52 protein-coding genes, 1 pseudogene and 1 riboswitch (1 of these 54 only partly in view) are annotated in these 55271 nt (G+C 67.6%); of the genes and pseudogenes, 26 read left to right on the top strand and 27 right to left on the bottom strand.

Going from position 1 to position 55271, the window contains the following annotated elements:
- The 8 genes and pseudogenes from Q0O97_RS03330 to Q0O97_RS03295 form a co-directional block, all read right to left on the bottom strand.
- Window positions 1-794, bottom strand: a pseudogene (locus Q0O97_RS03330) (glycine dehydrogenase (aminomethyl-transferring)); the annotation flags it as partial.
- Window positions 795-930: 136 nt separating this feature from the next.
- Window positions 931-1287, bottom strand: a complete 357-nt coding sequence (gene gcvH / locus Q0O97_RS03325) for a glycine cleavage system protein GcvH (RefSeq protein ID WP_294924842.1) — start codon at window positions 1285-1287, stop codon at window positions 931-933.
- A gap of 12 nt (window positions 1288-1299) precedes the next feature.
- The gene (gene gcvT / locus Q0O97_RS03320) at window positions 1300-2409 is read right to left on the bottom strand and encodes a glycine cleavage system aminomethyltransferase GcvT (protein WP_294924836.1); all 1110 of its coding nucleotides are present in this window, start codon (window positions 2407-2409) and stop codon (window positions 1300-1302) included.
- Between the two features lie 149 nt (window positions 2410-2558).
- A riboswitch (glycine riboswitch) is annotated at window positions 2559-2646 on the bottom strand.
- A 129-nt stretch (window positions 2647-2775) separates the two neighbouring features.
- On the bottom strand, window positions 2776-3555 hold the full coding sequence (locus Q0O97_RS03315) for an SDR family oxidoreductase (RefSeq protein WP_294924833.1): 780 nt from the start codon (window positions 3553-3555) through the stop codon (window positions 2776-2778).
- 40 nt (window positions 3556-3595) lie between these two features.
- A complete protein-coding gene (locus Q0O97_RS03310; protein ID WP_294924830.1) occupies window positions 3596-4975 on the bottom strand; it encodes a hybrid sensor histidine kinase/response regulator in 1380 nt (459 codons plus the stop codon).
- Window positions 4972-6168, bottom strand: a complete 1197-nt coding sequence (locus Q0O97_RS03305) for an FIST N-terminal domain-containing protein (protein ID WP_294924827.1) — start codon at window positions 6166-6168, stop codon at window positions 4972-4974. The genes Q0O97_RS03310 and Q0O97_RS03305 overlap by 4 nt, the downstream gene beginning before the upstream one ends.
- Window positions 6165-6863, bottom strand: a complete 699-nt coding sequence (locus tag Q0O97_RS03300) for a response regulator transcription factor (RefSeq protein ID WP_294924824.1) — start codon at window positions 6861-6863, stop codon at window positions 6165-6167. The genes Q0O97_RS03305 and Q0O97_RS03300 overlap by 4 nt, the downstream gene beginning before the upstream one ends.
- Before the next feature lie 115 nt (window positions 6864-6978).
- Window positions 6979-7977 (bottom strand): glycosyltransferase, encoded by a 999-nt coding sequence (locus tag Q0O97_RS03295; protein WP_294924821.1) that lies wholly within the window; start codon window positions 7975-7977, stop codon window positions 6979-6981.
- A gap of 206 nt (window positions 7978-8183) precedes the next feature.
- Between Q0O97_RS03295 and Q0O97_RS03290 the strand changes: the two genes are divergently transcribed.
- The 5 genes from Q0O97_RS03290 to argC all read left to right on the top strand — a co-directional run bounded on the left by Q0O97_RS03290 (window position 8184) and on the right by argC (window position 17420).
- Entirely contained in the window at window positions 8184-13736 is a 5553-nt protein-coding gene (locus tag Q0O97_RS03290) for an alpha-2-macroglobulin family protein (protein ID WP_294924819.1), read from the top strand.
- Window positions 13737-13776: 40 nt separating this feature from the next.
- On the top strand, window positions 13777-14265 hold the full coding sequence (locus Q0O97_RS03285; RefSeq protein WP_294924816.1) for a hypothetical protein: 489 nt from the start codon (window positions 13777-13779) through the stop codon (window positions 14263-14265).
- Between the two features lie 283 nt (window positions 14266-14548).
- Window positions 14549-16075, top strand: a complete 1527-nt coding sequence (adh, locus tag Q0O97_RS03280) for an aldehyde dehydrogenase (protein ID WP_294924813.1) — start codon at window positions 14549-14551, stop codon at window positions 16073-16075.
- 54 nt (window positions 16076-16129) lie between these two features.
- Window positions 16130-16465, top strand: a complete 336-nt coding sequence (locus tag Q0O97_RS03275) for a DUF779 domain-containing protein (RefSeq protein WP_294924841.1) — start codon at window positions 16130-16132, stop codon at window positions 16463-16465.
- A gap of 49 nt (window positions 16466-16514) precedes the next feature.
- Window positions 16515-17420 (top strand): N-acetyl-gamma-glutamyl-phosphate reductase, encoded by a 906-nt coding sequence (gene argC, locus Q0O97_RS03270; RefSeq protein WP_294924811.1) that lies wholly within the window; start codon window positions 16515-16517, stop codon window positions 17418-17420.
- Between the two features lie 6 nt (window positions 17421-17426).
- Here the strand turns inward: argC and Q0O97_RS03265 are convergent, their stop codons facing one another.
- The 5 genes from Q0O97_RS03265 to Q0O97_RS03245 form a co-directional block, all read right to left on the bottom strand.
- Window positions 17427-17621, bottom strand: a complete 195-nt coding sequence (locus Q0O97_RS03265) for a Trm112 family protein (RefSeq protein WP_294924807.1) — start codon at window positions 17619-17621, stop codon at window positions 17427-17429.
- Complete coding sequence (locus tag Q0O97_RS03260; protein ID WP_294924804.1) at window positions 17618-18256, bottom strand: LON peptidase substrate-binding domain-containing protein; 639 nt, start codon at window positions 18254-18256, stop codon at window positions 17618-17620. Before Q0O97_RS03260 ends, Q0O97_RS03265 begins: the two co-directional genes overlap by 4 nt.
- Window positions 18256-19167: a co-chaperone YbbN gene (locus tag Q0O97_RS03255; protein WP_294924801.1), complete on the bottom strand. Its 912-nt coding sequence runs from the start codon at window positions 19165-19167 to the stop codon at window positions 18256-18258. The genes Q0O97_RS03260 and Q0O97_RS03255 overlap by 1 nt, the downstream gene beginning before the upstream one ends.
- Window positions 19168-19241: 74 nt before the next feature.
- Window positions 19242-20033, bottom strand: coding sequence for an exodeoxyribonuclease III (locus Q0O97_RS03250; RefSeq protein ID WP_294924798.1), 792 nt, complete (start codon window positions 20031-20033; stop codon window positions 19242-19244).
- A gap of 223 nt (window positions 20034-20256) precedes the next feature.
- Complete coding sequence (locus tag Q0O97_RS03245; RefSeq protein ID WP_294924795.1) at window positions 20257-20943, bottom strand: response regulator transcription factor; 687 nt, start codon at window positions 20941-20943, stop codon at window positions 20257-20259.
- Window positions 20944-21086: 143 nt separating this feature from the next.
- Between Q0O97_RS03245 and ribA the strand changes: the two genes are divergently transcribed.
- Both ribA and Q0O97_RS03235 read left to right on the top strand, forming a co-directional pair.
- A complete protein-coding gene (gene ribA, locus Q0O97_RS03240; RefSeq protein WP_294924792.1) occupies window positions 21087-22148 on the top strand; it encodes a GTP cyclohydrolase II in 1062 nt (353 codons plus the stop codon).
- 8 nt (window positions 22149-22156) lie between these two features.
- Window positions 22157-22687 carry a L,D-transpeptidase family protein gene (locus Q0O97_RS03235; protein ID WP_294924789.1) on the top strand — a complete coding sequence of 177 codons (531 nt, stop codon included), beginning with the start codon at window positions 22157-22159 and terminating at the stop codon, window positions 22685-22687.
- Here the strand turns inward: Q0O97_RS03235 and Q0O97_RS03230 are convergent.
- On the bottom strand, window positions 22678-23331 hold the full coding sequence (locus Q0O97_RS03230) for a YggS family pyridoxal phosphate-dependent enzyme (RefSeq protein WP_294924786.1): 654 nt from the start codon (window positions 23329-23331) through the stop codon (window positions 22678-22680). The two genes, Q0O97_RS03235 and Q0O97_RS03230, sit on opposite strands and share 10 nt — an antisense overlap.
- A gap of 67 nt (window positions 23332-23398) precedes the next feature.
- Window positions 23399-24388, bottom strand: coding sequence for a porin (locus tag Q0O97_RS03225; RefSeq protein ID WP_294924783.1), 990 nt, complete (start codon window positions 24386-24388; stop codon window positions 23399-23401).
- Window positions 24389-24688: 300 nt separating this feature from the next.
- Between Q0O97_RS03225 and Q0O97_RS03220 the strand changes: the two genes are divergently transcribed.
- The 5 genes from Q0O97_RS03220 to Q0O97_RS03200 all read left to right on the top strand — a co-directional run bounded on the left by Q0O97_RS03220 (window position 24689) and on the right by Q0O97_RS03200 (window position 30428).
- Window positions 24689-25144, top strand: coding sequence for a DUF3576 domain-containing protein (locus Q0O97_RS03220; RefSeq protein ID WP_294924780.1), 456 nt, complete (start codon window positions 24689-24691; stop codon window positions 25142-25144).
- Between the two features lie 65 nt (window positions 25145-25209).
- The gene (gene leuS / locus Q0O97_RS03215) at window positions 25210-27744 is read left to right on the top strand and encodes a leucine--tRNA ligase (RefSeq protein ID WP_294924778.1); all 2535 of its coding nucleotides are present in this window, start codon (window positions 25210-25212) and stop codon (window positions 27742-27744) included.
- A complete protein-coding gene (gene lptE / locus Q0O97_RS03210; RefSeq protein WP_294924775.1) occupies window positions 27731-28222 on the top strand; it encodes an LPS assembly lipoprotein LptE in 492 nt (163 codons plus the stop codon). The genes leuS and lptE overlap by 14 nt, the downstream gene beginning before the upstream one ends.
- A complete protein-coding gene (gene holA / locus Q0O97_RS03205; RefSeq protein ID WP_294924772.1) occupies window positions 28219-29247 on the top strand; it encodes a DNA polymerase III subunit delta in 1029 nt (342 codons plus the stop codon). The genes lptE and holA overlap by 4 nt, the downstream gene beginning before the upstream one ends.
- A complete protein-coding gene (locus Q0O97_RS03200) occupies window positions 29244-30428 on the top strand; it encodes a TIGR03862 family flavoprotein (protein ID WP_294924770.1) in 1185 nt (394 codons plus the stop codon). Before holA ends, Q0O97_RS03200 begins: the two co-directional genes overlap by 4 nt.
- Here the strand turns inward: Q0O97_RS03200 and Q0O97_RS03195 are convergent.
- Window positions 30425-31012, bottom strand: coding sequence for a glutathione S-transferase family protein (locus Q0O97_RS03195; RefSeq protein ID WP_294924839.1), 588 nt, complete (start codon window positions 31010-31012; stop codon window positions 30425-30427). The genes Q0O97_RS03200 and Q0O97_RS03195 overlap by 4 nt on opposite strands.
- A gap of 146 nt (window positions 31013-31158) precedes the next feature.
- Here Q0O97_RS03195 and Q0O97_RS03190 point away from each other — a divergent pair, with 146 nt between their 5' ends.
- From Q0O97_RS03190 to Q0O97_RS03160, 7 genes are all read left to right on the top strand, one after another.
- Window positions 31159-32415 carry an MFS transporter gene (locus Q0O97_RS03190; RefSeq protein WP_294924767.1) on the top strand — a complete coding sequence of 419 codons (1257 nt, stop codon included), beginning with the start codon at window positions 31159-31161 and terminating at the stop codon, window positions 32413-32415.
- Window positions 32416-32444: 29 nt separating this feature from the next.
- Window positions 32445-33380, top strand: a complete 936-nt coding sequence (locus Q0O97_RS03185; RefSeq protein WP_294924764.1) for a glycosyltransferase family 2 protein — start codon at window positions 32445-32447, stop codon at window positions 33378-33380.
- Window positions 33381-33527: 147 nt separating this feature from the next.
- A complete protein-coding gene (locus tag Q0O97_RS03180) occupies window positions 33528-34265 on the top strand; it encodes a glycosyl transferase (protein ID WP_294924761.1) in 738 nt (245 codons plus the stop codon).
- Between the two features lie 5 nt (window positions 34266-34270).
- Window positions 34271-35002: a 3-deoxy-D-manno-octulosonic acid kinase gene (locus Q0O97_RS03175; RefSeq protein WP_294924758.1), complete on the top strand. Its 732-nt coding sequence runs from the start codon at window positions 34271-34273 to the stop codon at window positions 35000-35002.
- Between the two features lie 61 nt (window positions 35003-35063).
- The gene (locus tag Q0O97_RS03170) at window positions 35064-36086 is read left to right on the top strand and encodes an aspartate-semialdehyde dehydrogenase (protein WP_294924755.1); all 1023 of its coding nucleotides are present in this window, start codon (window positions 35064-35066) and stop codon (window positions 36084-36086) included.
- Window positions 36087-36195: 109 nt separating this feature from the next.
- Window positions 36196-37818: a DUF4139 domain-containing protein gene (locus Q0O97_RS03165; RefSeq protein WP_294924752.1), complete on the top strand. Its 1623-nt coding sequence runs from the start codon at window positions 36196-36198 to the stop codon at window positions 37816-37818.
- An 87-nt stretch (window positions 37819-37905) separates the two neighbouring features.
- Complete coding sequence (locus Q0O97_RS03160) at window positions 37906-38655, top strand: SDR family NAD(P)-dependent oxidoreductase (protein WP_294924749.1); 750 nt, start codon at window positions 37906-37908, stop codon at window positions 38653-38655.
- Here the strand turns inward: Q0O97_RS03160 and Q0O97_RS03155 are convergent, their stop codons facing one another.
- The 6 genes from Q0O97_RS03155 to Q0O97_RS03130 form a co-directional block, all read right to left on the bottom strand.
- Window positions 38656-39828, bottom strand: coding sequence for a DegT/DnrJ/EryC1/StrS family aminotransferase (locus Q0O97_RS03155; RefSeq protein ID WP_294924746.1), 1173 nt, complete (start codon window positions 39826-39828; stop codon window positions 38656-38658).
- The gene (locus Q0O97_RS03150) at window positions 39825-40769 is read right to left on the bottom strand and encodes a GDP-L-fucose synthase (protein ID WP_294924743.1); all 945 of its coding nucleotides are present in this window, start codon (window positions 40767-40769) and stop codon (window positions 39825-39827) included. Before Q0O97_RS03150 ends, Q0O97_RS03155 begins: the two co-directional genes overlap by 4 nt.
- A gap of 9 nt (window positions 40770-40778) precedes the next feature.
- On the bottom strand, window positions 40779-41897 hold the full coding sequence (gene gmd, locus Q0O97_RS03145; RefSeq protein WP_294924740.1) for a GDP-mannose 4,6-dehydratase: 1119 nt from the start codon (window positions 41895-41897) through the stop codon (window positions 40779-40781).
- Between the two features lie 196 nt (window positions 41898-42093).
- Window positions 42094-43548, bottom strand: coding sequence for a mannose-1-phosphate guanylyltransferase/mannose-6-phosphate isomerase (locus tag Q0O97_RS03140; RefSeq protein WP_294924737.1), 1455 nt, complete (start codon window positions 43546-43548; stop codon window positions 42094-42096).
- A gap of 168 nt (window positions 43549-43716) precedes the next feature.
- On the bottom strand, window positions 43717-45318 hold the full coding sequence (locus Q0O97_RS03135) for a PAS-domain containing protein (protein ID WP_294924735.1): 1602 nt from the start codon (window positions 45316-45318) through the stop codon (window positions 43717-43719).
- Between the two features lie 70 nt (window positions 45319-45388).
- Window positions 45389-46729: an ActS/PrrB/RegB family redox-sensitive histidine kinase gene (locus tag Q0O97_RS03130; RefSeq protein WP_294924732.1), complete on the bottom strand. Its 1341-nt coding sequence runs from the start codon at window positions 46727-46729 to the stop codon at window positions 45389-45391.
- 89 nt (window positions 46730-46818) lie between these two features.
- Here Q0O97_RS03130 and Q0O97_RS03125 point away from each other — a divergent pair, with 89 nt between their 5' ends.
- The 3 genes from Q0O97_RS03125 to Q0O97_RS03115 all read left to right on the top strand — a co-directional run bounded on the left by Q0O97_RS03125 (window position 46819) and on the right by Q0O97_RS03115 (window position 48468).
- Window positions 46819-47451, top strand: a complete 633-nt coding sequence (locus Q0O97_RS03125; RefSeq protein WP_294924729.1) for an SCO family protein — start codon at window positions 46819-46821, stop codon at window positions 47449-47451.
- Between the two features lie 89 nt (window positions 47452-47540).
- The gene (locus Q0O97_RS03120) at window positions 47541-48086 is read left to right on the top strand and encodes an ActR/PrrA/RegA family redox response regulator transcription factor (protein WP_294924725.1); all 546 of its coding nucleotides are present in this window, start codon (window positions 47541-47543) and stop codon (window positions 48084-48086) included.
- 73 nt (window positions 48087-48159) lie between these two features.
- Window positions 48160-48468: an H-NS histone family protein gene (locus Q0O97_RS03115; protein WP_294924723.1), complete on the top strand. Its 309-nt coding sequence runs from the start codon at window positions 48160-48162 to the stop codon at window positions 48466-48468.
- Window positions 48469-48526: 58 nt separating this feature from the next.
- Here Q0O97_RS03115 and Q0O97_RS03110 read toward each other — a convergent pair whose 3' ends face one another.
- The 3 genes from Q0O97_RS03110 to Q0O97_RS03100 all read right to left on the bottom strand — a co-directional run bounded on the left by Q0O97_RS03110 (window position 48527) and on the right by Q0O97_RS03100 (window position 50304).
- Window positions 48527-49138 carry an HD family hydrolase gene (locus tag Q0O97_RS03110; RefSeq protein WP_294924720.1) on the bottom strand — a complete coding sequence of 204 codons (612 nt, stop codon included), beginning with the start codon at window positions 49136-49138 and terminating at the stop codon, window positions 48527-48529.
- Window positions 49139-49224: 86 nt separating this feature from the next.
- Window positions 49225-49749 (bottom strand): protein-export chaperone SecB, encoded by a 525-nt coding sequence (gene secB / locus Q0O97_RS03105; protein ID WP_294924717.1) that lies wholly within the window; start codon window positions 49747-49749, stop codon window positions 49225-49227.
- 51 nt (window positions 49750-49800) lie between these two features.
- A complete protein-coding gene (locus Q0O97_RS03100; protein WP_294924714.1) occupies window positions 49801-50304 on the bottom strand; it encodes an FxsA family protein in 504 nt (167 codons plus the stop codon).
- Between the two features lie 109 nt (window positions 50305-50413).
- Between Q0O97_RS03100 and Q0O97_RS03095 the strand changes: the two genes are divergently transcribed.
- Window positions 50414-51070 carry a Tim44/TimA family putative adaptor protein gene (locus Q0O97_RS03095; RefSeq protein ID WP_294924712.1) on the top strand — a complete coding sequence of 219 codons (657 nt, stop codon included), beginning with the start codon at window positions 50414-50416 and terminating at the stop codon, window positions 51068-51070.
- A gap of 3 nt (window positions 51071-51073) precedes the next feature.
- On the top strand, window positions 51074-51670 hold the full coding sequence (locus Q0O97_RS03090) for a Smr/MutS family protein (protein WP_294924710.1): 597 nt from the start codon (window positions 51074-51076) through the stop codon (window positions 51668-51670).
- On the opposite strand, the gene hslU is transcribed toward Q0O97_RS03090, so the two are convergent.
- A complete protein-coding gene (hslU, locus tag Q0O97_RS03085) occupies window positions 51671-52978 on the bottom strand; it encodes an ATP-dependent protease ATPase subunit HslU (protein ID WP_294924707.1) in 1308 nt (435 codons plus the stop codon). It abuts the gene before it with no gap.
- 130 nt (window positions 52979-53108) lie between these two features.
- On the opposite strand from hslU, the gene Q0O97_RS03080 reads away from it, so the two are divergent.
- Window positions 53109-53714: a WYL domain-containing protein gene (locus tag Q0O97_RS03080; protein WP_294924704.1), complete on the top strand. Its 606-nt coding sequence runs from the start codon at window positions 53109-53111 to the stop codon at window positions 53712-53714.
- A gap of 9 nt (window positions 53715-53723) precedes the next feature.
- On the opposite strand, the gene hslV is transcribed toward Q0O97_RS03080, so the two are convergent.
- Window positions 53724-54278 (bottom strand): ATP-dependent protease subunit HslV, encoded by a 555-nt coding sequence (gene hslV / locus Q0O97_RS03075; RefSeq protein WP_294924701.1) that lies wholly within the window; start codon window positions 54276-54278, stop codon window positions 53724-53726.
- Window positions 54279-54360: 82 nt separating this feature from the next.
- On the opposite strand from hslV, the gene Q0O97_RS03070 reads away from it, so the two are divergent.
- A protein-coding gene (locus Q0O97_RS03070; protein WP_294924698.1) for a hypothetical protein crosses the window boundary here: on the top strand, window positions 54361-55271 show its 5' portion. 7 nt of this gene lie beyond the right edge of the window; 911 of the gene's 918 nt are visible here — the first part of the coding sequence; it begins with the start codon at window positions 54361-54363; the stop codon falls past the right edge of the window.

Here is a 55271-nt window from a genome sequence, read left to right as displayed (position 1 = left end):
ACGGCGATATCGGCCCCCATCGCGCCCGGCTCCTTCAGCAGGCACAGCGCCAGCAGATCGGTCGCGACGACGGCGATCCCGCCCGCCTGATGCAAGGCCTCGCATTCGGCGGTGAAATCGCGCAGATCGCCGTAGGTGCCGGGATACTGGAAGATCGCGCCGAAGACATCCTCGGGCCGCAGATCATCGACCGGCCCGACGATGACCTCGATCCCCAAGGGCGCGGCCCGCGTCTCGATGACCGAGACGGTTTGCCGGTGCAGGTTCTCATCGACGAAGAAACGCGCCGATTTCGACCGCGCCAGACGCTGCGCCATCGCCATCGCCTCGGCGGCGGCGGTCGCCTCGTCCAGCAGGCTGGCATTGGCGACGGGCAGGCCGGTCAGATCGGCAACCATCGTCTGGAAATTCAGCAGAGCCTCCAGCCGGCCCTGCGCGATCTCGGGCTGATAAGGGGTATAGGCGGTATACCAGGCCGGGTTCTCCAGAATGTTGCGCTGGATGACCGGCGGGGTCACGGTGCCGTAATAGCCCTGCCCGATCAGGCTGGTCATCAGCCGGTTCTTCGCGGCGATTTCGCGCATCCGCGCCAGCAGTTGCGCCTCGGTCAGCGCGGGCCAGTCCAGCGGCTCTTCCTGCCGGATCGAGACCGGGACGGTCTGCCCGATCAGCGCGTCCAGGTCCGCCGCGCCGACCAGTTTCAGCATCTCGTCCATCTCGGACAGGGAAGGGCCGATATGGCGCTTGTTGGCAAAATCGTAAGGGTTGAACCCGGTCGGTTTCCATTTCGTCATGTTCTGGCCCTGTCTTCCAAGAATCGCCCAATCCGGGAACCCCCGGCATCGACGCCCACGAAAAGGCCGACAGGCTCGCGCCGGCCCCTTTCTTCATCACCCAAATACCCAAAAAACCGCGCAAGCGGCCTCGGCGTCAGCCGATCAGGTCGTTATAGGCCGCCTCGTCCATGAAGCCCTCGACCGCGCCCATATCGGTGGGTTTCATGCGAAAGAACCACGCGGCCAGCGGATCGGCGTTCACATCGCCCGGCGTATCGGCCAGACCCGCGTTCACCGCCGTGATCACGCCCGCGACCGGGGCGGCGATGTCGGAGGCGGCCTTGACCGATTCGATCACGACGACATCGTCGCCCGCCCCGACCTCGCGCCCTTCCTCGGGCAGTTCGATAAAGACCACGTCGCCAAGCTGCTCGCTGGCATGGGCGGTGATGCCGACGACGATCTCATCGCCCTCGACGCGCAGCCATTCGTGGTCTTCGGTATATTTCAGCATCGCTTGCTCCTAGCGTTTGTAATGCGGGGTGATGAAGGGAAGGGGCGCCAGCGCGACGGGGATGCGCTTGCCGCGCAGCTCGGCCCACAAGGGGGTGTCCTCGCCCAGCCCCGCCGGCAGTTCGGCCATCGCGACGGGACCGCCGACCGAAGGCCCGAACCCGCCCGAACGGACGCGGCCCACGGGTTCGCCCCCCTGGTCGGTGTCGTGGATGGCGACGCCCGCGCGGATCGGCGCCCGGCCTTCGGGGCGCAGCCCGCGGCGGGTGACCGCGGGACCCGCGGCCAGTTCGTCCAGGATCGCATCGGCGCCGGGAAAGCCACCCTCGCGCGCGCCGCCCCGGCGGCGGACCTTCGGGATCGACCAGCCAAGCGCCGCCTGCGCCGGGCTGGTCTGCGCATCCATGTCGTTGCCGTAAAGCGGCATGCCGGCCTCGAGCCGCAGGCTGTCGCGCGCGCCAAGCCCGATGGGCGCGACCTGCGGGTGGTCCAGCAGCGCCTGCGCGAAGTCCTGCGCCTGTCCGTGGGTGAGCGAGATCTCGAACCCGTCCTCGCCCGTATAGCCCGAGCGGCTGATCCAGACCGTCGCCCCGTTCCAATCGAAATCGCGCGAATCCATGAATTTCATCGCCGCCACGCCGGGGATGAGGGCGGACAGCACCGCCTCGGCCTCGGGGCCTTGCAGGGCAAGCAGGGAACGGTCGGCCACCTCGACCGTCACGCCTTGCGCTTCCAACCGGCGCAGATGGGCGACATCCTGCGCGGCATTCGCGGCATTGACGACCAGATAGAGATGGTCGCCCTTGTTCGCGATCATCAGGTCGTCCAGGATCCCGCCGCCGTCCGAGGTCAGCAACCCGTATCGCTGCCGCCCCTCGGCCAGGCCTTGCAGGTCGGCGGGGACCAGGCTTTCCAGCGCCGCCGCGACATCCTTGCCGCGCAGCACGACCTGGCCCATGTGGCCGACGTCGAAAAGCCCGGCCTTTTGCCGCGTATGCAGGTGTTCGGCCATCAGCCCCGCCGGATACTGGACGGGCATTTCCCATCCGGCATAGGGCACCATGCGCGCGCCTTGCGCCACATGCAGGTCGTAAAGAGCGGTTCGCCGAAGATCGGCCATGAGCATCCCCCAAATCCCTCCGCCCCCGCATCGTGCCGGAACGGGCGGCCCGTGGCCGCGGTTCGATGCCCCCTCTGTCCCTGCCCCGCGTGCGGGGCGCCTGAGATCGTTATCCCTTCGGCGGGCGCATGCGCCGCTCTCCAGAGTGTTTGCGGGAAGAGGTCTTTTTGCCTGAGAGTTTACCGGGGCGGTTGCTCCTTCGGCCCTGGGGTTGCCAGCGTCTCCCACTTCCTTCGAAAGTCGTAGACAATGCGCTAGAGGCTGGCAAGGATTTTTCACCGCCATGCGCGCCGCGCCGGTTGCACGGCCGCATGGGTATTTGGGTGATGAAGAAAGCAGGCCTTTCCCGAGGGATGGCAGGCCCGTCTAGACCGAGATGTTCGACGCGCCGCCGTCCAGCAGGATGTTCTGGCCGACCATGAAGCGCGCATGCTGGCTGCACATGAAGGCGCAGGTGGCGCCGAAGTCCTGCGCCTGTCCGTAGCTGTTGGTGGGGATCGTCGCCTCGCGGCGGCGGCGGGCCTCGTCGATCGTGATGTCCTGGCTTTTCGCCACGCCTTCGTCCAGGCTGTCGGCGCGGTCGGTGGCATGGATGCCCGGCAGCAGGTTGTTGACGCAGACGCCCGAGGCCGCGACCTGGCGCGACATGCCCGCGACGAAGCCCGTCAGCCCCAGCCGGGCGGTGTTGGACAGCCCCAGCACCCCGATGGGCGCGCGCACCGATTGCGAGGTGATGTTGACCACCCTGCCCCAGCCGCGTTCCATCATCCCCGGCACCAGCGCCTGCATCAGCGCGATGGCCGAGAGCATGTTGGCGTCGATGGCCGCGATGAAGTCGTCGCGGCTCCAGTCCGTCCATTGTCCCGGCGGGGGACCGCCCGCGTTGGTGACCAGGATATCTGCCTGGCCCAGGGCTTGCAGCACGGCCTCGCGCCCCTGATCGGTGGTGATGTCGCCTGCGACCGGCGTGACCTGCACCCCGAAGCGGTCCGCGATTTCGCTGGCCGTCCGCTCAAGCCGTCCGGCGTCGCGGGCGTTGATGACCAGATCCACGCCTGCTCCGGCCAGCGCCTCGGCGCAACCGCGGCCAAGGCCGCGCGATGCGGCGCAGACCAGTCCGCGCTTGCCCTTGATTCCCAGATCCATCCGTCGACCCCCCGATTTTTGCGAATAAATGCGGGCCAAGCTAAGCCAGAAGCAGGCCGGCTTGTCCAGTGCCGCCCCCTGTCAGGACGCGCTGGATGGCGGCCTGCAATTCATCGGCGCGGATGGGTTTTTCGATCAGGGGCACGCAGATTTCAGCGCAGGCGCGGGCGATTTCGGCATCGCGGCGGGCGGTCACCACGATGGCGGGCAAGGGGCGGTCCGCGCGCTGGCGCAGGCTGCGGATCGCGGCCAGGCCGGTGTCGCCGTCGTCGAGGTTGTAGTCGGCCAGGATCAGGTCGGGGGCGGCATCGTCCAGCGCCTGCAACGCCTCGGCGCTGCCGCGCACGATCCGGGGCACCATGCCGAAGCCGTCCTGCAGGATCATCTGATAGGCGCGGCGCATACTGGCGTCGTTTTCGACCACCAGCACCCGGCACCCGCGCAGGGCGATGGCGGAAGGCGCGGGCTGGGGCGCGGGGCGGCCTTCGCCCCGCAGGATACGGGGCAGCCCCACGCGGAAGACGGTGCCCCGTCCTGGCCGGCTGTCGAGCGAGATCGGATGACCCAGCTTGGCGCAGGCGCGGCGCACGATCGACAGGCCAAGGCCCATGCCGGGCACGTCGCCCTGGCCCTGGACGCGCTGGAATTCGTCGAAGATACGGCTGCGGTCACCGGCGGGGATGCCGATTCCGGTGTCGTGGACCTCTAGCCAGGCTGTGGCGCCCGCCCGCCGGACGCCCACCAGCACCCGTCCCGCCGGGGTATACTTGATGGCGTTCGAGACCAGGTTCTGCGCGATCCGGCGCAGGAAGGTCGGGTCGCTGTCCACCACGGCGCTGGTCGGCACGAAGGCCAGCGCCAGGCCCTTCGCTTCGGCCATCGGCGCGTATTCGTCGGCAAGGCGCTGGAACAGGCGGCCCAGTTCGACGGGCTTGCGGTCGAATTCGATCCGGTTGCTGTCCAGCCGCGAGATGTCGAGGACGGCATGCATCAATTCCTCGACCGATTCGAAGGCGCCGGCAAGGCGCCCGGCCAGTTCCTGCTGATATTCGTCCAGCCGGGTATCGGCCAGCGCCGCCAGGAACAGCCGCGCCGCCGAAAGCGGTTGCAGCAGATCGTGGCTGGCGGCGCGCAGGAAGCGCGTCTTGGAACGGTTGGCCTCTTCGGCGGCGGCGCGGGCGACGGCCAGTTCGCGGTTGCGTTCGGACAGGTCGTTCATGGCGCGGCGCAACTGGCGGGTGCGGGCCTCGACCTCTTGTTCCAGCGCGACGGCGGCCTGGAACATCGACCAGGCCGAGCCACGGCTGTCTTCCAGCCGGTCGATGCGCTCGATCAGGACATCGGTGATGCGCGACAGCTTTTCGACCCGGCGGGCGGGCGAATCGCCGTCGCGCAGCAGCCTTTCGGGCGGCACCGTCATCGTGCGCCGCGCGGGCTGGCGCCGGGCGGCATCAGGGCCATGCCGACGAAGGTCTGGTTGACGTGCATGCCGCTGTGCTGTTCGCCATAGGTGTTGAAGCCCGCGACACGGTGGTCGCGGAAGATGGCGGACATCCGGTCCAGCTTGCCCGCGCGTTCCAGCGCAAGCCGGCGCAGCACGCAGTCGAAGCCCAGGATCATCACCGGCGGGCGTGGCAGTCCGGCGACGGCATCGGCAAAGCCCTGCGTCAGCCCCTCGGCCCGGCCAAGGCGCAGGATCGTGCCCGCCTCGATCACCGACATCAGCTCCAGCCCGCCGTCGGAGGTGACGCCGCGGATGGCGCGGACGTGGTGGCGGCGGCCCATGCGCAGCAGCAGGGGATGGCGCGCGAAATCGGGGGGGGTCATGCGCGCCAGGTCCAGCCCGGCCAGCCGCGCGTATTCCTGCGCGGCGGGTTCGGCGTTCAGTTCCAGTATGGTGCGGTTCTGCGGGTCGGCGGCAGTCACGACCGCGCATTCGCCGGTAGGGCTGAAATGGGCGAAAAGCACCTCGGCCAGGGCAAAGTCGGTCTCGATCAGGATGAACAGCGCCGCGCCGCCCTGCCTGCGGCCATCCAGCACCTGGCAGGTGCGGCCGAAGCGCAGCCCGTCGGCGGCGGAACCGCCCACCACCGGCACACCCGGCACCGCCGCGTCCAGCGTGGCGACCAGCACGTCCTCTTGCCGGGCGTGGCCATCCGCCAGCAGCACCCCGAAGACCGAGCGGCGCGCATCCGGCGCAAAGCCCGCATGGAAGCGCCGCAGCCTTGCCATCCAGCGCGAGACGGGGATCTGTTCCTGCTGGCGCAGCACGCAGACATCCGCGCGAAAGGAACGGGCGGGAAAGCCGATCGCGGTCACGGTGTCGGCGGCATAGCCCCCCGGCCCGATTTCCCCCGCCGAGGAACAGCCGACGATCCGGCAGCCTTCGGGCAACCCCGCCCGCAACTGCCGCGAAACCGGCCCAAGCCGCCCCGCGTCCGAGGCAAAGAGCAAGACCAGCGCCGGGCGCGCCGGGGCCAGGTCCTGCAACAGCCGCTCGGCCAGCGCCGGATCGCCGTCGCCCACCGCCACCACCACGGGACCGGCGGACGGCAGGAGCCTGCGCAGCGGCTGCGGCAGAGCCGGGCGGATCGCGGCGGAACCGGGGCTCATGCGGGATCGAACAGGCGTAGCGTGTTGGCCAGCAGAACCGCCTGGGTGCGCCGCCGCGCGTTGATCTTGGACATGATGGCCGAGATATGGGTCTTTACGGTGGCCTCGGCGATGGACAGCTCGTAGCTGATTTCCTTGTTCGCCTTGCCCTGGCAGATCAGGCGCAGGATCTTCATCTGCTGCGGCGTCAGGCTGGCGAAGCGGCGGGCCAGTTCGGCGCGGGCCTCGTCCTCTTCGGCGGCGGCCTCGGGTTCGTAGCTGTCGGGGGTGACGCGCTCGCCCTCCCACATGCGGCGCAGGCTGTCGACCAACGCCTCGCGGCCCAGGCTTTTCGAGATATAGCCCTGCGCCCCCGCCGCCATCGCCACCCCGATCATCGCGTTTTCCAGGTCGGCCGAGATCATCGTGATGGGCACATCCGGGACCTGCCTGCGCAGCGTCACCAGCCCCTCGGCGCCGCGCGCATCGGGCAGGTTCAGGTCCAGGATCACCGCATCGGGCGCGCCGAGGTTGCGGATCTGCTCGACCGCGGCGGCAAGGTTGCGGGCAGTGCGGACGGTCTTCAGCCCGAAGCTGATCTTGAGCGTCAGCGCCAACGCATCGCACATCAGCGGGTGGTCGTCGACGATCAGGATTTCCCGGACACGATCCGCCGACAGCCGGGGGGGTCTGGCTTTTTCCTGCAAGATGGACATGGACGTCGTTTTCCCCTCCGCTGAAAACGGCGAACGGCTTGCGTTCCCGCCCGTTACTATCGGGGGAACACGGCCCGGTCGCAAGGGGCAAGCCGGGCGCCGGTCCCGGCAGGTCCTACCAGTAGCCCACCCCCTTGCCCCGCGCCAGCTTGCCCTGCGCGACAATCCACACCACCAGGTCGAAACCCGTTCCGACGGCCAGCATCACCGCCCGCCGGGGGTGCAGAAGGCCGCGCGGATCGCGCAAGGCGCGGGCAAGGCGCTTGGTCAGGAAATGGAAGGGCACCCAGCCAAAGGGCCATTTCGGCAGGCGTCGCGCCAGCACATCGCCCAGCCAGCCACCGTCCGCCGCGGCGCTGGCCAGCGCGGGCATCCGCGCCGGGGGCGGGCGGTCGCGCAATTCGGCAAAGACGGCGGCATTGATCGCCGATCCGATCACGATCCGGGTCTGGTGCCGGACCACCCCGGCGACGGTCCGTTCGGATTCGTAGACATGGAAGGTGTCGGCCCCGTCGATACGGCTGAAATCCTCGTCCTTCGTCAGCGCATCGGTCAGCACCATCGCGCGCAGGAAGCCGTCCTCGACCGGCAGGCCGACGGGCAGATGGAACCTGCGCGCGCATGGCGCGGGCATCGCGTAAAGCTGCCCGCAGATCGAGCTGCGCCAGTCGTCCAGCCCTCCGCCGCCCGCCGCGATCAGCTTTTCCCCGAAGGATCCCGGCTTGCGGTCGAAGTCCAGGTCCTTGACCGGCTGCGAGTTGACGGCATGCAGCCCCGGCCTGCCCGCCAGCGCATCCGCCAGCCTGGCGATGCCGCCCTGGTCGGGCAGGCGGATATCGGCGTCCATGAAGACAAGGACATCCGCAGCGGGCCGCGACAGGTCATGGACAAAGCGGTTCCAGGTGCGCGACTTGCCCCCTTGCGGCAGGTCCAGGACCTCGACCCCCTCGAACGCCGCCCCCTGCGCAATCGCCACGGTCCGGTCGCGGCATCCGTTTGCCAGCACCAATATCCGCAGGCCGTGCCCGGCATATTCCTGACGGCGCAACTCGTTCAGGACACCGGCGATGCCACCGGCTTCGTCATGGGCGAAAATTCCGATATCCAGCAACATGGTAACCACGAACGCAACTGAACGGTATGGTCAGGAAAACACAGGTCCGAAATCCGATCAACTTGACGATTCGAACAGTAGCGCCGTTGGCGAAATCTTCATGAATTTGCGCAAGGCTGGGGCAAGGCCGATTCGGCGGATGGTGATTGCCATGAAGGCGGGGGGATGAGACTATCGCGGACAGGAACGGCGAAAAGGGGCGGATGATGCGTGCGATCAAGGCACTGGCGGCGGCCATGATGCTGGGGCTGGCGGCGATGCCCGCCGGGGCGCAGGATGACCCGGCGGAAGGCCCGGCCTCGCCAATCCCCGAGCGCCGCATCGACCTGATGCCCGACACCGACCTGCCCGGCGGCGACCTGGGACCGGTCTTCGACACCACCTTGCAAGCCTGTATCCAGACCTGCCTGGGGCAGGATGAATGCCGGGCGCTGACCTACAACGCCTCGTCCCGCGCCTGCTTTCCCAAGGGGGACGGGGCAGGCGCGCCCGTGCCTTTCGCCAGCGCCCTGTCGGGCCGGGTGATCCGCACCCCGCCCGAACTTGCCGCACGCGCCCAAGCCCGCATGGCGGACGCCGGTTTCCTCAGCCAATCCGACGTGGACGAGGCGCGGAACCGGGCCGGCGCCATCGCCGCCTTCTATCCGCCGACAGAGGAATCCGAGCCCGCCGTTGCCGCCCCCCGCGCCGAATCGCAGGGCGACCGCGAGACGGCGATCCACATGACCGGCATCCTGACCGCGCAGCGCGACCGGGCGGGCGACTGGACGAACCTTGCCCGGCTGGTGCTGGCGGGCATCCAGGGCAGCGACGGGGCCGCCGCGCGCTCGGCCGGGTTCCTCGCGATCAACGGCTATCTGCGGGCCGAGGACGACGCCACCGCCGCCCGCGCGCTGGCCCTGCTGGCCGATTCCCACGAACGCACCGGGCGCGGGCAGGACGGGCTTGCAGCACTGCGGCTGGCCAACCGCCTTTCCCCGGATGACCAAGGCATCGGCAAGGCGCTGGAAACCGCGCAGGAACGCCACGGGATGCGCGTCACCGACAGCCAATTGGACACCGACGCGACCACGCCGCGCTTTTGCGCCAGCATGTCGCGGGCGCTGGATACAGGGGTGGACTATGCCGATTTCCTGCGCCTGCCGTCGCGCGACATGACCGTTACCGCCGAGGGGCGGCTTCTGTGCATCGGCGGGCTGGCCTTTGGACAGGAGCTGGAGCTGACCCTGCGCGCGGGCCTGCCCGCCGCCGATGGCGAAACACTGGCCCGCGACGTGACGCTGCGCAGCTATATCCGCGACCGCGACCCGGTCGTGCGCTTTGCGGGGCGGGCCTATGTCCTGCCCTCGGGCGGGGACCAGGGGCTGACGGTCACCACCGTCAATGCCGACCAGCTTGACCTGACGCTGCTGCGCCTGTCCGACCGCAACCTGCTGCGCGTCATGGCCGAGGGCATGTTCGCCACGCCCCTGGACAGTTGGCAGGCGCGCTATTTCAACGACGGCATGGCGACCGGGATCTGGTCCGGCACCGCCGACATCTCGCGCCCCGCCGGACAGGACGGCCGCAACCAGGAACTGACCACCCGCCTGCCCGTCACCCAGGCCGGACCGCTCGATCCTGGGATCTACATCCTCCAGGCTTCGGTCGCCGGGCAGGACGCGCGCGAACAGGGGGTCGCGGCGCAGTGGTTCGTGATCTCGGACTTCGGGATCAGCAGCTTCGCGGGCAATGACGGGTTGGGCGTCGTGGTGCGCAGCCTGGCCACCACGCAGGCCGTCGCCGGGGTCGAGGTGGCGCTGGTTTCCCGCGCCAACGAAGTGCTGGCCCGCGCCGAGACCGACGACCAGGGCGTGGCCCGCTTCGCGCCGGGGCTGTCGATGGGCACGGGCGCCTCGGCCCCCGCGCTGATCACGGTGACGCGCTGGCAGGGCGAAGGGGCCGGGCGCCAGCCGCAGGACATGGCCTTCCTGTCGCTGACCGATCCCGAATTCGACCTGTCCGACCGGGGCGTCGAGGGCCAGCCCCCCGCGCCCCCGATCGACATTTTCGCCACGACCGACCGGGGCGCCTACCGGGTGGGCGAAACCGTCAACGCGACGATCCTTGCCCGCGACGCAACCGTGCAGGCGTTGGACGAACTGCCGCTGACGGCCCTGATGATCCGGCCCGACGGGGTCGAGCAGGCGCGGATGGCGGCGCGATATGCGGGGGCGGGCGGCTATACCGTCGAATGGGCCCTGCCCGCCAACGCCCCGCGCGGCACCTGGCGCATGGACATCCGGGCCGAGGCGGACGGGCCGACGCTGGCCTCGGCCCGCGTCCTGGTCGAGGATTTCCTGCCCGAACGCATCGACTTCACCCCCCTGCTGCAAATCGAAGGCCCGAACGGCGACGTGCAGGACGACGACGGACAGGACGACGCCAGCCCCGCCGCCGCAGGCCAGCCCGCGCGGATCACGCTGGACGCGCGCTGGCTGTTCGGCGCACCCGCCGCCGACCTGCCGGTCGAGGCCGCCATCTGGACCGCCCCGCGCCGCACGCTGGACGGTTTCGCGGGATATCGCTTTGGCCCGCATGACGCTGCGGCGCAGCCCTTCGCCCGCAGCCTGGGCGGCGGACGGACCGACGAACAGGGCCGGTTCGCAACCGCGATCACCCTGCCCCAGGCCGATGAAACCGACCAGCGCCCCTTCGATGCCCGCGTCGTGGTGAACGTCCGCGAAGGGGCGGGGCGCCCGGTGGAACGCAGCGTCTCGCGCCTGGTGATGCCGGACCGCCCGGTCATCGGCATCCGCCCGCTGGCCGAGGACGACACCGTCCCGGAAGGGTCCGATGCGCTTTTCGACCTGATCGCCCCCGGTCCCGACCTGCAACCCGTCGCGCTGGACGCCAACTGGGTGCTGAACCGCATCGACACCCGCTATGAATGGTATTCGATCCACGGAAGCTGGAACTGGGAAACCATCACCGAAAGGCGCAGGCTGGACGGCGGGCAGATCCGGCTTGGCGACACCCCCGCACGGCTGGCCGCCCGCGTCGATTGGGGCAGCTACGAACTGGTGGTCGAGGGTCCCGACGGGCAGGCCAGCTCGGTCCGTTTCTACGCGGGCTGGGGCGTGGCGCAATCGGGCACCGACACGCCCGACCGGCTGAAGGTGGCGCTGGACAAGCCCGCCTATCGCAGCGGCGACACCGCACGGCTGTCCGTCGAGGCGCTGGCCGAGGGGACCGGCATCGTCTCGGTCTTGTCGGGCCATGTCGTGTCCCAGCAGATCGTGCCGCTGTCGCAGGGCGACAACGCCATCGAGCTGCCCGTCACCGACGAATGGGGCGCCGGCGTCTATGTCACCGTCAGCGCCCTGCGCCCGCTGGACGGCATCCAGCCCGGCGACCGCCTGCCCGCCCGCGCCATCGGGCTGGTCCACGCCGCCGTCGATCCCGGCCCCCGCGCCTTGCAGGCCAGCCTTGAGGTTCCCGCCGAAATCCGCCCCCGCCAGCAGGTGCCCGTCACCCTGCGGGTCGAGGGCGCGCAGCCCGGCCAGACCGTCCACGCCACCATCGCCGCCGTCGATCAGGGCATCCTGAACCTGACCGGCTTTGCCCCGCCCGACCCCTCGCAGCACTATTTCGGCCAGCGCAGGCTGGGCGTGGGCTTGCGCGACCTCTACGGGCGGCTGATCCTGCCTTCGGGCGCGCCGGACGGGGCGCTGCGGCAGGGCGGCGATGCGCAGTCCGTCTCGCCCGAGGCGCCGCCGCCGACCGAGCGGCTGATGAGCTGGTTTTCCGGCCCCCTGACGCTGGGGCCTGACGGAACCGCGCAGATCGACTTGCAGGTCCCCGATTTCAACGGCGAAATCAGGGTCATGGCCGTGACCTGGACCGAGGATGCCATCGGCCAGGCCGATGCGACGATCCTGTCGCGCGACCCGGTCGTGATGACCGTCACCGCCCCCGCCATCCTGGCCCCCGGCGACCACGCCGAAATCGGCCTGCGCCTGACCCATGCCGCCGGTCCGGGCGGCGAGGTCGCGCTGGCATTGGCGCAGACCGGCGGGCAGGGCGCGGTGGATGCGGCCCTGCCGCAGGACAGCCTGACGCTGGATCAGGGGGCCCAGGCCCAACTGAGCCTGCCCGTGACCGCCGGCCAGCAGCAGGGGCTGGTCGAGATGCGCCTGACCCTGACCACGCCGGGGGGCGAGGACCTGACCAAGGACATCGCCCTGCTGGTCGCGCTGAACGAGCCGCCGATCCAGCGGCAGGACCGGCTGACCATCGCGCCCGGCAGCAGCCTTGCCCTGCCCGCCTCGCTGACCCGGGGCATGGCGCCCGGCGCGCAGCTTTCGATGGCGGTGGGCAATTACGGGCGGCTGGACGTCGCGGGTGCGCTGGCGCGGCTGCAACGCTATCCCTACGGCTGCACGGAACAGATGACCTCGGTCGCGCTGCCGCTGCTTTACCTGCCGCGCCTGTCGATGATCGAGGGCGTGGACCAGAACAACCCCAACCCCTCGTCGGTGGATGAGGCGATCGCGCGCATCCTGACCCGCCAAAGCGCAAGCGGCGGGTTCGGGCTGTGGTATGCGAGTTCGGGGGACATGTGGCTGGACGCCTATGTGACCGACTTCCTGTCGCGCGCGCGGGTGATGGGCCACGAGGTGCCCGACACGGCCTTCCGCCGCGCCATCGACAACCTGCGCAACCAGGTGAATTACGCCACCGACCCGCGCGCGGCATCGGACCAGGAAAATGCGGCGCTGGCCTATGCGGTGGCGGTGCTGGCGCGCGAAAGGGCCGCGGCCATCGGCGATCTGCGCTATTACGCGGATACGGCGGCGGATGCCTTCAAGACGCCGATGTCGGCGGCCAACCTGGGCGCGGCGCTGGCGGCTTACGGCGACCAGGCGCGGGCCGACCGGATGTTCGGCCAGGCCGATGAAAGCCTGCAGGGCGACGCGCCCGAACCGCGCCGCTGGCGCAGCGATTACGGCACGCGGCTGCGCGACATGACCGCCCTGCTGGCCCTTGCCGCGGAATCGCAGACGCAGGCCATCGACCTGCAACGCCTGACGACCGACATCGCCGAAAGGACGGCGCGACAGCAGGAAAACGGCACCTATCGTTCCACGCAGGAACTGGTCTGGTCGGTCTTGGCCGCCGAAAGCCTGTCGCGCACGCCGGGCGGGGTGACGGTCGACGGGCAGGCGCCGGAAAGCCCCGTCGTCTCGCTGTCCGAAGATGCGGCGCTGGCCAACCCCGGCCCCGCGCCGGTCGAGGTCACGATCACCGCCACCGGCCAGCCCTTGCAGGCGCCCGCGCCGGGCGGAAACGGCTATGCGATCACGCGCGAATATTACGCGCTGGACGGGCAGCCCATAGACCCGGCGCAGGTCGAACTGGGCACGCGCATGGTCGCGGTGCTGACGGTGCGCCCGGCCTCGTCCGAAGGTGGGCGGCTGGTCGTCACCGACCCGCTGCCCGCCGGGTTCGAGATCGACAACCCGAACCTGCTGCAAGCGGGCGACATCGCCTCGATCGACTGGCTGGAAAGCGTGGACAGGACGGAAATGGCCGAGTTCCGCGCCGACCGCTTTGCCGCCGCGCTGGTCTGGAACAGCCGGGATGCCTTCCGCCTGGCCTATATCCTGCGCGCGGTGACGCCCGGCACCTTCCGCCACCCCGCCGCCAGCGTCGAGGACATGTATCGCCCCGAATTCCGTGCCTGGACCGGCGGCGGGACGGTGCATATCGCACGCTAGGCCGCGCGGGCCGGGGTGGACCCGCCGCAGGGCGATGGCCATGCTGGCGGTGCCGGCCGGCCTGCCCCTCGGCTGGTTTCTGGCCAGCGCAACCCATGTCGCATCCGACCGCGCGGCAAGGGCTATCGCGCTTTTCAGGACATGGTGCCTGCCGATAGCGCAAGACAGCCAGGCGCCCGGCCTGCCGGGGCCGCTGGTGCCGATTCCGCTGACCCCGCGGGAAATGCTGCACGCCGATCCGCTTGGCCGCCTGACTGTCAGCCGTGACAGCCGGGGTTGCGCGGTCAGCGACATTCCGGGCCGGATGACCCCCGAGGACGCCATCCGGCCGCACGGCCTGGCCGCCGCGCTGGTCGCGGATGAGCTGCCGATTCTGCGCCCCGAACCGGAACCGGGGGGAGGGCTGAACTGGCCGCTTTTCGCAGGCTGGATAGGGGGCCAGCCGCTTCACCCCGAACGATGGGGCATCCTGCTGACCTGCACCCCGAAACCGGATGCGATCACGGTGCTGAGCCTGTCGGTCAGGTAAGCGCACCGCCGGGCTTGCCCGAATCCCCGCCCTGCGGGATACTTCGCCAATCGAGCAAGGAGAGAGGAGGACGCCTTGCCCGACCATCGCCTTGCCGGCAACGGGCCAACCCCATGACCCGCGGCATGACGTGAAGGCCGGCCGCACGGCCCTTTGACCGAAACAGGCGGGCGAACCGGACGGACAGGAGCCAGGCGGACGGGGGACCGGACGGAACGGGACAGGCATCACCATTGCAGACGAATCACCCGGCCCGGAAAGCCGGTCGAGATGGGAGGAAGAAATGCCGAACGACCAGACGCATGAGTTCAAGGGCGTGAACACCACCCCCTTCGCCAAGCGATACGACAACTATATCGGCGGCGAATGGGCCGCGCCCAAGGCGGGGCGCTACTTCACCAACACGACGCCCATCACCGGGGCCGAGGTGGGCGAGGTCGCCCGCTCGGGCGCCGAGGACATCGAGGCCGCGCTGGACGCCGCCCATGCCGCCAAGGACAGATGGGGCGCCACCAGCCCGCAGGAACGCGGCAATATCCTGCTGAGGATCGCCGACCGAATGGAGGCCAACCTGGACCTGCTGGCCGCCGCCGAAACCTGGGACAACGGCAAGCCCATCCGCGAGACCGTGGCCGCCGACGTGCCGCTGGCGATCGACCATTTCCGCTATTTCGCGGGTGTGCTGCGGTCTCAGGAAGGCTCGATCAGCCAGATCGACAGCGACACCGTGGCCTATCACTTCCACGAGCCGCTTGGCGTGGTCGGCCAGATCATCCCCTGGAACTTCCCGCTGCTGATGGCCTGCTGGAAGCTGGCCCCGGCGCTGGCCGCCGGGAACTGCGTGGTGCTGAAACCCGCCGAGCAGACGCCCGCCAGCATCATGGTCTGGGCGGGCATCGTGGGCGACCTGCTGCCGCCGGGCGTGCTGAACATCGTCAACGGTTTCGGGCTTGAGGCCGGGAAACCGCTGGCATCCAGCCCGCGCATCGCCAAGATCGCCTTCACCGGCGAGACCTCGACCGGGCGGCTGATCATGCAATATGCCAGCGAGAACCTGATCCCCGTCACGCTGGAACTGGGCGGCAAGTCGCCCAACATCTTCTTTGCCGACGTCGCGCGCGAGGACGACGATTTCCTGGACAAGGCGCTGGAAGGGTTCAGCATGTTCGCGCTGAACCAGGGCGAGGTCTGCACCTGCCCCTCGCGCGTGCTGATCCAGGAATCCATCTATGACCGTTTCATGGAGCGCGCCGTCAAGCGCGTCGAGGCGATCCGGCAGGGCGATCCGCGAGACGCGGCCACCATGCTGGGCGCGCAGGCGTCAAGCGAGCAGAAGGAAAAGATCCTGTCCTATCTGGATATCGGCAGGAAAGAGGGCGCCGAGGTGCTGACCGGCGGCGCCGAGGCCGACCTGGGCGGCGAATTGTCGGGCGGCCATTACATCCAGCCGACGATCTTCCGCGGCGACAACAGGATGCGCATCTTCCAGGAGGAAATCTTCGGCCCGGTGGTGTCCGTCACCACCTTCAAGGACGAGGCCGAGGCGCTGGAGATCGCCAATGACACGCTCTATGGCCTTGGCGCCGGGGTGTGGTCGCGCGATGCCAATACCTGTTATCGCATGGGGCGCGGCATCAAGGCGGGGCGGGTCTGGACGAATTGCTATCACGCCTATCCCGCGCATGCGGCCTTCGGCGGCTACAAGCAGTCGGGCATCGGGCGCGAGACGCACAAGATGATGCTGGACCATTATCAGCAGACCAAGAACATGCTGGTCAGCTATTCGCCGAAGAAACTGGGTTTCTTCTGACAAGGGAAGCGGCCCCTTGCGGGGCCGCCGCCTCCGGCGGGGGTATTTTGGATGATGAAGAAAGGGAAGGTCGGCGCCACACCGGCCGCGCTGGAGTTCCTGGCCGAGATCGTCGCGGATCACGGGCCGGTGCTGTTTCATCAGTCGGGCGGGTGCTGCGACGGGTCCTCGCCCATGTGCTATCCTCGGGGCGAGTTCAGGATCGGCGATCACGACGTGCTTCTGGGCGAGATCGGGGGGATGCCGTTCTACATCTCGGGTCCGCAATACGAGGCCTGGAAGCATACCCGCCTGATCATCGACGTCGTGGCGGGGCGGGGCGGCATGTTCAGCCTGGACAACGGGCGCGAGCGGCGTTTTCTGACGCGATCCGAGATCTGCGAGGTTTGAACTGGCGCGCCGGGCAGGCTAGAGAGGGTGCATAACAGATGAGGCGCGCATGGCACATAAGGTATTCATCGACGGCGAGGCCGGCACGACGGGGTTGCAGATCCGCGAGCGCCTGGCCCCGCGCGACGATATCGAGTTGATCCAGATCGACCCGGCGCGGCGCAAGGATGCCGATGCGCGGCGCGAGGCTTTCGCAAGCGCCGATGTCGCGATCCTGTGCCTGCCCGATGCCGCCGCGCGCGAGGCGGTGGCGCTGGCGCAGGGGCTGGACGTGCGCTTCATCGACGCCTCGACCGCGCATCGGGTGGACCCCGGCTGGGTCTTTGGTTTTGCCGAGTTGAACGGGGATGCCCGCGCGCGCATCGCGGGGGCGCGGCTGCTGTCCAATCCGGGCTGCTATTCCACCGGCGCGATCGCCCTGCTGGCGCCGCTGGTCGAGGCGGGCCTGATCGCCGCGGACGAGGCTTTGTCGATCAATGCCGTCTCCGGCTATACCGGCGGCGGCAAGGAGCTGATCGGCCAGTATGAGCGGGGCGAGGCGCCCGATTCCTTCGTCTATGCCCTGTCGCAGAACCACAAGCACCTGCCCGAGATCGTGAAATACGCCGGCTTGCGGGTGCGGCCGGTCTTTGCGCCCTCGGTGGGGAATTTCGCGCAAGGGATGGCGGTGCAGGTCCCGCTGCACCTGAACGGGCGGACGCTGGACGGGCTGCGCGACGCGCTGGCTGCCCATTACCGGGACCAGCGTTTCGTCAGCGTCGTCGAGGCGCAGGCGCGCGTCGTGCCGACCGCGCTGAACGGCACCAACCGGCTTGAGATTTCCGTCCACGGGGATCAGGACAACGGCTGTGCGGTGCTGGTCGCGGTGCTGGACAACCTGGGCAAGGGGGCCTCGGGCGCGGCGGTGCAGAACCTGAACCTGATGCTGGGCACGGATGAGGCGGCGGGGCTTTAGCCCCCTTCAGTCCGCCTTGATCTGGCGCGCCTCGCCGATCAGCATGATCGGGATGCCGTCGCGGATCGGGAAGGCCAGCCCCGCCGCCTTGGAGACCAGTTCCTGCCGCCCCGCGTCATAGGACAGCGTGGCATGGCTGACCGGGCAGACGAGGGCTTCCAGCATGTGGCGGTCGAAGCCGCGCGCGGGGGTGTCGGTCATTGGATGATTTCCTCGTTGTCGCCGCTGCGCAGGTCGTATTCGATCAGCCCTTCCAGCAGCTTGCGGCGGGCGGTCAGGGTGCCTGATTCCAGAAGGGCCTGCTTTTCCTCGGCCTCGAAGGGCAGCAGCATGGAAAGCGAGTTGATCAGCATCTCGTCGTCCACGGTTTCCGCGGCGTCCCAGTCGGTCGACAGATCATGCAGGTCGACATAGCGGCGCAGTTGCGCCAGCAGGGCCGGGCGGTTGAAGCCTTCGTCCTTTTCGGGATCGTTGATCGTGTCGCGCGAAAAGCCCGACCAATCCACGTCGCCCTGAAGGTAGGGGGTGAAGCCGTCCTGCACCTCGGTCAGGCGAAAGCGCGATATGGCGCGCAGGGTGATCATATAGCGCCCGTCGTCGCTTTCCGAAAACCCAACGATCCGCCCGGCGGAACCGATCTGCGCCAGGTCGTCCAGCCCGCCCTGCTGGGGCTGGATCAGCCCGATCAGGCGGTGCGGGCTGCGCAGGCTGTCCTCGATCATTTGCAGATAGCGCGGCTCAAATATCTGGAACGGCAGGCGGGCGCGGGGCATCAGCACCACGTCCGACAGCGGAAACAGCGCAAGCGTCTGCGGCAGATCGAAGCGGCGCGCCATTACGAAAAGATCAGCGAGGACAGCCTGCGCCGCCCCTTCTGCCCAAGCGAATCCGTGGGCTTGAGCGAATCGAAGATCGTCAGCAGTTGCGCCTTGGCCGCGCCGTCGTTCCATTCGCGGTCGCGGCGGAAGGCTTCCAGAAGCTGGTCGATGGCCTGTTCGATCTCGCCCGCCGCATGCAGCGCGGTCGCGTAATCCAGGCGGGCCTGCTGATCGGCAGGATCGGTTTCGACGCGGATGCGCAGGTCGTCCAGCGGCCCGGCAGAAGCGGCCTGCCGCGCAAGCTGCAACTGGGCGCGGGCGGCCTCGACCGGGGCGGCCTGCTGGACGGCTTCGGGGACGCGGGAAAGATCGGCCTCGGCCCCGTCCAGATCGCCCCCGGCCAGGCGCGCGCGGATCAGCCCGCCCCATGCGGCGGCGTTCTCGGGTTCTTCGTCCAGGATGGCGGCGAAGGTTTCGGCCGCGTCGTCATGGGCGCCTTCGTCCAGCATCGCCTCGGCCGCGGCAAGGGCGTCGGCCAGCCCGCCGTCGTCGCCGCCAAGCTGGGCCAGCTTTTCGACGAATTGCCTGATCTGGCTGGGCGGGACCTGCCCCTGGAAGGCATCGACCGGCTGGCCCTGGAAAAAGGCGAAGACGGTCGGGATCGACTGCACCCGCAACTGCCCGGCCAGCATCTGGTTTTCATCGACGTTGACCTTGGCCATGACGACGCGGCCCTTGTGGCGGGCGACCTCGGCTTCAAGCTGGGGGCCGAGGGTCTTGCACGGCCCGCACCACGGTGCCCAGAAATCGACGATCACCGGCTTTTGCATCGAGGTCTCGACGACTTCCTTCATGAAGTCGGCCTCGGACACGTCCTTGATGAAATCCGAGGTATTCGGCTGTTCCTGGGGTGAATCCGTCAGCAGCATGATGTTGGGGTTCCGTGTTCGTCAAAGGGTTTCAAGGGAATATAGGGCGGCCCCGCCCGGCGCCAAGGGCGAGGTCACGGTTCCAGGTCGAAGGCGGCCAGGACCGGGACGTGATCGCTTGGCTTTTCCCAGCCGCGCACGGGCCGCAGGATCCGGCTGGCGTGGCCCGCGTTGGCGATGTCGGGCGTGGCCCAGATGTGGTCCAGCCTGCGCCCCTTGTCGGCAGCGTCCCAATCGCGGGCGCGATAGCTCCACCACGAATAAAGCAGGCCCTCGGGGATGTCCTTGCGCGTGATGTCGACCCATTTGCCGGCGTCCTGCGTGGCGCCCAGATGCTCGACCTCGATGGGCGTGTGGCTGACGATCTTCAAAAGCGCCTTGTGGTTCCAGACGTCGTCTTCGCGCGGGGCGATGTTCAGATCGCCCACCATGATCGAGTTTCGCGGATTGTCGGCGTGGAAGGCGTCGCGCATCTCGGTCAGGAAATCCAGCTTCTGCCCGAATTTCACGTTCTGCTCTCGGTCGGGAATGTCGCCGCCCGCGGGAACGTAGAAATTGTGGACGACCAGCCCCGAGGGCAGCCGCGCCGCGACATGGCGCGCATGGCCCAGGCTTGCATAGTCGCGGTCGCCCGCGTCCTCGATGGGGATGCGCGACAGGATGGCGACGCCGTTGTAGCCCTTTTGCCCGCGCGCGACCATGTGGGTATAGCCAAGCGCCTTGAACTGCTCGACCGGGATCTTGTCCACCGGGCTTTTGCATTCCTGAAGGCAAAGGATGTCGGGGGCCTCTTCGCGCAGCAGCCGGGCGACCAGCCCCTCGCGCAGGCGGACCGAGTTGATGTTCCAGGTGGCTAGGGTGAACATGGGCTGGCTCCTTCTTCGGGCGGACAGTAGCGCCGGTGCGCCGGACTGTCGAGCGCCGCCCCACGAAGGAAACAGGCCCCGGCGAAATCGCCGGGACCTGCCGAGAGAGAGAGTCGAGAACCGGCCAGTAGACCGGCAATCCGCTACCATTCTTGTCGCGTTATCCTGGCAGCTTGGTCATCAACCCTTGCATCCGCGAAGGGTTCCCGTCAAATCCGCGCGGTCAGGAAACCAGCCGATATCCGCCGCTTTCGGTCACCAGCAGCCGCGCGTTCGAGGGATCCGGCTCGATCTTCTGGCGCAGGCGGTAGATGTGGGTTTCCAGCGTGTGGGTGGTCACGCCGGCGTTATAGCCCCAGACCTCGTGCAGCAACACGTCGCGCGGAACGACGCTGTCGGACGCGCGATAGAGGAACTTGAGGATGTTCGTCTCTTTTTCCGTCAGCCGGATCTTGCGCTCTTTCTGGTCGATCAGCATCTTCATGGAAGGCTTGAACGTATACGGCCCAAGCTGGAAGATCGCGTCCTCGGACTGTTCATGGGTCCGCAACTGCGCGCGAAGCCGGGCCAGAAGGACCGGGAACTTGAACGGCTTGGTAATGTAATCATTCGCTCCGGCGTCCAGACCCAGGATGGTGTCGGCATCCGTGTCGTGGCCGGTCAGCATGATGATCGGGCATTTCACGCCCTGCTTGCGCAGCCGCTTGCACAGTTCGCGCCCATCGGTGTCGGGCAGCCCGACATCCAGGATCACCAGGTCGAAGATCGCGCCCTTGGACCGCTCGACCGCCTCGGCGCCGTTTGCGGCCTCGAAAACGTCGAAATCCTCGGTCGCGACCAGTTGTTCGGCCAGCGCCTCGCGCAGATCGTCCTCATCATCGACCAGAAGTATCTTTTTCAGGCCTGCCATGCTTGCCTCCTGTGTTTCATTGTCGGAAACCTGCGAGGCACCGGCCCGAAGGTCCAGCAGCTTGCGCGTTTTCTCACGCACAGTTGTCGGAAGGGGCCGGAATGTTTCAAATTGTTTCACATCTGCGAACGCCCGGACCCGCCATGACCCTGATCCCGACCCTGTCCGAGACCATATCCCGCGCCCGAACCGACATGCGGATGGGCCTGCCCGTGGTGATCGGCGACCACCTGGCGGCGGCGGTGGAAACCCTTGCCCCTGAACGCGCGCGCGCCATGCAGGCCGCGGGGCAGGCGGTGCTGGCGATCACCGACTGGCGCGCAGCGACGTTGAAGGCGCGGGTCTACGACGGCGACCTGGCGCGGATCGTGGTGCCCGAGGGGGCCGATCCGGGCTGGATGCGGGCGCTGGCCGATCCGTCGGGCGATCTGATGACACCGATGAAAGGCCCGCTGCAATCGGCGCGGGGCGGGGATGTCTCGGCCCATCGCGCGGCGATCGGGCTGGCGAAATCGGCGCAGCTTCTGCCCGCCGTGCTGGTCGTGCCCATCGACACGCCCCCGCCCGGCCTGACCCGGCTTGCCCCCGGCCCCGCCCTTGCCCAGCTTGCGACCGAGGCCGCGATGGCCGATGTCGCCGCCGCGCGCCTGCCGCTGCTGTCGGCCGAGAACTCGCGCCTGCATATCTTCCGCCCCGACGACGGCGCGGCTGAACATTACGCGGTCGAGATCGGCGACCCGCCCCGCGATGCGCCGGTCCTGACGCGGCTGCACTCGGCCTGTTTCACGGGCGATGTCCTGGGCAGCCTGAAATGCGACTGCGGGCCGCAACTGCATGCCGCGCTGAACGCGATGGGGACCGAGGGGCGGGGGGTGCTGCTTTACCTCAACCAAGAGGGCCGAGGCATCGGGCTGGCCAACAAGATGCGCGCCTATGCCCTGCAAAACCAGGGCTTCGACACGGTCGAGGCCAACCACCGGCTGGGGTTCGAGGATGATGAGCGCGACTTTCGCATCGGCGCGGGCATCCTGCGGCGGATGGGGTTCGGCGCGGTGCGGCTGATGACGAACAACCCGCGCAAGGTCGCCATGCTGGAAGGCCACGGCATCCGCGTCGCGGCGCGGGTGCCGCTGATCGTCCCGCCCAACCGCTTCAACCAGGGCTATCTGGCGGTCAAGGCCGCGAAGTCGGGGCATCTGCTGTGAGGGACGCGATGCGGCTGACCCCGCGCGGGCTGGCCTTCGCGGGGCGCGTCCTGCCCTGTTCGGTCGGGCGCGGCGGCGTGACCACGGCCAAGCGCGAAGGCGACGGGGCGACGCCCGCAGGGGTGCATCGGATCACGGGCATGCTCTACCGGCCCGACCGCATCGCCTGCCCCGCCCCCTGGGCGCAGGCGATCCTGCCGGGTGACCTGTGGTGCGACGAATCGGGGCACGCCAGCTACAACCACCACGCCCGCGCGCCCCTGACGGCCAGCCACGAGGCGCTGCGCCGCGCCGATCCGCTTTACGACCTGATCCTGCTGACCGACTGGAACTGGCCCCTTGCGCAGCCGGGCAAGGGGTCCGCGATCTTTTTGCATCAATGGCGCAGGCCGGGCTATCCGACGGCGGGGTGCATCGCCATGTCGCGGGGCGATCTGCGCTGGCTGGCGGGGCGGACCCAGCCGGGCGCGCGGCTGATCGTGCCGCCCGGTATGGAGCGATTCGCCGCGCGCCGGGGCGCGGTCGCGCATCAGGTGTAATCGCGCGCGCCAAAGATCGCGCTGCCGACGCGGACATGGGTGGCACCAAAGGCGATGGCGGTTTCGAAATCCGCGCTCATCCCCATCGACAGGGCCTGCAACCCGTTGCGCCCGGCGATCTCGCGCAGCATGGCGAAATGCGGCGCGGGGTCCTGGCCATCGGGCGGGATGCACATCAGCCCCGTCAGGGTCAGGTCCAGCGCGCGGCAATCGGCGATGAAGCCGTCCGCGTCGGCGGGCAGGGTTCCGGCCTTTTGCGGCTCGGCCCCCGTGTTCACCTGCACGAAAAGCTGCGGACAGGACCCGCGCGCCTGCACCTGCCGCGCCAGCTTTTGCGCAAGCGAAGGGCGGTCCAGCGTGTGGATCGCGTCGAACAGGTCCAGCGCGGGTTTCAGCTTGTTGGTTTGCAGCGGGCCAAGCATGTGCAGTTCGACGCCCGGATAGCGTTCACGCCATTCGGGCCATTTGCCTGCGGCCTCTTGCACGTAATTCTCGCCAAAGACGCGGTGGCCTGCGTCCAGAACGGCGGTGATTCGCGCGGGGGGCTGGACCTTGCTGACGGCGATCAGGGTCGTGCTGCCCGGCGCGCGGCCAGCGGCGGATTCAGCCGCGTGGATTCGGGTGATGATGTCGTTCAGTGCCATGACCCCAGATTCCAAAAGAAAAGAGCGGGCGCAAGGCCCGCTCTTCCAGTCCGATGTTCCGATTGGATCAGAACTTGAACTTCACACCGAGGTCAGCAACGGTGTCGTCGGTTTTGACGCCGCCTTCGATGTAGTCGTAGTTGGCGATACCGCCGGCCAGCGTTGCACCGCCGCCCAGGTCGTAGTCAGCACCGATACCGAAAGCGTCCAGTTTCAGGCTGTCGCTGCTAACGGTAGTTTTCAACTTGTCCTGACGCCAGAAGCCTTTGATGGTCCATGCATCGACGTTGTAGGCGCCAGCCAGACCGATGGTGTTGGACAGATACTCGCCGGTGCCGTCGAAGTCATAGTCCATGTAGATACCTTTGACGCTGAATGCGTCGAAGGTTGCCTCTGCACCCAGGCCGATTTCCGAGTACTCGTCATGATCCGAGTAGGACAGAGCGGCGTTCCAGTTGCCAGCGTCGTATTTGACGGCCAACGAGTAGGCGACTTTATCCGACGAGCAGTCGAGGGCGTCCGGGCAGTCATCGCCTTCGGTCAGGCTGCCATAGCTGGTGTCAACGCCGTCGGTTGCCGATGCGAAGAAGCTGATGTTGTCGATGCTGTATTCATACAGGATCGTCGGGCCTTGGTCTTTGTTGTTGCCGTCGCCAACCAGGAAGTTGATTTCTTCGCGGTCACGGACAAAGGTGCCGTCGGTGTAGCCGACTGCATAGAGGTCGCCGATGGCGGCTTCGGCGGCGCCGACCGGATCGCCCATCGACAGTTTGCCGTAGGTGCCCGAAACCCAGACAACGCCTGCGCTACCGCGAGCGGCCGAGCGGCGGGTATCACCGTTGTAGTTTTCCTGATCGGCGCGGAACGATGCGCCGAAGGACAGACCGGCATCCGACTCACCCGTCAGGGTGAACAGAACGCGGGCGCGGCTGGAGAACTGAACGTCGTCGCCGTCATAGAACATACCCATGCGGGCGTCGCCGGAAACTGCGACTTCTGCAACAGCGAAACCGGCCGACATGACCAGGGCGCTGGTAGCGAAAAGAACCTTTTTCATGGTTTTCCCTCTTATCTCTCTCATCTCTGCCCCATCCGGCGCGACACTGGCTGGGGTCATGCGTCGTATGTCGCCTGTTCCCCCCCTCATTGCAACGAAATCGGGGGGCCCTAAAAAGTTTAGCGCCTTTTGTGATGCACAAGCGCCACAGTCGGCCAAGCCACCCGGATCATTGAAAGATGCGGCCCGCGCGCCGCCCCGCCATCCTGCGCGGCCCGGCGCGCAGGACGGCTTCATCCCTTGTGGCACGGGGCCGAATTGCGCTATGGCTTCGCGCAGGAACGTTCCGGGGGATTTCAGATGACCAGACGCGCAGCCAGGCTGACCTTTACCCTGATGATGGTCGCGGGTCTTGCCGCCTGCGGCGGCGGGCAGACGCAACAGGCCGCAGGCGCCCCGCAGCAGCGGGAATCGACGATCTGGGACCTGTTTTCCAACCGGCAGAACCCCAACAACGCCGTCGCGGTCAACCGCTACCTGTGGAACGCCAGCCTCGAGGTGCTGAACTTCCTGCCCATCCAGACGGTCGATCCGTTCACCGGGGTGATCGTGACCGGCTACGGCACGCCTCCGGGTGGGGGGCGGTCCTATCGCGCGACGGTCATGGTCACCGATCCGGCGCTGGACGCACGCTCGCTGAAGGTTTCGCTGGAAGGGGCGGGGGGCAGCGCTGTCGCCGCCGATACCGTCCGCGCGGTCGAGGATGCGATCCTGACCCGCGCGCGCCAGATGCGGGTGCGCGACGGGAACCTGTAGGTCTCTGGACCTGAGGGCGGGGCGCGTATAAACCCTGCGGGCACGTCTGACGCCCGGAGGCCCCCATGTCCTATGATCCCGCGAAAAGCGAAGCGCATTGGCAAGCTGCATGGTCAGCCGCCGACACCTATCGCGCGACCCGCGATGCGCGGCCCAAGTATTACGTCCTCGAGATGTTCCCCTATCCGTCGGGCCGCATCCACATGGGGCATGTGCGCAACTACACGATGGGCGACGTGGTGGCGCGCTATAAACGCGCGCAGGGGTTTTCGGTGCTGCATCCGATGGGCTGGGACGCCTTCGGCATGCCGGCGGAAAACGCCGCGATGGAACAGGGCGGCCATCCGCGCGACTGGACCTATGCCAATATCGCGACGATGCGCGAGCAGTTGAAGCCGCTTGGCCTGTCCATCGACTGGAGCCGCGAGTTCGCCACCTGCGACGACGATTACGTGGCGCAGCAGCAGGCGCTGTTCCTGGATTTCCTGGAGGCCGGGCTGATCTATCGCAAGTCCGCGATGGTGAACTGGGACCCGGTGGACATGACCGTGCTGGCGAACGAACAGGTGATCGACGGCAAGGGCTGGCGGTCCGGCGCGCCGGTCGAACGGCGCGAGTTGACGCAGTGGTTCTTTCGCATCAGCGATTACTCGGACGAGCTGCTGAGCGCGCTGGACGGGCTGAAGGGCTGGCCGGAAAAGGTGCGGCTGATGCAGGCCAACTGGATCGGCAAGTCGCGCGGGCTGCAATTCCGGTTTGCCACGGTCGATCTGCCCGATTTCCCGGAAATCGAGGTTTATACGACCCGCCCCGACACGCTGAAGGGCGCGTCCTTCGTGGCGCTGTCGCCGGATCATCCGCTGGTCAAGTCGCTGGCCGGGAGGGACGCCGCCGTCGCCGGTTTTGTCGAGGAATGCCGCCGTATCGGCACCACCGAAGAGGCCATCGAGACCGCGCCCAAGCTGGGCCATGACACCGGGCTGCGCGTGCGCCATCCTCTTGATCCGGCTTGGGAACTGCCCATCTGGATCGCGAATTTCGTGCTGATGGATTACGGCACCGGCGCGATCTTCGGTTCGCCTGCCCATGACGAGCGCGACCACGAATTCGCGGTGAAATACGGCTTGCCGATTCGCGCGACATTCGGGCAGCCGGGCATGGATCTGGCGCAGGCCGACGCGCTGGTGGCGGATGCGCCCTATGTGCCGCTGAAATCGGAAACCGTGGCCTATGTGCGCGGCTTCGCTGGCGCGCGCGAACAGACCGGCGAGGAAGCCGTGGCCGCCGCCATCGCGCACGCCGAGGCCCACGGCTATGGCGAGGGCGTGACCAAGTTCCGCCTGCGCGACTGGGGCATTTCGCGGCAGCGCTATTGGGGCTGCCCGATCCCGGTCGTCCATTGCGACGCCTGCGGCACGGTGCCCGAAGCCAAGGAAAACCTGCCCGTCCTGCTGCCCCAGGATGTGACCTTCGACCAGCCCGGCAACCCGCTGGACCGGCATCCGAACTGGCGGCAGGTGCCCTGCCCGAAATGCGGCGGCGCAGCCCGGCGCGAGACGGACACGATGGACACTTTCGTCGATTCCTCATGGTATTACGCGCGCTTCACCGCGCCCCATGCCGATACGCCAACCGTGGCCGAGGATGCCGATTACTGGATGAACGTGGACCAGTATATCGGCGGCATCGAACATGCGATCCTGCACCTGCTCTATTCGCGCTTCTTCGCCCGCGCGATGGTCGGAACGGGGCATCTGCCCGAAAAGGCAAGAGAGCCGTTCGACGCGCTGTTCACGCAGGGCATGGTCACGCATGAGATCTACATGACCCGCGACGACCGGGGGCGGCCTGTCTATCACCTGCCCGAGGATGTCACCGACGGCAAGCTGGCCGACGGCACGGCGGTTACGGTCATCCCCTCGGCCAAGATGTCGAAATCCAAGAAGAACGTGGTCGATCCGGTCGATATCGTCTCCGGCTTCGGCGCCGATACCGCGCGCTGGTTCATGCTGTCCGACAGCCCGCCCGAGCGTGACATCGAATGGACCGCCTCGGGGGCCGAGGCCGCGCATCGCTTCCTTGCCCGCCTCTGGCGTCAGGCCGACCAGATCGCCGAGGGCGGCGACGATCCCGCGCTGACCCGCGCGCTGCATCGCGGCATCGCCGAGGTGACGCAGGCGATCGAGGGTTTCGCCTTCAACAAGGCCGTGGCCAAGATCTACGAACTGGCCAACGTGCTGGCGAAATCCCCCGCAGGCGGCGATTCGCGGCGCGCGGCGCTGCGAACCATCGCACAACTGATGGCGCCGATGGTGCCGCACCTGGCGGAAGACGTCTGGCACAAGGCCGGCGGTCAGGGCATGGTCGTCGATGCCCCCTGGCCCAAGGCGGACCCCGCGATGCTGACCGACGACAGCGTGACCCTGCCCATCCAGATCAACGGCAAGCGCCGGGCCGAGATCACCCTGCCCAAGGACATGCCCAAGGACGAGATCGAGGCGCTTGTCATGGCCGACGAAACCGTGCAGCGTTTCCTGGACGGATCGGCGGTGAAGAAGCTGATCGTGGTGCCGGGGCGTATCGTCAATGTCGTGGTCTAGACGCAAATTCCTGCTGGCGGGCGCGGCCACGCTTGGCCTTGCGGCCTGCGGCTTTACCCCGGTCCATGCGCCGGGCGGGCCGGGGCAGCGGCTGCAGGGCAAGGTGCGCGCCGCCGATCCGCGCACGATCGAGGATTTCGCCTTCGTCCGCCGCATCACCGAACGGCTCGGCCCGCCCGAGGCCGAGGATTACGAACTGGCCTACAACCTGCGCCTTGCCACCGTGCCGCAGGCGATCACCACGCGCCAGATCACCACGCGCTACGCGCTGAACGGCAGTGCCGACTTTACCCTGACCCGGATCGCGACCGGGCAGGTGGTGGCGCAGGGGCAGGTGAACAACTTCACCTCTTACTCCACGACCGGGACGACCATCGCCACCATGTCGGCGGAACAGGACGCCCATGACCGGCTGGCGCGGATGCTGGCCGATCAGGTGGTGACGCGGCTTTACGGCGCGGCCGGGACGGCGACGTGAACCTGAAGGGGGCCGAGATCGCGCGCTACCTGGCGCGGCCCGACCCGACGCGGCCCGGCCTGCTGGTCTACGGCCAGGACGCGATGCGCGTCGCGTTGAAGCGCGCCGAGGCGGTCAAGGCGCTGGTGGGCGAAAACGCGGACGAGGAAATGCGCCTGACCCGCATCCCCGGCGCCGATCTGCGCAAGGACCCGGCCATGCTGCTGGATGCGGTCAAGGCGGTGGGCTTCTTCCCCGGCCAGCGCGTGGTGCTGGTCGACGACACGCCCGACGCCGCCGCCCCCGCCGTCAAGGCCGCGCTGGACGAATGGGCGCCCGGCGATGCGGTGATCGTCGTCGTGGGCGGCGGGCTGGCCAAGTCATCCGCCCTGCGCAAGCTGTTCGAGGGGCACAAGGACGCCGTCGCCGCCCCGGTCTACGACAACCCGCCGGACGAGACCGAGATCACCCGCTGGCTGTCCGACGCCGGGCTGCACCAGGTCCCCCGCGACGCCATGCGCGACCTTGTGGCGCTGTCGCGCGCGCTGGACCCCGGCGACTTTCGCCAGACCATCGAAAAGATCGCGCTTTACAAGCACGGCGACGACACCCCCCTGACGCCTCGGGAAATCGAATCGCTCATGCCCGCCTCGATCGAGGCGGATACGGACGACCTCATCGCCTCGGTCGCCGAGGGGCGCGCGGGCGACTTCGCGGCGCTGATGCGGCGGATCGAGGCGCAAGGCACGCAGCCCGTCGCGCTGTGTATCGCCACGCTGCGCCATTTCCGCGCGCTGCACCTTGCCGCCAGCCACCCCGACGGCCCCGCGCAGGGCGTCGCGCGCCTGCGCCCGCCGGTCTTTGGCCCGCGCCGCGACCGCATGATCCGGCAGGCGCAGGGCTGGGGCACCGTGGCGCTGGAGGACGCGATCCGCCAGATCATCGACACCGACCTGCGGCTGCGCTCGTCCAGCCGCGCGCCCGCGATGGCGCTGATGGAACGCATGCTGCTGCGGCTGACGATGATGAAACGGGCGGGCAGGTGAAGGCCCCCGCGCTGGTCGTCGGCGCCGGTCCCGCGGGGCTGATGGCGGCGCAGGAACTGGCGCAGGCCGGGCTGCCTGTCATTCTGGCCGAGGCGATGCCGACCCCCGCCCGCAAGTTCCTGATGGCCGGAAAATCGGGCCTGAACCTGACCAAGGACCAGCCCGTCGCGGCGTTTCACGCCCATTTCAGCGGCAGTTGCGCCGGGCTGATCGACCCCGGTTTCGGCCCCGCGCAAGTGATCGAGTGGGCGCAGGGGCTGGGGGTTTCGTTGTTCACAGGCTCGACCGGGCGGGTGTTTCCGGTGGGGATGAAGGCCTCGCCCCTGCTGCGCGCATGGCTGGCGCGGCTGGCGGCGCAGGGGGTCGGGCTGCGCACGCGCTGGCGCTGGACGGGCTGGCAGGACGGCGCGATGCGCTTCGACACGCCCGAAGGCCCCACCCTGCTGCGCCCCGCCGCAACCGTGCTGGCGCTTGGCGGGGCAAGTTGGCCACGCTTGGGGTCGGATGCCGCATGGGTCGACGAACTGGCGGCGCGCGGGGTGCAAATCGCGCCGCTGCGGCCCGCGAACATGGGCTTTCGCGTGGATTGGTCGCCCCGGATGCAGCGCCATTTCGGCGCGGCGGTCAAGGGCGTGGCGATCAAGGTGGGGGGCCACGCCGGGGACCGGCTCAGCCGGGGCGAATGGGTCGTGACCCGCGCCGGGATCGAAGGCGGCGGCATCTATGAAATCGCCGCCCGGATCCGCGACGGGACCACGGCGCTGATCGACCTTGCCCCCGACCTGGACCACGGCCAGCTTGCGCGGAAATTCGACAAGACCCCGCGAAAGCAATCGCTTGGCAACCGCCTGCGCCGCGTCCTTGGCGATCCCGTCCGGGCGGCGCTGCTGATGGAATGGGGCCACCCCCTGCCTGCGGACCCCGCCGCGCTGGCCCGGCTGGCCAAGGCCTTGCCCCTGCGCCACGCGGGGCCTGCGGGGCTGGAACGCGCGATCTCGACCGCCGGGGGGATCGCGGCGGATGCCTTGCAGGGGCTGGAACTGCGCGCCCTGCCCGGCACCTTCGCCACCGGCGAGATGCTGGATTGGGAAGCCCCGACCGGCGGCTATCTGCTGACCGGCTGCCTGGCACTTGGCCGCCGCGCGGGACGCGAGGCCGCTGCGGCTGCCCGCCGGTCCTAGGCCTTCAGCGCGCGCTGATAGGCGGGGCGGGCGCGCATCCGGTCCAGGAACTGCGTCAGGCGGTGTTCGACGATGGGGAATTTCGCCCTCAGCGCCCAGCCAAGGCAGTCGGCAAGGATGATGTCGGGCACGGTCATGCGGTCGCCCATGACGAAATCGCCCTCGGCCATGCGATGGACCAGCGTTTTCTGGCTGCGCTCGAATTCCCAGCGCAGGGTGTTCTTGATCGCGGCCAGGCGCATTTCCTCGGGCAGGACAAAGCTGTGGCGCGCGGCCAGCCACAGCGCCGCGTCGAATTCGTCCAGCAGGAATTGGGTCAGGCTGTCCTGGCGCGCCCGCGCGACCGTTCCCGCCGGATGGGTCAGCGCGCCGTGGCGGTCGGCCAGGTAGGTCAGGATCGCCGTCGAATCCAGGATGGGCGTGCCATCGACGATCAGGATCGGGATCTTGCCCGCCGGATTCAGCGCCACCACGCCGGGCGAGCGCGGATTCTCGGCCACATGATCATAGGGCTGGCCCAGTTCCTCAAGCATCCACAACACGCGCAGGGCGCGGCTGCGGGCGGTTCCGATCACCTGATACATCACGTCCCATCCCTGGCGGCAACCAGCCGATCCTAGCCGCGCGGACAAGGCCCGGCAACCGCCATGATGGGGCGAATCGTCCTTGACGACACCGGCCAAAAGCCGCACGACTTGGCCGTTACGCGCCCCTTTCCCCCGAGACCGCCTTGTCCGTCACATCCCCCCGGCATTCGTCGCTGTTCACCCCGATCCTGATCGGCGGGTCGATCATCCTGCTGATCAACTTTTCGCTGCGCGCCAGCTTCGGCGTGTTCCAGATCCCCATCGCGCAGGATTACGGCTGGGCGCGGGCCGAGTTCTCGCTGGCCATCGCGATCCAGAACCTCGCCTGGGGGATCGGCCAGCCGATCTTCGGCGCGCTGGCGGAAAAATGGGGCGACCGGATGGCGATCATCCTCGGCTCTCTGCTTTATGCGGCAGGGCTGGCGATCAGCGCCTTCGTGACGACGCCCGGCGCGATGCAGTTCTGGGAAATCGCCGTGGGGCTTGGCATCGCGGGCAGCGGCTTCGGCGTGATCCTGGCCATCGTGGGCCGCGCGGCCAGCGACGAAAACCGCAGCCTCGCCCTTGGCATCGCCACCGCCGCCGGATCGGCGGGGCAGGTGATCGGCGCGCCGCTGGCGCAGGGCCTGCTGGCCGTCATGGGCTGGCAGAGCGTCTTTCTGGTCTTTGCAGGGCTGGCGCTGACGATGATGCTTTTCCTGCCGATGCTTGGCCCCGGCAGGCCCGCTTCGCCCGCACAGCTCGAAGACGGGATGGGCCGCACCCTGATCCGCGCCTTCCGCGACCCGTCCTATCTGATGATCTTCGCGGGCTTCTTTTCCTGCGGCTACCAGCTTGCCTTCGTCACCGCCCATTTCCCGGCGATGGTGACCGAGATGTGCGGACCCATCGCATCCGACGGGCTGCTGGCCTCGCTTGGCATATCGACGACCTCGGCGCTGGGGGCGGTGGCCATCGCGCTGATCGGGCTGGCCAATATCGCAGGCTCGATCGGGGCGGGGTGGCTGGGCAACCGCTACAGCCGCAAATACCTGCTGGCGATCGTCTATGCGCTGCGCACCATCGCCGCCGCGGCCTTCATCCTGATGCCGATCACGCCCGCCAGCGTGGTGGTTTTCTCGCTGGTGATGGGGTCGCTGTGGCTGGCGACGGTGCCGCTGACCTCGGGGCTGGTCGCCTATATCTACGGGCTGCGCTACATGGGGACGCTTTACGGTTTCGTGTTCCTGTCGCACCAGGTGGGGTCCTTCCTGGGCGTCTGGCTGGGCGGCAAGCTTTACGACAGCTACGGCGACTATACGCTGGTGTGGTGGGTCGGCGTGGGCGTGGGCGCCTTCTCGGCGCTGATCCACCTGCCGATCCGCGAACGCCCCGCCGGGCTGGCCGCCACCCCGGCCTGAGGCGGGGGACGACAGGAAGGAGAGGCGCCATGCCCGGCACGGGCAGCCACGATCAGCGCGTGACCATCCTGATGGCGGTGCGCGACGGCGCGCGATACCTGCCCGCGCAACTGGACAGCATCGCCGCGCAAAGCCTGGACGGCTGGCGCCTGCTGGCCAGCGACGACGGCTCGACCGACGAAAGCCGCGCCCTGATCGACCGCTTCGCCGCGACGCACCCGCAAGGCAGGGTGCTGCTGCTGACCGGACCCGGCCAGGGTCCCGCCGCGAATTTCCGCCACCTGCTGCGCGCGGTTCCCGAAAACGGGGGCCTCGTGGCCTTTGGCGATCAGGACGATGTCTGGCTGCCGGACAAGCTGGAACGCGCCGCCCGCGCGCTGGCAGGGCTGGACGGTCCCGCGATCTGGTGCAGCAGCGTCACCATCTGCGACGAGGCGCTGCGGCCGCTGGCGGTCTCGACCCTGCCGCGGCGCGGGCCGTCCTTTCGCCATGCGCTGGTCCAGAACCTCGTGCGGGGCAATACGCTGGTGCTGAACCCCGCCGCCTTTCGCCTGACCGCCGCCGCAGATGCCGAAACCGGGCCGGTCGTCATGCATGACTGGTGGATCTATCAGCTTGTGACCGGGGCAGGGGGCCGCGTCATCTTCGACCCTCGGCCTTCGGTGCTTTACCGCCAGCACGGCGCGAATGTGGTGGGCGGCGCGCGCGGGCTGCGGGCGCGGCTGACGGCGGCGGGGCGCCTGGTCCTTGGCGCCCATCGCGGATGGAGCCGCCGGAACCTGCTGGCCCTGCATCCCTCGCGCCACCGCCTGACGCCCGAAAACCGCCGGGTGCTGGACGATTTCGCGCGGCTGCAAGACCCCCTGCCCCAACGCATCGCCGCCTTGCGCCGGGGCGGGTTTCACCGTCAGGGGCGGCTGGAACAGCTTGCCCTGTGGGCCGCCGTCCTGCTAGGCCGCGCATGAGCGGCCTCAGGGCAACCGGGCAGCGGCCCGCCCCGCCCCCGGCGCGTGGGCTATATGTTGACCTGCCGCGGACCCGCGCCTAAGTTCGTCGCCTGACGGCGCGCCGCAGCCGCACCGCCGCATATCCTTGCCGAAAGGGCCTTACGGATGACCCCCGTCAATATCATCTGCGTCAAATGGGGCACGAAATACGGCCCCGATTACGTCGGCAAGCTGCATTCGATGGTGCGGCGCAATATCTCGCGCCCCTTCCGCTTCGTCTGCTTCACCGACGACGCCACCGGCATCCCCGAGGGGATCGAGACCCATCCCCTGCCCCTGATCGGCATCGAGGATTTCGACGCCCAACGCGGCTGGACGCGGGCGCATGGCTGGCTGAAGGTCACCAGCTTCGCCGCCGACCTGGCCGGGCTGAACGGGCCGACGCTGTTTCTGGACCTCGATATCGTCATCACCGGCAGCCTCGATCCCTTCTTCGATGTCGAGGGCGAGTTCATCGTCATCAAGGAATGGGACAAGAAGGACGCGACCGGCAACACCTCGACCTATCGCTTCGAGGCGGGGGGCCACGCCGACCTGATCGCGCATCTGGCAAACAACCTGCAATCCGCGCAGACCGATTTCCGCAACGAGCAGGAATTCGTCACCGACTATTTCCACAAGCAGGGCAAGCTCAGCTATTGGCCGCAGGGCTGGTGCGTCAGCTTCAAGCGCCATTGCATCCCCTGGCCGCTGGGCTGGTTCGGCACCGCACGCATCCCCGAGGGCGCGAAGATCGTCACCTTCCACGGCAAGCCCAACCCCCATGACGCCATCGCCGGGCGCAGCGGGAAATGGTATCGCCGCGTCCGGCCCGCCGCCTGGGTCGATAAGCTTTGGCGCTAGATCCGATGCAGCCCAAGGTCGCGACAGACCGGCAGGGCGGGCAGACCGTCTGGTATGACCCGGCGCTGTTTCACACCTTCCCGCCCGCGCTGTTCGATCCCGCGCGGCTGGAACGGGACGGGCTGGTCACGGGCCGCTCGACCGGGCGCAACACGGCGCATTTCTTCCGCCACGCGGGGCATGAAATGGTGCTGCGCCACTATTACCGCGGCGGCATGGTCGGGCGTATCAACCGCGACCTGTTCCTGCGCCAGCCGGTGGCGCAAAGCCGCGCGATGCAGGAATACGCGCTGCTGGACTGGATGCGCGGGCAAGGGCTGCCGGTGCCGCGCCCCTGCGCGGCGCGGTTCAGCCCGGCGATGGGTCTGTTCTATCGCGCCGATCTGGTCACGCAGATGCTGCCCGGCACCCGCACGCTGGCCGACAGCCTGCACGACGCGCCCCCGCCCGAGGTCTGGGCCGAAATCGGCCGCACCATCGCCCGGTTCCACGCCCATGACGTCTGCCATTCCGACCTGAATTGCCGCAACATCCTGCTGGACGGGGCGGGCAAGGTCTGGCTGATCGACTTCGACAAATCCGCGCGCCGCCCGGACGGGGCATGGAAGCAGGGCAATATCGACCGGCTGGAACGCTCGTTGCGCAAGGAAGCCGCCAGCGGCCCCGCCGCCGCCCCTTGGGATGATGCCGGATGGGCCGCGCTGGTCGCGGGCCATGCGCAGGCCCGCGCCGCGTAACCCCCTTCCTTCCCGGCCCCGCCTGCGTTAAACGCAGCCATCTATGCAGAAGGAGACCCCAATGGGCTACAAGGTCGTTGTCGCCGGCGCCACGGGGAACGTGGGCCGTGAAATGCTGAACATCCTGGCCGAGCGCCAGTTTCCCGCTGATGAGGTGATCGCTCTGGCTTCGCGCCGGAGCATCGGCACCGAGGTCAGCTATGGCGACAAGACCCTCAAGACCAAGGACATCGAGGGCTTCGACTTCACCGGCTGCGACATGGCGCTGTTCGCCATCGGCTCGGACGCGACGAAGAAATACGCGCCCGTCGCAGCCGAACAGGGCTGCGTGGTGATCGACAATTCGTCGCTTTACCGCTACGACCCCGAAATCCCGCTGATCGTCCCCGAGGTGAACCCGGATGCGATCGAGGATTACCGCAACAAGATGATCATCGCGAACCCCAACTGCTCGACCGCGCAGATGGTGTTGGCGCTGAAGCCGCTGCACGACCGCGCGCGGATCAGGCGCGTCGTGGTCAGCACCTACCAATCCGTTTCCGGTGCCGGGAAAGAGGGGCTGGACGAGCTGTGGGACCAGACCAAGGGCATGTATGTGCCCGGCCAAGAGGTCGAGCCGAAGAAGTTCCAAAAGCAGATCGCCTTCAACGTGATCCCGCAGATCGACGTCTTCATGGACAGCGGCGACACCAAGGAAGAATGGAAGATGGTGGTCGAGACAAAGAAGATCGTCGATCCCGCGATCAAAGTCACGGCGACCTGCGTGCGCGTCCCGGTCTTCGTCGGCCATGCAGAATCGATCAATATCGAGTTCGAGGACTTCCTTGACGAGGACGAGGCCCGCGACATCCTGCGCGAGGCACCCGGCATCCTTGTCGTCGACAAGCGCGAACCGGGCGGCTACACCACGCCGGTCGAATGCGTGGGCGATTTCGCCACCTATATCAGCCGCATCCGCCAGGACGTGACCGTGGAAAACGGGCTGAACCTGTGGTGCGTTTCCGACAACCTGCGCAAGGGCGCGGCGCTGAACGCGGTCCAGATCGCCGAACTGCTGGGCAATCGGGTGCTGAAAAAGGGCTGAAACGCCCATCACGATAGCTTGACGCAGAGGGCGCCCTTCCGGGTGCCCTCTTGCTTTTCGGGCCGCGCTCGGGGACGCTTCGCGCAGGAATTTCAAGAGGTATCCCCCCATGCGCCCCATCCTGCTTTCGACCGCGCTGGCGCTTTGCGCGACCCCGCTCTGGGCCGAACGGTTCGAGGCGACGGCCCCGGTCCGCACGGTCACGCTTTACCCTTGGGGCGCCAATATCACCCGGCTGGCCGAGGTGGCCGCCCCCGCCGGCGCGCATGAGATCGTCATTCCCGGCATGCCGCAGGACATGGACCCGGCTTCGCTGCGCATCGCGGCGGATGGGGCGACGGTCGGCGCGGTGTCCCTGCAAGAGGCGCGCGCCCTGCCCGCCGACGGCGCCAAGACCCCCGCCATCGTCGAGGCCGAGGCCGAGGTTCACCGGCTGGAGAACGCCCTGCGCGAACGCGACGCCCGCACCGCCGCCATCCGTGCCCGCGCCGCAGCCGCCGAGGACAGCCAGCGTTTCCTGCTGGCGCTGGCCCAGTCCGAAGGGCTGGGGTCCGCCGATCTGGTCGAAACCATGCGCATCGTGCGCGAGCAGATGCTGGAAGCGCGCCAGACCATGATCGCCGCCGAAACCGAGGCCGCCGCCAGCGAACAGGGCCGCGAGGACGATGAGGCCGCCCTGTCGCGCGCCCGCGCCCGGCTGGACGCCCTGCGTGCGCCCGATGGCCCGGAACGGGCGCTGGTCGTCGCAGTGGAAAGCGCGGGCGAACCGTTCACCCTTGAAATCACCGCATTTTCGCAGGAGGCAAGCTGGCAGCCGGTCTATGACCTGCGCCTCGACCGCGAGGCGGGGCGCCTGTCGCTGGACCGCAACCTGATGGTGGCGCAATCCTCGGGCGAGGATTGGCAGGACGTCGCGCTGACGCTTTCGACCGCGCGCCCCTCGGATCAATCCGCGCCCAGCAGGCTGGATCCGTGGTTCCCCCGGCTGAGCGACCCGGTCGAGGTGCCGCAGATGACGGCCTCGCGCCAGATGGCCGCAGCACCCGTGGCCGAAATGGCCGCCGACGCCTCGGGCGGTATCGCCGGGGCCGCCGTCGCGCGGATGATGGGGGCGACGGTGGTCTACGACTACCCGACCCCGGTGACGATCCGCAGCGGCGTCGATGCGCTGCGGCTGAAGCTGGACAGCCGCGACCTTTCCCCCGAAATCCGGGCCGAGGCCGTGCCCGCGCGCGATTCCTCGGCCTATCTGGTGGCCGAGACGGCGAACTCGCTGGACGAGGTGATCCTGCCGGGCGAGGCCACGCTTTACGCCGACGGCGCGATGGTCGGGCGCCACCATCTGGACCTGATCCCGGCGGGCGAGGAATTCGACCTGGGCTTCGGTCCCATCGACGGGCTGGTCGCCGAATACGAGGTGCCCGAACAGGCCGAGGGCGGGCGCGGCATCATCTCGCGCTCCAGCAGCAGCACGCAGACCGCGCTTTTGCGGGTCCGCAACCTGACCGGGCAGGAATGGCCGCTGCGGGTGATCGGGCAGGTGCCGGTCGCAACCCAGGACGACCTGAAGATCGCCTGGTCCGCCGACCCCCGCCCCAGTGCCGAAAACCCCGACGGCGAACGCGGCATCCTGCATTGGGACGCCACCATCGCCCCGCAAGAGGTGCGGGAAATCACGCTGCGCACCGAAATGAACTGGCCCGAGGGCAAGGTGCTGACCGGCATGCGCTGAACCGGCGGCCTGCGGCATCGGGGCGGTTTTTCATCACCGCGCGAAAATGATAGGCTTGCGCGGAATGCAGCACAGGAGAAGTTGGGCATGGATATCCGCTTTGACGGCAAGACCGCCCTGGTCACGGGCGCCGCTTCCGGCATCGGCGCGGCCATCGCGCTGGACCTTGGCCGCGCGGGCGCGCTGGTCATCGTCGCAGACCTGAACGAATCGGCGGCGGGCAAGGTCGCCGAACAGATCCGCGCCGAGGGCGGCAAGGCCCTCGCCGCAGGCGGCGACGTGGCCGAGCCGAAGGTGGTCGAAGGGCTGGTCGATCTGGCCCGGCAGAACGGCGGGCTGCACCTGCTGGTCAACAACGCGGGCATCGGCGGCGAAAGCAACCCGACGGGCGAATATTCGCTGGAGGGCTGGCACAAGGTCATCGACGTGAACCTGCATTCGGTCTTTTACGGCATGCGCTATGGCATCCCGGCGATGCTGGATGCGGGCGGGGGCGCGATCGTCAACATGGCCTCGATCCTGGGTTCGGTCGGCTTCGCGGGGTCGGGCGCCTATGTCGCGGCCAAGCATGCCGTGATCGGGCTGACCAAGGCGGCGGCGATGGAATACGGCGACAAGGGCATTCGCGTGAACTCGGTCGGCCCGGCCTTCATCGACACGCCGCTGCTGTCGCATATGGGGCAGGACACCATCGACTGGCTGGTCGGCAAGCACCCCATCGGACGGCTTGGCCGGTCCGAAGAGGTGTCCTCGCTTGTGCTGTTCCTGCTGTCCGACCAGGCCAGCTTCATCACCGGCAGCTATCACCTGGTGGACGGCGGCTATACCGCGCCGTGACTATTTCCGAAAGGCGGCCACGATGTCGATCGCCTCGGCGAAATCGTAATGGTGATTGCCGATGAAGAAGCCGTTGCGGTCGATTTCCTCGGCATTGACCATCCGGCCGTGCAATTCGTGATCCATCATCGACAGCACCGGGTTCTTGGTGAAGTTGCCGCTGACGATGGGGCGGGTGTCAAAGCCCAGTTCCCCGAAACGCGCCAGCACCTGGCCGCGCGTCAGCCCGGAATCCGGGCGCAGGATCAGGGCAAAGCCGAACCAGCTTGACCGGCCGACCTCGCGCTGGATGCGAAAGATCGGGTGGCCCGCCATCGCACTTGCGAAATGCGCGCCGTTGCGGCGGCGGCCTTCGATCAGCGCGGGCAGTTTCTTCAACTGCTCGACCCCGATCGCGCCGGACATTTCCAACGGACGAAGGTTGTAGCCGGGCAGGACGAAGCGAAAGCTTTCCTCGAAGGGATCGTCGCTCTTTTCGCCCGTCAGCCGGTTGGTTTTCGGCAGGTTCCGCGTCCAGCCATGCGCGCGAAGTGCCAGCAGGATGTGATAGAGTTCCTCGTCATCCGTGACGACCAGCCCGCCCTCCATCGTGGAAATATGATGCGAGAAGAAGCTGGAAAACGTCCCCATCACCCCGAATGTCCCGGTCTGGCAGCCCTGGAAAGTCGCACCAAGGGATTCACAGTTGTCCTCGATCAGAACGATGCGGCGCTGGCCGATGATCTCGCGGATGCGGGCGAAGTCCTGCGGATTGCCCAGCAGGTTCACGGCCATGATCGCGCGGGTGCGGTCCGTCACCGCCCCGGCCAGCGCGTCGAGGTCGTAGTTCAGCGTTTCGGCGTCGATATCGACGAATTTCATCCGCAGCCCGTATTGATGCAGCGGGTAGAAGGTCGTGGACCACGACACGGCGGGCACGATCACCTCATCGCCCGGCTCAAGCCTCAGCTCGGGGTTCGAACTGTAGCGCAGCGCCGCGACCATCACGAGGTTGGCCGAGGACCCCGAGTTGACCATCACCGCATGGCGGCTGCCGGCAAAGGCTGCGAAATCGGCCTCGAACCGGGCGACTTCCGGTCCCATCGAATACTGGTCCGAGGCGATGACGCGCTGGATGGCGTCGATCTCGGCCTGATCCCAGGAAGAGGTCGCAAGGGGGAAACGGGCGGTCATCTGGATTGCTCCTGAAGGTAGAATTGATAGGTGGCGCGGATGCCGTCTGCCAGCGAGGTGCGGGGCGCCCACCCCCACCGGCTTTGCAGCCCGACATCCAGCAGCTTTTGCCGCATGCCGACCGGGCGGGTCAGGTCGTGGGTGAAACGCCCGCCCCAGCCGACGGCCTCGGCGACGATGCGGTAATAATCACTGATCGAATGGTCATGCCCCGGCCCGATGTTCAGCACCGGCGGCAGCGCGGCGGGATCCGTCAGCGCGCGGATGATCGCATCGGCCAGGTCGGGGGCGAACATGAACTCGCGCCGGGCGGTGCCGTCGCCCCAGATCTCGACCTCGGGCTGGTCGCGCAGCATGGCCTCGTGGATCTTGTGGATGATCGCGGGCACCAGATGCGAATGGCGCGGGTCGAACTTGTCCCACGGCCCGTAAAGATTGCAGGGGATCAACGTGCGATAATTCAGCGCGGGGTTTTCGCGCAGCGCATATTCGCAAAGCCGCATGGCGGTGATCTTGGCCAGCGCATAGCCTTCGTTGGTGGGTTCCAGCGCGCCGGTCAGGACCTGGTCCTCGCGCAGGCCGTGGCCCAGTTCGCGCGGATAGATGCAGCTTGAGGCAAGGTTGATCAGCGTTGGTATACCCGCCTCAAGGCAGGCGGTCACGATGTTGACGCCGATCAGGGTGTTGTCGGCCAGAAAGCGCACCGGCTCGGCCATGTTGGCGTGGATGCCGCCGACGACGCCCGCGGCATGGACCACGGCATCGGGGCGGTGATCGGCCAGCCAGCGCCGGACCGCCGCGCCATCGCGCAGATCGAGCTGGCCCGAGGACGGCGCCAGCACCTGCCACGCCGCCGCACCCGGATGGGCGGCCAGGTTCCGGCCCACCATCCCCCGCGCGCCTGTGATCAGAAGTTTCGGCTTTTCGCCCGTGGAAGCCATCTTGTCCCCTCAGTTGTCTTCGACGGAAACCGCCAGTTCCATGCCATGCGCCTTCAGCAGGGCGTGGCGGCGGGCGGTCTTGAGGTCCTCGGCCACCATTTCGGCGCACATCTGCTGCACGGTGATCTCGGGCACCCAGCCCAGCTTTTCGCGCGCCTTGGTGGGGTCGCCCAGCAGGGTCTCGACCTCGGCGGGGCGGAAATAGCGCGGGTCGATGCGCATGATCACGTCGCCGGGTTTCAGCGCCGGGGCCTTGTCGCCGGTGACGCGGGCGACCACGGCGACCTCATCCACGCCGCTGCCGCGAAACTCCAGCGTGATCCCCAGCTCAGTGGCGGACCATTCGATGAACTGGCGCACCGAATATTGCACGCCGGTCGCGATCACGAAATCCTCGGGCGCGTCCTGTTGCAGCATCATCCACTGCATGCGGACGTAATCCCTGGCGTGACCCCAGTCGCGCAGCGCGTCGATATTGCCCATATAGAGGCAAGGCTCGATCCCCTGCGCGATATTGGCCAGCCCGCGCGTGATCTTGCGGGTCACGAAAGTCTCGCCCCGGCGGGGGGATTCGTGGTTGAACAGGATGCCGTTGCTGGCGTGGATCCCGTAAGCCTCGCGGTAATTCACCGTGATCCAATAGGCATACATCTTGGCCACCGCATAGGGTGAGCGGGGATAAAACGGCGTCGTTTCGCGTTGCGGGATTTCCTGCACCAGGCCGTAAAGCTCGGACGTGGAGGCCTGGTAGAAACGGGTCTTTTTCTCAAGCCCCAGGAAACGGATCGCCTCCAGCAGGCGCAGCGTGCCGATGGCATCGACATCGGCGGTATATTCGGGGGCCTCGAAACTGACGGCGACATGGGATTGCGCACCGAGGTTATAGACCTCATCCGGTTCGATCTGCGAAATCAGCCGGGTCAGGTTCGAGGTATCGGACAGGTCGCCGTAATGCAGCCGCAGCCGCGGCGTTTCATGCGGATCCTGAAAGATATGGTCGATCCGCTGCGTGTTGAAGGACGAGGCGCGGCGCTTGATGCCGTGAACCTCATAACCCTTTTCCAGCAGGAATTCGGCCAGATATGAACCATCCTGTCCGGTGATTCCGGTAATCAATGCCTTTTTCATCAATCGGTTCCTTCAATACTGATTACGCAAGCAACATGAAAAACCCCGCGAAACAGCCGCGAAGGACGGCTGGTCCGGGTCGTGAAAGGGGCCGGCGGCCCGTCTGTGGGAAAGGGGATCGCGCGCGGGGCCTTGCCCGCTGTGACAGCGATCGGTCGGTCCTGCCGCGCGATCGGGCGCGGCGGGGGCGGGGCTTCTAGCCCTTGGCGCCTTGTCCGCGCGAATAGACATCCTCATAGCGGATGATGTCGTCTTCGCCCAGATAGGGGCCGGTCTGCACCTCGATCAGCACCATCGGCACCTTGCCGGGGTTTTCCATGCGGTGAACCGCGCCCAGGGGGACATAGATCGACTGGTTTTCCGTGACCAGCCTGACCTCGTCATCGACCGTGACGCGGGCCGTGCCCTCGACCACGATCCAATGTTCCGAACGGTGATGGTGGCTTTGCAGCGACAGCGCGGCGCCGGGATGCACGACGATGCGCTTGACCTGAAAACGCGGGCCAAGCACCAGCGTCTCATACCAGCCCCAGGGGCGGTAATCGCGCGGTAGCGTCTCGGCCTGCGGCGCGCCGCGTTGCTTGAGCAGGTCGACGGCCATCTTGACGTCCTGCGCGCGGTCCTTGGGCGCGACCAGCACCGCGTCGGGCATGGCGATGGCGATGATGTTGTCGAGGCCGATCCCGACCAGCACCTGGCCTTCGGATTCGGCACGCAGCAGCGAATCGCGGCAATCGATGGCCTCGGCGGCGCCCTGGCAGGCGGTGCCCTGTGCATCCGGCCCCTGTTCGCGCCAGACGGCATCCCAGCCGCCAAGGTCCGACCAGCCGTCGGCATAGGGCACCACGGCCAGGTTGGGGGCCTTTTCCATCACCGCGTAATCGACCGAAATCGAAGGCGCGGCGGCAAAGCTTTCGGGGTCCAGCCGCAGGAAGCCCAGGTCGGGCTGCGCCCCGTCCAGCGACGCCGCGACCGGCGCCACGCAATCGGGCGCATGGTCGCGGAAGGCCGCGACCAGGTCGGCGGCGCGCGCCAGGAAGATGCCTGCATTCCACAGGTAATTGCCCGAGGCAAGCATCTCGCCCGCCCGCGCGGCATCGGGCTTTTCGACGAAGCGGCGCAGATCGACGGCCGCGCCCGAAGAGTCGGGGGCCGCGCCCAGTTCCAGATAGCCATAGCCGGTCTCGGGGCGGTCGGGCGCGATGCCGAAGGTGACGATCTTTCCCGCCCGCACCGCTGGCAGGCCGCGCGCCACCGCCCGGCAGAACGCCGCGCCATCCGGAATGGCGTGGTCCGAGGGGGTGATCAGCAGGACCGCCTCGGGGTCCTGCGATTGCAGGTAAAGCGCCGCTGCCAGCACCGCCGGGGCGGTGTTGCGCGGTTCCGGTTCGATCAGGATCGCGCCGGGATCGACGCCGGCCTGGGCCAGTTGCTCGGTCACGACAAAGCGGAAATCGCTGCCGGTGACGATCAGCGGCCTGGCAAAGCCCGGCTCGCGCCCCCAGAAACGCAGGGCGGCTTGCTGGAAAAGGGTGTGATCGCCCAGGATATTCGCGAATTGCTTGGGATAGGATTTGCGGGAAAGCGGCCACAGGCGCGTCCCCGCGCCCCCAGCCAGAAGCACGGGGGTAACAAAACTTGCAATGGCCATGTTTTCCAACGGGAAAGACTGATCTGACCCCGACTAAACACGAGATCGGCCATCCGTTCAAGCCTGTCCCGTGCCGCCTGAACTCAACCAGATGGTGTCATGGACCGGGACAAAAGCAGAGCGCGCAAGGGGCATCGGCGCAGATGTCCGCCGTGGGCGAAAGCGGGTTCACAGGTGTGGATCGCCAAGCATGGCAGGTTCGGCCGGGGTGGGGCCGGTGCGCGCGGCGGCAGGTTTGCGCGGCGTCCCGCCCGGCGCGGCAGCAGGTGCGGAATGGGCGAAGCGCACCATGACACGCCCCCCGCCAAGCGGACGCAGCGACCACGACAGCAACCCGCCCCCAGGTCCCGCCATCGCACCCGAAGCGGGGTCCGAAACATGCGTCCGAAGCAGTTCGCGCAGCGCGGAAAAGCCAGGCCCCTCGCCCGCGCTTTCCTGCCAGACCGCCAGATGGGCGCCGACCGTGTCGCGGATATCGTCACCCCACAGCACGTCATAGCCGCGGTTCGACATGGCAAGCTGCCCACTTCCGCCAAAAACGGCGATGGCGTCGTCCAGGGCGTCCAGCGCCTCTTTCCCCTGGGTCAGTTCGGCGCGGAACTTGCGGGTCAGCATCACCTCGGACGTGATGTCCTCGAACAGGAAGGCCACGGCGCCATCGGGGTGCGGACGGCCGCTGACGCGATAGGTCTGCCCGCCCGGCAGGGTCCAGGTTTCCGAGTGGTGACCCGAGGCGGCGGATTTTTCCAGCGTGTTCATCTGGTTGCGCCAACTGCGGTAATCCTTGGGTTCAGGCACCATGCGGGCCTCGCGCAGCCGGTCCAGAAAGGCGTAAAGCGTGGGCCGGGCCGTCAGGAAGCTGGCCGACAGGCTGGTCAGGTCGATCAGCGCCGGGTTGAAAAGCTGCAAGTGGCGGTCGCGGTCGAAGATCGCCATCCCGATCGGCAGGCCCGCGAAGGTCTTGGTCAGGGTCTGGACGAATTCGCGCAGGCTGCGCTCCGCCTTGACGGCGGCATCGGCGGGCAGGGCGATCACCACCGTCTGCCCGTCGAGGGGGCGGGTGTGACACTCGAACCAATGCACATGCCCGTCCTCGGTGATCTGGGCGCGGCGCGGCGACAGCGGTTGCAGGTTGCGCACCGGCAGTTCGACCAGGCGCGGCAGGGGCCACAGGATTTCACCGTCCCGCGCCTGGCGCTCGGCCAGGCGGAAATAGGCCGAGTTCGCCCAGGTGATCACGCCCTGCGCATCCTCGCGCCAGGCCAGCATGGGGGAACTGTCCATCGCCCCGCGCAGCAGCCCGATTTCCTCGCGCATGGCGGCAAGGGTCAGCGAATCGACCAGGCTGCCCGCGTGTTCCCATGCCGGGTCGTCCAGCGTGATGCGCAGCACGCCATCGCCCAGATCCTCGAACCGGGCGTGCAGGGGGGCGTTGCCGTCGCCGCGCCTCTCGGTCAGTTCGGCGTGGCCCCGGTCGGCCAGCGCGGCGGCGAAACCGTCGCGACATTCGGGCAGGCGCAGCGCCAGCCATGCCGACAGCCGATGCCATTCGTCTTCGCCCGGCAGGACATCCAGCAACGCGCGCGCGGGCGTCGTCGCGTCGATCAGCTTGCCCTTGCGGAACAGGAACGTCATCGGTTCCAGCCCGCCGTCCATGCCGATCCGGCGATACCGCCAACCACCCAGGAAAGGCAGCGCGGCAAGCGTGACAAGCGCCATGACCGCCGAGAGGGTCCCGGCACCGACCGCGAGAATAATATCAGAAGCCATCAACCAATCCGCCCAACAATCCCTCCGGATTTAGGCATATTAGATTAAAATTTGGTTAATATGTCTGCAATCAGCCCCGGATCTCGGGATTTTCGCCCAGGGGCTTGCGGGAATCGGCCTCGATCAGCGCCCGCGGCCAGGTCACGCTGACCAGCGCGCCCTTGTCCGCATTGGAAAAGCCGATCCGCGCGCCCGACCGTTCCAGCAGCGCCTTGGCGATGAAAAGCCCCAGGCCCATGCCCTCGTAGCCGCGCCCGTCCTCGGACCGGGGGCGGGTCGTCAGGAAGGGTTGGCCCAGCCTTGGCAGCAGCGAGGGCGGATAGCCCGGCCCGTCGTCCGAAATCCGCAGGCGCAACTGCTGCGCGGTCCATTCGGCGCGCACATCGACGCGGGTCTGGGCGAAATCGACGGCGTTCTGCACCAGGTTGCGCAAGCCGTGCATGATCGCGGCATCGCGGTGGACGTGATCGCCCTGCCCCTCGACCGCGATGGCGATGTCGATGCCGCGGTTCATATGCGGCTCGGCGGCTTCATAAAGCAGGTCGTCCAGCAAGGCGGTGCGGATCATCAGGTCGTCCTTGCCCGCCCTGCCCATCGAGCGCAGGATATCCGTGCAGCGGTCCACCGACTGGCGCAGGGTCGCAAGGTCCTCGGCCAGGTCGGGACGCTCGACCGGAAGGCTGTCCAGCTCATCCGCCAGTTCGGCGCTGATCAGCTTGATGGTGGCCAGCGGGCTGCCCATCTCATGCGCGGCGGCGGCGATGACCCCGCCCAGGTGTTGCAGCTTCTGTTCACGCTCCAGCGCCATGCGCGCGGCAAACAGCGCGTCCGAGGTCGCGACCAGGTCCGCCGCGACGCGATGCGCATAGATCGCCAGAAAGACGACCCCGATCACGATGGCCACCCAATGGCCGAACTGAAAGCGCCGGTCCAGCACGAGCTGGGCGCCCGATTCGAAGGCAAGCGGCGCCGCGACAAGGCTGCCCAAGGTCACCATGACCAGCGCCGCGCCACCAAGCGCGACCATATGCCGCGTCGGAAGCGAGGTCGCCGCGATCGTCACCGGCACCATCACCAGCAGCGCGAAAGGGTTGGTCATCCCCCCCGTCAGCGCCAGCAGGGCCGAGATCTGCCACAGGTCGAATCCAAGCTGCAACGCCGCCACCCGGTCCGAGATCCGCGGCACCGGGCGCAGCGACAGAAACAGGTTCAGCCCCGCGCCAAGCCCGATCAGCGCCAGCACGGGCACCAGCGGCAGCACGACGCCCATCAGCACCGCCGCCATCACCGCGACAAGCTGGCCCGCCACGGCCACCCAGCGCAGCATCACCAGCGTCTGCAACCGGATCGGCTCGGGCGCGGGCTGGCCGGGCAGCATCGTGATCCTGCGGTTGACGATGCCTATGGCCATTGCGGGTCTCCTCTGCCAATCGGGGCTGGATCTTGATAATAAGGACAGGGCGGGCGTTCAACGCCCTTGCAAGGAAACGGAGTGATGCGATGAAGGCGGACAACAAAGTCCTGGCGATATCGGCGGGAATTGCGGCCATCGTCCTGATCGGGGGCGGATGGTGGCTGACGCGCGGCAATGCGGCCAATGATTACGCGCAATGCCAGCGGTCGGTGGTCGCGGGCGGCATGGACGCTTTCGGCGGGCCTTTCACCCTGACGGACCAGCGCGGGGAACGGGTGACCGACCGGCAGGTCTTCGACAAGCCGTCCCTGCTTTATTTCGGCTATACCTATTGCCCCGACGTCTGCCCGCTGGATGCCGCGCGCAATGCCGAGGCCGTCGATCTGCTTGAGGAAGACGGGATCGAGGTCACCCCCGTCATGGTCAGCGTCGATCCCGCCCGCGATACGCCCGAGGTGCTTGCCGATTTCGCCGAGATGTTTCACCCGCGCATGATCGGACTGACGGGAACGCGGGAAGAAATCGCCGATGTCGCGAAATCCTGGCGCACGATCTACCGGGTCAACGACCAGGACGATCCCGATTATTACCTGGTCGATCACATGACCCAGACCTATCTGGTCATGCCGGGCACGCAGACCGTCGAATTCTTCAGCCGCGATACCGAACCGCAGGAAATGGCCGAACAGGTCGCCTGTTTCGTCAACGCTTCGGGCTGAGATATAGGCAAATCGACACATGGGCAAATTGACGCTGGATGCGTTTCTACCTACATTCGGACCAGCTTGGAAAAAGAAGGAAAGCCCCCGTGTCGCAATCCGAAATCGGCGCCGATCCCAGCCTTCTTCTCGTCGATGACGACGAGATCTTTCTGAACCGGCTTGCCCGGGCAATGGAAAAGCGGGGGTTTGCGGTAATCCGCGCGGTTTCGGTGGCCCAGGCCAGGGCCGAGGTGGAAAGGCGCGCCCCGGCCTATGCGGTGGTGGACCTGCGGCTTGAGGACGGCAACGGGCTGGACGTCGTGGATGCCCTGCGCGCCCGGCGCGAGGATGCTCGCATCGTCGTGCTGACCGGATATGGCGCAATTGCAACGGCGGTCGCGGCGGTAAAGATGGGGGCGACGGATTACCTTTCCAAACCCGCCGACGCCGACGATGTGATGCGCGCGCTTTTGCCCCATGATGAAACCCTGCCACCCGCCCCCGAGGCGCCGATGTCGGCGGACCGCGTTCGCTGGGAACATATCCAGCGCGTATTCGAACAATGTGATCGCAATGTCAGCGAAACCGCCCGCAGGCTGCATATGCACCGCCGGACATTGCAGCGGATTCTGGCCAAAAGAAGTCCGCGTTAAATCCTCATCTTGCAAATTCCGATTAACGTGAATTATCTTTCACGCGTAAACCTCATTTGCAGGAAACCCATAAATGTCGATTAACCTGGAAACCCTGTCGCTCGCCGAACTCCGCGATCTTCGCAATAAAGTCGAAAAGGCGATTTCGTCCTATGAAGAGCGCCGCCGGAAAGAGGCGCTGGCCGCCGTCGAACTGGCTGCGCGTGAACATGGTTTCAACCTGGCCGAACTGACCGGTGCCAAACCCGCACGTTCGCGCATTGCGGCGAAATACGCAAACCCCGCCGATCCCAGCCAGACCTGGAGCGGGCGCGGACGCAAGCCGCGCTGGATTCAGGAATACCTGGAATCGGGCAAGCCGATCGAAGACCTTTCGATCTGATTTCCCTCTCTCCATTCGCATCCGCCTGTCGCGGATGCGAATGGAACCCTCGGGGCCATTATGCCCCATTCCCATCCATCAGCGAAACGATCAGTTCGAATCGCTGCAGGAATGCCTGCCGCGTTTCCAGCGGCGGCCTGAGGCGGATGGAATAGCCCTCCGCATCCGCACTTTTGGGCAGCCGGAACAGCCTGTTTGCCTCGGGCCGGGTAAAGCCGGCGATATGGACGGCCTCGATCCAGGCGGAAATGCGGTCGGCGGACTTGATGTCCCGTTTCACAGGCGCCGGTATCTGGACCGGCAATCCGAAACGGCGGTGAACGGCGGCGGAGATGCGCTGGTCCATTTCCCCGTATTCGCGGCCCAATGCGGACTTGACCGGGGAAATCATGTCTCCGATCACATATTCGGGCGCATCGTGCAAAAGTGCCGCCAGCCGCCAGCGCGGATCCGGGTCCAGGGTAATATCGGTAAATATCCGCTCGACCAGGATCGAGTGTTCGGCGACCGTATAGGCCCAGTCCCCGCGCGTCTGTCCGTTCCAGCGCGCCACGAAGGACAGGCCGTGGGCGATGTCCTGGACCTCGATATCGACGGGGGTGGGGTTCAGCAGGTCCAGCCTGCGTCCCGACAGCATCCGTTGCCAGGCGCGCTTTGCGGGGTCGGCCATGATCGTTCCGTTCGTTCTGGCGGTGGAAAAGCGAAAAGGCCGCACCATCACAGTGCGGCCCGGAAAACGGCTGAAGGGGCCGCAGATCAGGAAAGCTGCTGCTCGGCCGGTTTCTCGGCCTGCGCGCGGCGGGCCAGTTCCTGACGATACAGCGCCACGAAATCGACCGGATCCATGTTGAAGGGCGGAAAGCCCCCGTCCCGCGTCACGTCCGAGATGATGCGGCGCACGAAGGGAAACAGCATCCGGGGGCATTCGATCAGCAGGAAGGGATGCAGCTGCTGTTCCTCGACGCCTTCGACATGGAAGACCCCGCCATAATCCAGCTCGCAGATGAAAAGCGGCGTCTTGTCGGCGGAATTGACCGAGTTCACGCGGAACTTCATGATGATTTCATACTGGTGGTCGTTCTGGCGCTTGCGCGCGTCCAGGCTGACCTGCACGTTGATCTCGGGCTTGACCTCGCCACCAGGCAGGCCCTTTTGCGCGACCGCGTTTTCAAAGGAAAGATCGCGGATATATTGGGTCAGGATCTGCATGCGGACAGGCTGGGGCTGCTTGGCCTCGGGCTGCGCGGGGGCGGCCGCCTGGCCATTGGTTTCTTCGGTCATCTGTCATCCTCCTTGGATTTGCGGTGGTTCTAGCACCGCAAGACCCGCCCCTCAATGGCGCGTCCAGCCCGAATTTCCGGGCCGTCCATCGTCATCCTGCCCCCGCGCGCCCGTTTCCGGCGGCAGATAGGGGTCGTCCTGGATCACATATTCGCCATCTATCACGCCCGCGTCGCGTTCATGCGGAAAACCATAGCTGACCCGCACCCCCCTGGCGCGGGCGGCAACCCGGCGCAGGATCAGGTTGCGCACGGGCGGAAGCAGCAGCAAAAGCGCCAGCGCATCGGTGAAAAAACCCGGCACGATCAGCAGGATACCGGCCAGCGCCAGCAAAGTGCGATGCGCCATCGGGCGCGCCGGATCGCGTAGCTGGTCCAGCGATTGCTGCAAGTCCAGCGCCGCCTGCATCCCCTGCCAGCGGATCAGCGCCACCCCCGCGAAAGCCGCCAGGACGACCAGCCCCAGCACCGCCCAGACGCCGATTTCGCCGCCCACGACGACGAACAGCGCGATTTCGATGATCGGCAGCAGCAGGAATATCCATAAAAAGCGCATCTGGGGGTCCCCTTGGACGAGTTGGCGGCGGGGCGAAACTGGACTCGCCCCTGTCAGCACCCTACATAAGGGGGCACGCTGATCAAACAACTCTCACCACGGGTCTCTGATGTCCAATTCCCTGCTTCAACTGCTTGTGCTGGCCGCGGTCGCCGTGTTCCTGATCGTTCGGCTTCGCAACGTGCTGGGAACGCGCGACGGGTTCGAGCCGACCCAGACCCCCGCCGAACGGGTCGGCCCAACCACGGGCGAGGTGGTCGATCTGCGCCCCGATCCCGCCGAGAACGACATCGCCGACCATGCCGAGCCGGGCAGCCCCACCTCGGACGCGCTGCACGCCATGAAGCGGGTCGAGCCGGACTTCGAGGTCACGCCCTTCCTCCAGGGCGCGAAATCCGCCTATGAGATGATCCTGATGGGCTTTGAGCGCGGCGACATATCCGAGATCCGCGATTTTCTGGCCCCCGAGGTCGCGCAGGCTTTCGATCAGGTGATCGCAAGCCGCAACGAACGCGGGCTGGCGACCGAGGCCGATTATATCGGCACCCGCGAAACCGCGCTGGCCGGGGCCAGCTTCGACGATGAAACCGGGCTGGCCGAGATCACCGTCCGCTTCGTCGGCGAATTCACGCTGGCCGTCCGCGATGCGCAGGGCGAAATCGTCGAGGGCGACCCCAAGACCGCCCGCAAGCAGCGCGATACCTGGACCTTCGCGCGCCAGATGGGTCAGGACGATCCGAACTGGCGGCTTGTCGCCACGGCCTGAGCGATGGCCCGAAGGCGGGGAAATCTGACGCCCGAGGACAAGGATCTCTGGGCGCAAGTGGCCCGGACCGTCTCGCCGCTGCATCCCGTCCGCAGGCAACCCCTGCCCGAGCCGCCCGCCCTGAAACCCGCGCGCGGGGCCTTGCAGGCCAACGGCCAGCCCGCGCCGTCCTTTCCCGCCGCCGGAACGGCGCGGGCACCGCAGAGCGGATTCGATCCCGCCCCATCGCCCGCCCAGAAGCTGGCCGTCCAGCCGCTGCGGATGGATCACAAGACCCACCGCCAGATGACGCAGGGCAAGCTGCGGCCCGAATCGCGGATCGACCTGCACGGCATGACGCTGGCCGTGGCCCAGCCCGCGCTGACCAGTTTCCTGTTCGGCGCCCATGCGCGCGGGCTGCGGCTGGTGCTGGTCATCACCGGCAAGGGACGCCGGGGTGACGAACATGCGCCCCTGCCCGTCCGCCCCGGCGCGCTGCGCCACAGCGTGCCGCATTGGCTGCATATGGTGCCGCTGTCGCAGATCGTGCTGCAAGCCACCCCCGCCCATCGCCGTCACGGGGGCGAGGGCGCCTATTACGTCTATCTGCGCCGTGGCTGACTAGAGGACATAGCGCGAAAGATCGGTCGAGCGGGTCAGGTCGCCCAGGTGCTTCTCGACGAATGCCGCATCGACCTGCACCGTTTCGCCCGAGCGGTCGGGCGCGGTGAAGGACAGTTCCTCGAACACCCGCTCGATCACCGTGTAAAGGCGGCGCGCGCCGATATTCTCGACCGAGCCGTTCACCTCGGCTGCGATCCGGGCCAGCGCGGCGATGCCGTCGTCGCTAAAGCCGACCTCGACGCCCTCGGTCGCCATCAGGGCGGTGTATTGGCGGGTCAGGGCATTGTCGGTTTCGGTCAGGATGCGGATGAAGTCCTCTTCGGTCAGCGCGCGCAATTCGACGCGGATCGGCAGGCGGCCCTGCAATTCTGGCAGAAGATCCGAGGGCTTGGCGATATGGAACGCGCCGCTGGCGATGAACAGGATGTGATCGGTCCTGACGGGACCGTATTTGGTGGAAACCGTCGTGCCCTCGATCAGCGGCAGCAGGTCGCGCTGCACCCCTTCGCGGCTGACGTCGCCGCCACGCGCGTCGGTGCGGGCGGCGACCTTGTCGATCTCGTCGATAAAGACGATGCCGTTTTCCTGCACCGATTCCAGCGCGGCGGCCTTGATCACCTCGTCGTCCAGCAGCTTGTCGGCCTCTTCGGCGATCAAGAGGTCGTAGCTTTCGGCGACGGTGACCTTGCGGCGCACGCGACGCCCGCCAAAGGCCTTCATCAGCCCCGACAGGTCCATCATCCCGCCCATCGGCTGCCCCGGCTGGCCGGGCATCTCCATCATGCCCAGCGGGTTGGAATTGTCGGTCAGTTCAAGCTCGATCACGGTGCTGTCCAACTCGCCCCGCTTGAGCTTGTCGCGAAACATCTGGCGGGTCTGCTCGCGCGCATTGTCGCCGGCCAGCGCGGCAACCACGCGATCCTCGGCGGCCTTGTGGGCGCGGGCCTTGACCTCTTCGCGCATCCGTTCGCGGGTTTCGATGATGGCGGCGTCGGTCAGGTCGCGGATGATCTGCTCGACGTCGCGCCCGACATAGCCGACCTCGGTGAATTTCGTCGCCTCGACCTTGAGGAAGGGGGCGCGGGCCAGCTTGGCCAGACGGCGGCTGATCTCGGTCTTGCCGACGCCGGTGGGGCCGATCATCAGGATGTTCTTGGGATAGACCTCGTCGCGCAGGTCGTCGCCAAGCTGCTTGCGCCGCCAGCGGTTGCGCAGCGCGACGGCAACCGCACGCTTGGCGTCCTTCTGGCCGATGATGAAGCGATCCAGTTCGGATACGATCTCGCGCGGGGTCAGGTCGGTCATCAAGGGCTCCTGTCTCAATTCCGCCTCACTTAAAGGCCGCGCTAGGTCGTTTCAACCAAGGCACTGGACCGAATCGCCCGTTTGCGCAATGGTAGGCGCCTTTTCCACAGCGATCACGAGGACGACCGCCATGCGCCCGCGCACGGAACCGATGCATCCGAAACTGACCCGCCGCGCCCTTGGCGCGGGGCTGGCGGCGGGTGCCGCAGCATTGGGGATCGGTCAGCGGGCGCGGGCGGCGGTTCCGGCCATCGACCCCGATCTGCGCGACGCGGCCCTGCGCGGGCTGGCGCTGGCGGGCTATCGCGGCGACCCCGTGACCGCCGAGGCGGCGCGGGCCGCCGCGGAACGGCTGGCCGTCACCGACCCCGAGGGCGCGCTGCTATATCGGCTTTACCGCGCGCTGGACGTCCGCCCGGCCCAATACTGGCAGGGCGGCGGCCTGCCCGATGCCGCGGCCCCGGACCTGACCCTGCTGCACGGCGCGATCGGCGCCTGCCAGCCGGTCGCCTTCGGCTATACCGACCTTTCGGACAATGTGACCCAGCGCAAGGTCCTGCCGCTGGCGCTGGTCCACCCGCCACAGGGCGTCAAGCTGCTGGCATGGTGCGAACTGGCCGGGGACTACCGCCAGTTCTTCGTCCGCGCGATGCGGGACCTGACGGCGCATCCCGACGACTTCGCCGCCACGCGCCTGTCCCTGCTGGAGGGGCTGGTCGAAAAGGAAGGGGCCTGACAGCCCCTTCTAACCGACGGTCTCGACCGTCAGGTTTCCGTTGGTATAGACGCAGATGTCGGCGGCGATGGCCATCGCCCTGCGCGCCACGGCTTCGGCGTCCAGATCGGTTTCCAGCAGCCCGCGCGCGGCGGCCAGCGCGTAATTCCCGCCCGAGCCGATGGCGGCGACGTCGTGTTCGGGTTCCAGCACGTCGCCCGCGCCGGTGACGACGTAAAGTTCGCGCCCGTCGGTGACGATCAGCATGGCTTCGAGGTTGCGCAGGTATTTGTCCATGCGCCAGTCCTTCGCCAGGTCCACGCAGGCGCGGCCAAGCTGGCCCGGCATCGCTTCCAGCTTCTTTTCCAGCCGTTCCAGCAGGGTGAAGGCGTCGGCGGTCGATCCGGCAAAGCCCACGACGACATCGCGCCCGCCGGGCTTCAGGCGCCGGACCTTGCGCGCCGTGCCCTTCATCACCGTCTGGCCGACGCTGACCTGCCCGTCGCCCGCCACGACCACCTTGCCGCCCCGCCGGACCGCCAGGATCGTGGTGCCGTGCCAGCCGGGAAATCTGTCATCCGCCATGTTCTTCTCCGTTTCCTTGCAGGCCCAGATATGGGGCTGCGGCCCCTTTCGCAAGCGGTGGCGGGTGGCTAGTGTCGCGCCCATGACCTGCCTGCGCATCCATCTTGGCCCCGATATGCTGGAAACGGCGCGTGCCGGCAGCTTCAACTTCATGCGGATGGTGACGCAGGCGGTGGAGCGGATCGGCTGGCAGGTGCGTTTGCTGCCCGACACGCAGGACGCCTATGAGCGCGCGCATGAACGGCCCGGCTACGCGCTGTTTCACATGCGCCCGCCGCCGCATCCCCGCGCGCTGTGCTTTCGCCGGGCCTATCACTATCCGTTCTGGCAGATCGAGCCGGTCGCGCAACGCTGGCGCTTTCACGTCGCGCAGGCCGCATTCGATCCCGCACGCATCCCCGAGGCGCAAGCGCAAGCGTTCCTGGCCCGGCTGCGCACCCGCGTCCTGCCCGGTCCCGAACCCGCGCGCGGGCCGCATGTGCTGGTCCCCTTGCAGGGGCGTATCGGGGAATGGCGGTCCTTCCAGACCATGAGTCCGCTGGACATGGTGCGCGTCGTCGCCCGGACCGGGCGGCCCGCCATCGCGACGCTGCACCCGAACGAGACCTATACCCCAGTCGAAATGCAGACGCTGCACGGCCTGGCGCGCGAATATCCGAACCTGACCCTGGGCGGCGATACGGCGGCGGCCCTGCGCGGTTGTGCCTTCGTCGCCACGCAAAACAGCGCGGTGGCCTTTGACGGGCTGATCCTGGGCAAGCCCGCGGTGCTGTTCGGCCAGTCGGATTTCCACCATGTCGCGCTGAACGTGGCGGCGCTTGGCGCGGATGAGGCGCTGACCCGCGCCCCCGCGCACCGACCCGATTTCGCGCGCTATGTCCTGTGGTTCCTGCGCCGCATGGCCGTGAACGCGACCGCGCGGGACGCACAGATGCAGGTGCTGCGCGCCATGAAAAGGGGCGGCTGGCCCATCGACCTGCCGCCCCCGGATGC

The sequence above is a fragment of the uncultured Paracoccus sp. genome, from assembly GCF_945915435.1.
Lineage (GTDB): Bacteria > Pseudomonadota > Alphaproteobacteria > Rhodobacterales > Rhodobacteraceae > Paracoccus.
Note: the sequence above shows the minus strand (reverse complement) of the source record. Positions and strands in the feature narration are given on the sequence as shown.

What these genes read in the sequence shown, in the direction of transcription:
- Q0O97_RS03095 (WP_294924712.1), top strand. Translation starts at nt 50,414, where the DNA reads ATGTCCAATTCCCTGCTTCAACTGCTTGTGCTGGCCGCGGTCGCCGTG.
- gmd (WP_294924740.1), bottom strand. Translation starts at nt 41,897, where the DNA reads ATGAAAAAGGCATTGATTACCGGAATCACCGGACAGGATGGTTCATAT.
- lptE (WP_294924775.1), top strand. Translation starts at nt 27,731, where the DNA reads ATGTCGTGGTCTAGACGCAAATTCCTGCTGGCGGGCGCGGCCACGCTT.
- Q0O97_RS03220 (WP_294924780.1), top strand. Translation starts at nt 24,689, where the DNA reads ATGACCAGACGCGCAGCCAGGCTGACCTTTACCCTGATGATGGTCGCG.
- Q0O97_RS03100 (WP_294924714.1), bottom strand. Translation starts at nt 50,304, where the DNA reads ATGCGCTTTTTATGGATATTCCTGCTGCTGCCGATCATCGAAATCGCG.
- Q0O97_RS03250 (WP_294924798.1), bottom strand. Translation starts at nt 20,033, where the DNA reads ATGTTCACCCTAGCCACCTGGAACATCAACTCGGTCCGCCTGCGCGAG.
- Q0O97_RS03195 (WP_294924839.1), bottom strand. Translation starts at nt 31,012, where the DNA reads ATGTATCAGGTGATCGGAACCGCCCGCAGCCGCGCCCTGCGCGTGTTG.
- Q0O97_RS03180 (WP_294924761.1), top strand. Translation starts at nt 33,528, where the DNA reads ATGACCCCCGTCAATATCATCTGCGTCAAATGGGGCACGAAATACGGC.
- hslV (WP_294924701.1), bottom strand. Translation starts at nt 54,278, where the DNA reads ATGGCGGATGACAGATTTCCCGGCTGGCACGGCACCACGATCCTGGCG.
- Q0O97_RS03185 (WP_294924764.1), top strand. Translation starts at nt 32,445, where the DNA reads ATGCCCGGCACGGGCAGCCACGATCAGCGCGTGACCATCCTGATGGCG.
- Q0O97_RS03135 (WP_294924735.1), bottom strand. Translation starts at nt 45,318, where the DNA reads ATGGCTTCTGATATTATTCTCGCGGTCGGTGCCGGGACCCTCTCGGCG.
- Q0O97_RS03315 (WP_294924833.1), bottom strand. Translation starts at nt 3,555, where the DNA reads ATGGATCTGGGAATCAAGGGCAAGCGCGGACTGGTCTGCGCCGCATCG.
- Q0O97_RS03125 (WP_294924729.1), top strand. Translation starts at nt 46,819, where the DNA reads ATGAAGGCGGACAACAAAGTCCTGGCGATATCGGCGGGAATTGCGGCC.
- adh (WP_294924813.1), top strand. Translation starts at nt 14,549, where the DNA reads ATGCCGAACGACCAGACGCATGAGTTCAAGGGCGTGAACACCACCCCC.
- hslU (WP_294924707.1), bottom strand. Translation starts at nt 52,978, where the DNA reads ATGACCGACCTGACCCCGCGCGAGATCGTATCCGAACTGGATCGCTTC.
- Q0O97_RS03260 (WP_294924804.1), bottom strand. Translation starts at nt 18,256, where the DNA reads ATGGCGCGCCGCTTCGATCTGCCGCAGACGCTTGCGCTGTTTCCGCTG.
- Q0O97_RS03265 (WP_294924807.1), bottom strand. Translation starts at nt 17,621, where the DNA reads ATGACCGACACCCCCGCGCGCGGCTTCGACCGCCACATGCTGGAAGCC.
- leuS (WP_294924778.1), top strand. Translation starts at nt 25,210, where the DNA reads ATGTCCTATGATCCCGCGAAAAGCGAAGCGCATTGGCAAGCTGCATGG.
- Q0O97_RS03090 (WP_294924710.1), top strand. Translation starts at nt 51,074, where the DNA reads ATGGCCCGAAGGCGGGGAAATCTGACGCCCGAGGACAAGGATCTCTGG.
- Q0O97_RS03290 (WP_294924819.1), top strand. Translation starts at nt 8,184, where the DNA reads ATGCGTGCGATCAAGGCACTGGCGGCGGCCATGATGCTGGGGCTGGCG.
- Q0O97_RS03130 (WP_294924732.1), bottom strand. Translation starts at nt 46,729, where the DNA reads ATGGCCATAGGCATCGTCAACCGCAGGATCACGATGCTGCCCGGCCAG.
- Q0O97_RS03285 (WP_294924816.1), top strand. Translation starts at nt 13,777, where the DNA reads ATGCTGGCGGTGCCGGCCGGCCTGCCCCTCGGCTGGTTTCTGGCCAGC.
- argC (WP_294924811.1), top strand. Translation starts at nt 16,515, where the DNA reads ATGGCACATAAGGTATTCATCGACGGCGAGGCCGGCACGACGGGGTTG.
- Q0O97_RS03245 (WP_294924795.1), bottom strand. Translation starts at nt 20,943, where the DNA reads ATGGCAGGCCTGAAAAAGATACTTCTGGTCGATGATGAGGACGATCTG.
- Q0O97_RS03140 (WP_294924737.1), bottom strand. Translation starts at nt 43,548, where the DNA reads ATGGCCATTGCAAGTTTTGTTACCCCCGTGCTTCTGGCTGGGGGCGCG.
- Q0O97_RS03300 (WP_294924824.1), bottom strand. Translation starts at nt 6,863, where the DNA reads ATGTCCATCTTGCAGGAAAAAGCCAGACCCCCCCGGCTGTCGGCGGAT.
- Q0O97_RS03310 (WP_294924830.1), bottom strand. Translation starts at nt 4,975, where the DNA reads ATGACGGTGCCGCCCGAAAGGCTGCTGCGCGACGGCGATTCGCCCGCC.
- Q0O97_RS03230 (WP_294924786.1), bottom strand. Translation starts at nt 23,331, where the DNA reads ATGGCACTGAACGACATCATCACCCGAATCCACGCGGCTGAATCCGCC.
- Q0O97_RS03080 (WP_294924704.1), top strand. Translation starts at nt 53,109, where the DNA reads ATGCGCCCGCGCACGGAACCGATGCATCCGAAACTGACCCGCCGCGCC.
- Q0O97_RS03305 (WP_294924827.1), bottom strand. Translation starts at nt 6,168, where the DNA reads ATGAGCCCCGGTTCCGCCGCGATCCGCCCGGCTCTGCCGCAGCCGCTG.
- Q0O97_RS03160 (WP_294924749.1), top strand. Translation starts at nt 37,906, where the DNA reads ATGGATATCCGCTTTGACGGCAAGACCGCCCTGGTCACGGGCGCCGCT.
- Q0O97_RS03110 (WP_294924720.1), bottom strand. Translation starts at nt 49,138, where the DNA reads ATGGCCGACCCCGCAAAGCGCGCCTGGCAACGGATGCTGTCGGGACGC.
- Q0O97_RS03155 (WP_294924746.1), bottom strand. Translation starts at nt 39,828, where the DNA reads ATGACCGCCCGTTTCCCCCTTGCGACCTCTTCCTGGGATCAGGCCGAG.
- Q0O97_RS03170 (WP_294924755.1), top strand. Translation starts at nt 35,064, where the DNA reads ATGGGCTACAAGGTCGTTGTCGCCGGCGCCACGGGGAACGTGGGCCGT.
- gcvT (WP_294924836.1), bottom strand. Translation starts at nt 2,409, where the DNA reads ATGGCCGATCTTCGGCGAACCGCTCTTTACGACCTGCATGTGGCGCAA.
- Q0O97_RS03225 (WP_294924783.1), bottom strand. Translation starts at nt 24,388, where the DNA reads ATGAAAAAGGTTCTTTTCGCTACCAGCGCCCTGGTCATGTCGGCCGGT.
- secB (WP_294924717.1), bottom strand. Translation starts at nt 49,749, where the DNA reads ATGACCGAAGAAACCAATGGCCAGGCGGCCGCCCCCGCGCAGCCCGAG.
- ribA (WP_294924792.1), top strand. Translation starts at nt 21,087, where the DNA reads ATGACCCTGATCCCGACCCTGTCCGAGACCATATCCCGCGCCCGAACC.
- Q0O97_RS03115 (WP_294924723.1), top strand. Translation starts at nt 48,160, where the DNA reads ATGTCGATTAACCTGGAAACCCTGTCGCTCGCCGAACTCCGCGATCTT.
- Q0O97_RS03175 (WP_294924758.1), top strand. Translation starts at nt 34,271, where the DNA reads ATGCAGCCCAAGGTCGCGACAGACCGGCAGGGCGGGCAGACCGTCTGG.
- Q0O97_RS03255 (WP_294924801.1), bottom strand. Translation starts at nt 19,167, where the DNA reads ATGCTGCTGACGGATTCACCCCAGGAACAGCCGAATACCTCGGATTTC.
- Q0O97_RS03295 (WP_294924821.1), bottom strand. Translation starts at nt 7,977, where the DNA reads ATGTTGCTGGATATCGGAATTTTCGCCCATGACGAAGCCGGTGGCATC.
- Q0O97_RS03165 (WP_294924752.1), top strand. Translation starts at nt 36,196, where the DNA reads ATGCGCCCCATCCTGCTTTCGACCGCGCTGGCGCTTTGCGCGACCCCG.
- Q0O97_RS03275 (WP_294924841.1), top strand. Translation starts at nt 16,130, where the DNA reads ATGAAGAAAGGGAAGGTCGGCGCCACACCGGCCGCGCTGGAGTTCCTG.
- Q0O97_RS03235 (WP_294924789.1), top strand. Translation starts at nt 22,157, where the DNA reads ATGCGGCTGACCCCGCGCGGGCTGGCCTTCGCGGGGCGCGTCCTGCCC.
- Q0O97_RS03150 (WP_294924743.1), bottom strand. Translation starts at nt 40,769, where the DNA reads ATGGCTTCCACGGGCGAAAAGCCGAAACTTCTGATCACAGGCGCGCGG.